This is a genomic window from Roseicyclus sediminis (genome assembly GCF_025515305.1).
Classification (GTDB): Bacteria; Pseudomonadota; Alphaproteobacteria; order Rhodobacterales; family Rhodobacteraceae; genus Roseibacterium; species Roseibacterium sediminis.
The window spans coordinates 1-52234 of record NZ_JAOPHT010000021.1; the positions used below are offsets into that span (position 1 = coordinate 1).

A 52234-nucleotide genomic window follows, 5' to 3' on the forward strand; every position below is an offset into this window, starting at 1 on the left:
GCCCGTGTGCCCGGTCACGCACCGGTGGAAAACCAGCGGGGAACAACCCCGCGGACGGCAGGTCCGACGGTATGGCGCAGACCCATGCCCGAGCAGGACCCTTCCCCTGGCCGGGCGGGGCGCAAGCCTCGCCCGGCACTTACCGGGGACGCTCCCATGCTGAAGCACAAGGGTTTTCCCGGGCGCATGCCGGGAACGGATTTCCAGTTCACCATCCGTCGCGCCAACAAGGACGGTGCCACCCGACTTGTGGCCCGCGAGCGTTTCGCCGACCGCAGGCCCGCCGACCGCCGCGCCGACGCGGCCTTCGTCGAGGCGATCTGGCTGTGTTTCGGGACCGAGCCCTTCGAGCGCGGCAACCTCGACGCCGGCCGTCTGTCCTGGGTTTTCGGCCGCGAGGTCGTGCCGGCCGAGGACCCTTTCGATCCCTCAAGCTACGAGGCGCTGCTGCAGCTCGACGAGGCGCGCGCCCGGGCATCCTTCCCCGAGGCGTTCGACGGCTCGGGCGTCTGGGAGGATCGATCGGCATGATCTTGCCCGGCCTCCCCGTCCTTGCGCGATTTGATGCCCATGACACCGGCGCCGCCATGTCGAGGCTTCCCGGTGCATCCATCCGTGGCATGATTGCGGTGTCGGCCCCAGTCCCCAGCTGTTTTTGGGCCGACAACGACAAGACGTGTTACCCTTCCCCTTTGATGCGGCCGGACGGTTCACCGTTCCGGCCGCTTTTTTTCAGGTCATCGGCGGGAATGGATACCGCTGGACGCCGGGCCACTAGGCGGGGGAATCGTTTCGGTGTAGAACGAACTCCACGAGGCACACCGACAGGAGACTTGTCCCCATGCGCGCACGCATTTTCCTTCCCGCGACCCTTCTCGCAGCCACCCTTGCCGTGGCGGGCTGCACAACCGCCGATCTTGAACGCGCCGGTGCCGGCGCCCTCATCGGTGGCGGTGTCGCGGCCGTCACCGGCGGCAACGTCGCGACCGGCGCCGCCGCAGGTGCCGCTGCAGGCGCGCTCTGCGACGACGCGGGTATCTGCCGCTAAGAGACTGGCCCGGGCCCCGCGACGCGCGGACCGGCCCGACAGCACCATGATCCGGGACCACCGGGGCGACACCGCCCCGGTGGTCCCTTTCGTTTCAAGACCTGCCGACGACGCCGAACGGCGCGCGGCCAAGAGGAAGGGACACCCGTGATGTTCAAGAAGCTCCTGATCGCCAACCGGGGCGAGATCGCCTGCCGCGTGATCAAGACCGCGCGCAAGATGGGCATCGCCACGGTCGCGGTCTATTCTGACGCCGACCGAAACGCGCTCCATGTCAGGATGGCGGACGAGGCGGTGCATATCGGCCCTCCGCCCGCCTCCGAAAGCTATATCGTGATCGACCGGATCATGGACGCGATCCGTGCGACCGGCGCCGAGGCGGTGCACCCGGGATACGGGTTTCTTTCCGAGAACATGAAGTTCGCCGAGGCGCTGGAGAAGGAAGGCGTGGCCTTCGTCGGCCCGCCCGCGACCGCAATCGAGGCGATGGGCGACAAGATCACGTCCAAGAAGATCGCCGCCGAGGCGGGCGTTTCGACCGTGCCGGGCTTCATGGGGCTTATCGCGGATGCCGACGAGGCGGTGAAGATCTCGAACCAGGTCGGCTACCCGGTCATGATCAAGGCCAGCGCTGGCGGCGGCGGCAAGGGCATGCGCATCGCCTGGAACGACACCGAAACGCGCGAGGGCTTCCAGGCTTCGAAGAACGAGGCGAAGTCCTCCTTTGGCGATGACCGCATCTTCATCGAGAAGTTCGTCACGCAACCGCGCCACATCGAGATCCAGGTGCTCGCCGACAAGCATGGCAACTGCGTCTATCTCGGCGAGCGGGAATGCTCGATCCAGCGCCGCAACCAGAAGGTCATCGAGGAGGCGCCCTCGCCCTTCCTCGACGAGGCGACGCGCAAGGCCATGGGGGAGCAGGCCGTCGCGCTGGCGCAGGCCGTGGGCTACACCAGCGCCGGGACAGTGGAATTCATCGTCGACGGGCAGAAGAACTTCTACTTCCTCGAAATGAACACCCGGCTCCAGGTGGAGCACCCGGTGACCGAGCTCATCACCGGCGTCGATCTCGTGGAACAGATGATCCGCGTCGCCGGCGGCGAGCCCCTGTCCTTCGCCCAGAGCGACATCAAGCTGAAGGGATGGGCCCTCGAAAGCCGCCTCTACGCCGAAGATCCCTACCGCAACTTCCTGCCCTCGATCGGCCGTCTCACGCGCTATCGCCCCCCGCAGGAAGTGCAGGCGGGTCCGCTGAACGACACCGGCAAGTGGCAGGGCGAGGCCCCTCACGGGGACACCGCCGTGCGCAACGATACCGGCGTCTACGAGGGCGGCGAGATTTCGATGTATTACGATCCGATGATCGCAAAGCTCTGCACCTGGGGCGCGGACCGGGCCGAGGCGCTAGAGGCGATGCGCGTCGCGCTCGACAGTTTCGAGGTGGAGGGGATCGGCCACAACCTGCCGTTCCTCAGCGCCGTGATGGACCATCCCCGCTTCGTTTCGGGCGAGATCACGACCGCGTTCATCGCCGAGGAATACCCCGATGGCTTCGACGGCGTGCGCCTCGGCGATGCCGAGTTGCGCCGCGTCGCTGCCGCCGCGGCCGCGATGCACCGCGTGGCCGAGATCCGGCGCACCCGCGTCTCGGGGAGGATGGACAACCACGAGCGACGCGTGGGCTCGGACTGGGTGGTAAGCCTGCAGGGCGCCCATTTCCCGGTGACCGTCGCGGCGGATCACGAGGGGTCCACCGTGACCTTCGAGGACGGGCACGCGATGCGGGTCAGCTCGGACTGGACGCCGGGCGACAGTCTCGCGCGGCTTTCCGTCGATGGGGCGGCACTGGTCCTGAAGGTCGGCAAGATCCCCGGAGGCTTCCGCCTCCGCACCCGCGGCGCGGAGTTGAAGGTCCATGTGCGCAGCCCGCGCCAGGCCGAGCTTGCCGCGCTGATGCCCGAAAAGCAGCCGCCCGATACGTCGAAGATGCTGCTCTGCCCGATGCCCGGCCTGATCGTGAAGATCGACGTGGCCGTCGGCGACGAGGTTCAGGAGGGCCAGGCGCTCTGCACGGTCGAGGCGATGAAGATGGAAAACATCCTGCGCGCCGAGCGGAAGGGCATCGTGACGAAGATCAACGCTGGCCCCGGCGACAGCCTCGCCGTGGACGAAGTCATCATGGAGTTCGAATAGGGCCGTGAGACGCGGCGTGGACCATGGACCGGGCGACGGGGCGGGCTATTGCCCGCCAGACCGCAACTCCTCCTGCCGGAAGGAGAAGTTGTCGATGCCCCGGATGATCTCGCGCACATCGCGGGGCGAGGGGCGGCGAAAGCCCACGTTCCCGTCCTTCTGCATCACGACGAGCGCGAAGCCCCGCGGGCGCAGCGCGGTGCGGATGGGCGAACGCGCGGAGGGATCGGTGTCGACGATGATGACCACATCGCGTTCCATGAGTGGCTCGGGCCGATCGGCCAGGAGGAGCATCTGTTCCTGGAAGCGGGGATCGGCGGGCGTGTCGGCGAAGACGATGATGGGCCGGGCGACCCACATGAACTCCTCAAGCGTCAGCTCGCCCGCCTCGCGCGGCTCCATCGGATCGACGGCCTCCGTGGCGGCATCCGTGGCGGCATCGGCGGCGGCGGTCTGCGCCATGGCGATATCGCCCGAACCGCTATCCTGTGCGGACAGGGCGGCAGGAACGAGCACCAGCGCGGCAAGGGCAGAAATCAGGGTTGGTCGCATTCTATCTCCGTTCCCGGAAGATATAGGCAGGCCACCACGGAAAGCGAAGGGCTTCCCGACCCCTGATCGCGGTATCGCGATGCGGGACGGGAGGCGAGGACGGCGCGAGGCTTCGGGCCCGGGCCGCGGCGGCACCAACAAGAGGACGACCCGATGACGGAAACCAGAGACACCTTCGATGCCTGGCGCGCGCGTGCCGCCAAGGAACTGAAGGGCCGCGATCCCGAGAGCCTTGCGTGGGACACGCTCGAGGGAATCCGCGTCAAGCCGCTCTATACTGCCGACGATACCGCGGGTCTGCCCCACATGGGCGGCTTTCCGGGCTTCGAGCCCTTCACCCGCGGTGTGAAGGCCACGATGTATGCCGGCCGGCCCTGGACGATCCGGCAATACGCGGGTTTCTCCACCGCCGAGGAGAGCAACGCCTTCTACCGCAAGGCGCTGGCCGCCGGGCAGCAGGGCGTATCGGTCGCCTTCGATCTCGCCACGCACCGCGGTTACGACAGCGATCATCCCCGCGTCGTGGGTGATGTCGGCAAGGCGGGCGTCGCCATCGACAGCGTCGAGGACATGAAGATCCTCTTCGACGGCATTCCTCTCGACCAGGTGTCGGTGTCGATGACGATGAACGGCGCGGTGATCCCCGTGCTCGCCAACTTCATCGTCGCGGGGGAAGAGCAGGGGCACGACAAATCGGTGCTGTCGGGGACCATCCAGAACGACATCCTCAAGGAGTTCATGGTCCGCAACACCTACATCTATCCGCCGGAACCCTCGATGCGGATCATCTCGGACATCATCGGCTATACCTCCGAGAACATGCCGAAATTCAACTCGATCTCGATCTCCGGCTACCACATGCAGGAGGCGGGCGCGAACCTCGTGCAGGAACTGGCCTACACGATCGCGGACGGGCGGGAATACGTGCGCGCGGCCATCGACGCGGGAATGGATGTGGATAAGTTTGCCGGGCGGCTAAGTTTCTTCTTCGCCATCGGCATGAACTTCTTCATGGAGATCGCCAAGCTGCGGGCCGCCCGCACGCTCTGGCATCGGATCATGACGGAATTCGGCGCGAAGTCGGAACGCTCCAAGATGCTGCGCACCCATTGCCAGACCTCGGGCGTCTCGTTGCAGGAGCAGGACCCCTACAACAACGTCGTGCGCACCGCCTTCGAGGCGATGAGCGCGGTCCTCGGCGGCACGCAGTCCCTGCATACCAACAGCTTCGACGAGGCGATCGCACTTCCGACCGAATTCTCGGCGCGCATCGCGCGGAACACGCAGCTGATCTTGCAGGAAGAGACGGGGGTGACGAAGGTCGTCGATCCGCTGGCGGGCTCCTACTACGTCGAAAGCCTGACGAACGAGCTGATCGAGAAGGCCTGGGCCCTGATCGAGGAGGTCGAGGAGATGGGCGGCATGACAAAGGCCGTCGCCTCGGGCCTGCCCAAGCTCCGGATCGAGGAGTCTGCCGCGCGGCGGCAGGCGATGATCGACAAGGGCGACGAGGTGATCGTCGGGGTCAACAAGTACCGCAAGGACCGCGAGGATCCGATCGACATTCTCGACATCGACAACAACGCGGTGCGCGAGGCGCAGGTGGCGCGGCTGGAGCGGATCAAGGCCACGCGCGACGAGGCCGCCTGCACAGCGGCGCTCGATGAACTGGAACGGCGGGCCCGCGAGGGCGGCAACCTGCTCGACGCGGCGGTCGAGGCCGCACGGGCGCGGGCGAGCGTGGGAGAAATCAGCATGGCGATGGAAAAGGTGTTCGGACGTCACCGCGCCGAGGTGAAGACCCTCGCGGGCGTCTACGGCTCGGCCTACGAGGGCGACGAGGGTTTCGCGGCGATCCAGAAGGACGTGGAGGCCTTCGCCGAGGAGGAGGGCCGCCGCCCGCGCATGCTCGTCGTCAAGATGGGACAGGACGGACACGACCGGGGCGCGAAAGTGATCGCCACGGCCTTCGCCGATATCGGCTTCGACGTCGATGTGGGCCCCCTGTTCCAGACCCCCGAGGAGGCGGCGCAGGACGCCATCGACAACGACGTGCACGTCGTCGGCATCTCGTCCCAGGCGGCGGGCCACAAGACGCTGGCGCCGAAGCTCATCGAGGCGCTCAAGGCGGAGGGCGCGGGAGACATCATCGTGATCTGCGGAGGGGTCATTCCGCACCAGGATTACGAGTTCCTGAAAGAGGCAGGCGTGAAGGCCATCTTCGGGCCCGGCACGCATATCCCCTCGGCCGCCCGGGATATCCTGTCGCTGATCCGGGCCGCCCGCGGCTGAGGACGGCGGGCGGTTCGCGCCCGGATTGCGGCGCGTCGCCGGCGCCTGGCGGGCGCCTCCGGGCTTTGCCCTTGCCCTGAGGCACCCCCTGTCGCATCTATCGGTGCAAAGGAGACGCCATGGCCCTGCCGGTCCGCCAGCAACTCACCTATTGGGGTATCGCCAGCGCTGCCCTCATCGTGGTGCTGTGGTTCCTCGGCCAGGTGATCCTGCCCTTCATCGTCGGCGGCGCCATTGCCTATTTCCTCGATCCGGTGGCCGACCGGCTGGAAAAGTTGGGCCTGTCGAGGATCCTGTCCACGGTCGTGATCTTCGTTTTCGGCACCCTGATCGTGGTGCTGGCGGGCCTCGTGGTGGTCCCGCTTCTGATCCAGCAGGCGACCGATCTGATCGGCGCTGCGCCCACCCTGTTCGAGCAGCTTCGAACCTGGCTGACCGAGCGCTTCCCCCAGGTCATGGACGAGACCTCGCCCCTGCGCAGTTCGCTGGCCTCGATCGGCCAGACGATCGAGGCGCGCGGCGGTGAACTCCTGCAGCGGGTGCTGTCGTCGGCGGCGGGCGTCGTCAACGTGCTCGTTTTCCTCGTAGTCGTGCCCGTGGTGGCCTTCTACCTGCTCATGGACTGGGATCGCATGATCGCCCGCATCGACGAGCTTCTGCCACGCGACCATGCGCCCGTCGTCCGGCGGCTCGCGGGCGAGATCGACCGGACGCTGGCGAGTTTCGTGCGCGGGCAAGGGACGGTCTGCCTGATCCTCGGCACCTTCTACGCGGTCGCGCTGATGATCGTGGGCCTTCAGTTCGGCCTCGTGGTGGGCCTGCTGGCGGGCCTTCTGACCTTCATTCCCTATGTCGGCGCATTGGTCGGCGGCCTCTTGTCGGTGGGCCTCGCGCTGTTCCAGTTCTGGGGTGACTGGTGGCTGATCGTGGCTGTCGCCGCGATCTTCCAGGTGGGGCAGATGGTCGAAGGGAACATCCTGACGCCCAAGCTCGTGGGATCCTCCGTCGGGCTGCATCCTGTCTGGCTTATCTTCGCGCTCTCGGCCTTCGGGACGCTCTTCGGTTTCGTCGGCATGCTGGTCGCCGTGCCGGTGGCAGCGGCCATCGGCGTCCTCGTCCGCTTCGCCATCGAGCAGTACAAGGAAGGCCGTCTGTACCGCGGCCTCGAAGCTGCCCCGCACATCGACGCCGACCCGGACAGCTGATGGCCGAGCAACTCGTCTTCGACCTGCCCGTCCGCCCCGCGATGGGCCGCGGCGATTTCTTCGTCTCTGGCAGCAACGCCGTCGCGCTGGCACAGGTCGAGGGCTGGCGCGACTGGCCCCATGGCAAGCTGGTGCTGACCGGACCCTCGGGGGCGGGCAAGACCCATCTCGCCCATGTCTGGGCCACGCAGACCGGCGCACGCATCATCGCCGCATCCGATATCACCGAGCGCGACGTCGAGCCGCTTGGCCAGTCGGAGGCGCTCGCCATCGAGGATATGGAGGCCGTCGCCGGGGATCGTGCCGCCGAGACGCGGCTTTTTCACATCCACAACGCGCTGACAAACCGCGGCGCGCCGATGCTCTTCACCGCGGGCGCGCCGCCGGCCCGGTGGGGCCTGTGCCTGCCCGACCTCGACAGCCGCATGGGGCAGGCCGGCCTCGCGGCGCTCGATCCGCCCGACGATGCGTTGCTCGCCGCGCTGATCCTCAAGCTCGCCCATGACCGCGCGCTGCCGCTTACGCCGGCGATCCTGTCCCATGTCGCGCCGCGCATCGAGCGCGCCTTCGCCGCCGCGCAGGCCTTTGTCGAGCGACTCGACGCACGCGCGTTGTCGCGTCAGCGACCGCCGCGGCTGATCGACGCCAAGGCTGTCCTTGCCGAGCTGGAGGCTGGCGTGTCACGGTCTCGTCACGACACCTGACTAGGCCATTTTCCCATGAGCTTCGCCGACTTCCTTTCCGCGCCCCTCCCCGAGCCCGTCGACCTGCCCGAGGCGCAGACACGCGGCCCGCGACGCTTCTTCAATCGCGAGATCAGCTGGCTTGCGTTCAACTGGCGCGTGCTGGAGGAGGCGGGCAATCCGCGCGTGCCGCTGCTCGAACGGGTCCGGTTCGTGTCGATTAGCGCGGGCAACCTCGACGAGTTCTACACCGTGCGCGTCGCCGGCCTGCGGGAGCTGGCGCAGGAGGGCAACGCGGTGCCGTCGGACGACGGTCGCACGCCGGTCGAACAGCTCAAGCTCATCAACGCCGATGCCCGCCGCCTGATGCAGCACCAGCAGGCCGCCTGGGTTGCCCTGAAGAAGGAACTGGAGACCGAGGGCATCCACGTCGTCGCGAGAACCGGGCTGAAGGCCGCCGACAGGAAATTCCTCGACGAGGTCTTTCTCGCCCGCGTTTTCCCGGTTCTCTCGCCGCTGGCCATCGATCCGGCTCACCCCTTTCCGTTCATCCCCAACGAGGGCATCGCGCTCGCTCTGCAGATGCGGCGGGAACGTGACGGGCGGGAACTTCAGGCGCTCTTGCCGATCCCGAGCCAGATCGACCGGTTCGTACGCCTTCCCGCTCCCGAGGGGCAGGCGCGGTTCCTTCCGCTCGAGGAGCTTCTGCTGCTGAACGTCGGGGCGCTCTTTCCGGGCTATGCCCTCAGCGGCTCCTGTGCGTTCCGGATCCTGCGCGACAGCGACCTCGAGGTCGAGGAGGAGGCAGAGGATCTCGTGCGCGAGTTCGAGACCGCGCTCAAGCGGCGCCGCCGGGGCGAAGTCGTCCGCCTACAGGTGAGCGCCGGCGCGCCCCAGGACCTGAAGGCCGAGATCGTCGAGCAGCTGCACGTCGCCGAGGACGAGGTCGTGGACGTCAAGGGCATGATCGGCCTCGTCAGCCTCAAGGAACTGGTGATCGACGAACGGCCCGACCTGTTGTGGCGGTCCTTCACGCCACGGGTTCCCGAACGGGTGCAGGACCATGACGGCGACATGTTCGCCGCGATCCGGCAGAAGGACATGCTGCTCCATCACCCCTACGAAACCTTCGACATGGTGATCCGGTTCCTCGCGCAGGCGGCCCGCGACCCCAATGTCGTGGCGATCAAGCAGACGCTCTACCGAACGTCGAACGAAAGCCCGATCGTCGAGGCGCTGTGCGAGGCAGCGGAGAACGGCAAGTCCGTGACAGCGCTGGTGGAGCTCAAGGCCCGCTTCGACGAGGCCGCGAACATCCGCCAGTCGCGCAAGCTGGAACGCGCCGGCGCGCATGTGATCTACGGCTTCATCACCTACAAGACACACGCCAAGATCTCGATCGTGGTCCGCCGTGAGGGCGACCGGCTGGTGACCTATACCCACTTCGGGACGGGCAACTACCATCCGATCACGGCGCGCATCTACACCGATCTCAGCCTCTTCACCTGCGACGACGCGCTGGGGCGGGATGCCACGAAGGTCTTCAACTACGTGGGCGGCTATGCCGAGCCCGAGGGGCTTCAGAACCTCCGCATCTCGCCGCTGAACCTGAAATCGACGATCATCGAGAACCTCGCGGCCGAGGCCGAACATGCCCGCGCCGGTCGACCCGCCATGGTCTGGGCCAAGATGAACAGCCTGATCGAACCCGACGTGATCGACGCGCTCTACGAAGCCAGCCGGGCCGGTGTGCGCATCGACTTGGTGATCCGGGGCATCTGCGGTCTGAGGCCCGGCATCCGGGGGCTTTCCGAGAACATCCGCGTGAAATCTATCGTCGGCCGGTTCCTCGAACATTCCCGCATCGTCTGTTTCGGCAACGGCCACGGACTGCCGCACAAGAAGGCGCGGGTCTACATCAGCTCGGCCGACTGGATGGGCCGCAACCTCAACCGGCGTGTCGAGACCCTCGTCGAATGCACGAATCCCACCGTGAAGGCGCAGATCGTGAGCCAGATCATGGCCGCGAACCTCGCCGACGTCGCGCAGAGCTGGGTGTTGCAGCCCGACGGCTCGTTCCGGCGGGCGGAACTCGGCGGCATCGACAATCCGTTCTCCTGCCACCGCTTCTTCATGGAAAACCCCTCTCTGTCGGGGCGGGGCTCGGCCGGGGCCAAGGATGTGCCGGAACTGACCCACGGGCAGGACTGATCGGGACCAGATGAGGAATTGACGGAACCGAAAACCCCGTGCCATCACTTTGGCGATGACGCGGCAGGCCTTGGCTGAGATCGGACCCGAGATGGACGACCTGCATCCCGAATGGGGCCCTTTCGGCGTTCCGCTCTTCGATGCGCCCGAGGCGCAGGCCCTCAGCCGTGTGGGCGTGATCGATATCGGATCGAACTCCGTGCGGATGGTCGTGTTCGACGGCGCGGCGCGCAGCCCGGCCTACTACTTCAACGAGAAGATCCTCTGCGGCCTCGGCGCCGGTTTTTCCGAGACGGGGCGCCTGAACCCCGAGGGCCGGGTGCGCGCGCTCAAGGCGCTGCGGCGCTTCGCGGTGCTGGCCGTCGGCATGGGGGTGTCGCCGCTTCTGACCGTGGCCACGGCGGCGGTGCGTGATGCCGAGGACGGTGCCGCCTTCCGAGACGAGGTGAGGACGAAGACCGGCCTCGACATCCAGATCGTCGATGGCGACGAGGAGGCGCGTCTCTCGGCGCAGGGCGTGCTGCTGGGCTGGCCGGGGGCGGAGGGGCTTGTCTGCGACATCGGCGGCTCCTCGATGGAACTGGCCGAACTGCGCGGCGGCGGCCGCGTCGGGCTGCGCCAAACCTCCGACCTCGGGCCGCTGAAGCTCATGGGGATCGAGGGCGGCAAGAAGGCGGTGCGCGCGCATATCAAGGCGCGCGTGGCCGACCTGGCCGATGCGTTCCCGGACCGACCCGAGCGGCTGTTCCTCGTCGGCGGATCGTGGCGTGCGATCGCCCGAATCGACATGGAGCGGCGCGGATATCCGCTGAAGGTGCTGCACGAATACAGGATGACGCCGAAGGCGATCCTGGAAACGATCAAGCTGATCGAGAAGAGCGAAATCAACGAGTTGCGTGCCAGCACCGGCACCAGCGCCGAGCGAATGCGCCTTGTGCCGCTTGCTGCCGAGGTGCTGAAGGTCCTCGTGCGCAAGCTGCATCCCAAGGAGGTCGCCGTGTCCTCCTACGGCATCCGCGAGGGGCTGCTCTACGAACAGATGTCGGAGGCGCTGCGGCACCGCGACCCGCTGATCGAGGCCGCCCGCCATGCCGAGGCCTCTTCCGCCCGCATGCCCGGCTTCGGCCGCGCGCTCTATCGTTTCGTCGAGCCGCTCTTTCCGCGTGCGAAGCTGGACAAGAAGCGGCTGATCCGCGCGGCGTGCCTGCTTCACGACGTGAGTTGGCGGGCGCATCCCGACTACCGCGCCGAGGTCTGTTTCGACAACGCGACGCGCGCGAACCTCGGCGGTCTGACCCACGCCGAGCGTGTCTATCTCGGCCTGGCGCTGCTGCACCGCTACAAGTCGAACCGCGCAGGGACGAATTTCGATACCGACCTGCTGCAACTTCTGCCCGAGGCCCAGGTGGCCGAGGCCGAGATCCTCGGTCGCGCGATGCGCTTCGGCGCGATGTTCACCGTCGAGAAGCCGACCGACCATGGCGCGCTCACCTGGCGGTCGAAGCGCAAGGAACTGTTGCTGACGCTCAAGACCGACGAAGGCCGCGCGCTGTTCGGCGAGGTGACGGAGGCGCGGTTCAACGCGCTGGCCGCGGCCATGAAGGCGACGCCGATCGTCGTTGGCGGACCGCAGGCCAAGTAGGGAAACCCCGACCCGTCCGCCAGCCGGGAATCGGGTTAGATGAGACGATCATTAACGAGGGTGGCGAAATGTCTTCGCGCGATAAGATGTCCATAGTGGCGATCCTGCTGAGCATGGCGGTGGCGGTCCTGGTCGGCTTTTCCTCCGCGGCCTCTTCGGGTGTGTTCCAGACACCGGCCGGCGGCTGGGGCGTGGACCGGCCCGCGCCGTCACCGGCTCCGGGGCCGGGCCCGCGCGGCGGGCTGTCCGGCCCCGCGTCGGGCGGCTGACGCGGCATTTCAGGCGCCGCCTTGTGAGGCGATATCCTTTGGCGTATGCGTCCCGGAACGTGATTTGCCAGAGGGAACACGCCCCATGCGCCTCAGCCGCTATTTCCTGCCGGTTCTCAAGGAGACCCCCGCCGAGGCGCAGATCGTCAGCCATCGCCTGATGCTGCGCGCCGGCATGATCAAGCAGGCGTCGGCGGGCATCTACTCGTGGCTGCCGCTGGGCTTCAAGGTCCTGCGCCGTGTCGAGCAGATCGTCCACGAAGAGCAGATCCGCGCGGGCCACCTGCCGATGCTGATGCCCACGATCCAGTCGGCCGACCTGTGGCGCGAGAGCGGGCGCTACGATGCCTATGGCGCCGAGATGCTGCGGATCACCGACCGCCACGAGCGCGACATGCTGTTCACGCCCACGGCGGAAGAACTGATCACCGACATCTTCCGCGCCCATGTCACGAGCTACCGCGACCTGCCACTGACGATGTACCAGATCCAGTGGAAGTTCCGCGACGAGATCCGCCCAAGGTTTGGCGTCATGCGTGGCCGCGAGTTCCTGATGAAGGACGGCTACAACTTCGACCTGACGAAAGAGGACGCGCTCCACGCCTACAACCGGCACCTCGTGAGCTATCTTCGCACGTATGAGCGCATGGGCCTTCAGGCGATCCCGATGCGCGCGGATTCGGGCCCGATCGGCGGCGACGACACGCACGAATTCCTCGTCCTCGCCGAGACGGGCGAGTCGGAGGTCTTCTACGACAGCGAGATCACCGACCTGCGCTTTGGTGACCGCGAGATCGATTACGACGATCACGCGCAGTGCCGTGCGGTTCTGGACGAATTCACGTCGCGCTATGCCCGCACCGACGAAACCCACGACCCCGCGATCTTCGAGCAGATCCCGGAGGAGCGTCGCCGCGTCGCGCGCGGCATCGAGGTGGGGCAGATCTTCTACTTCGGCACCAAGTATTCCGAGCCGATGGGCGCGGTCGTCACCGATGGCGAGGGCAACCGGGTTCCGGTCCACATGGGGTCGCACGGGATCGGCGTCTCGCGCCTGGTCGGTGCGATCATCGAGGCCTGCCACGACGAGAACGGGATCGTCTGGCCGGAAGGTGTCACGCCCTTCCACGCCGGCATCGTGAACCTCAAGCAGGGCGATGTCTCGTGCGACGCGGCCTGCGAAGGGCTCTACAAGGCGCTGACGGCTGCGGGGCTGGAGCCTCTTTACGACGACCGCGAAGAACGCGCCGGTGCCAAGTTCGCCACGATGGACCTGATCGGTCTGCCCTGGCGGATCACTGTCGGGCCGCGCGGCCTCGGCAACGGGGTCGTCGAGCTCACGTCGCGCAAGACCGGCGAGAGCGAGGAGATGAGCCCCGAGGCCGCCGTCGACAGGATCGTCGCGATCTACTCCGGGGCCGCCTGAGCGGCGCCTACTTCGCCACCTGCGGCGGTGCCGTGGGCGGCACGCCCGTCTGCCCGGAGGCCAGCGCCCGCATCTCCGCCATGATGTAGTCGGCATACATCGCCACGTTCTGGTCGTACTGCTCCCGCGGCTGGGAGTTCGTGTGGCTTTCGATGCCGATGATCCGGTAGCGGCCCTCCCCCTCGATGAAGAGCGGAGAGCCGCTGTCCCCTTGCAGCGTGTCGCACTGGTGAACGAGCGTGCTGTCCGGGCCGATCTCCACGAAGGGGCAGCCGATGTGACCGGTCATCACCCCCTGCTGGTCATAGCTGTAGCCCGCCTGCAGGATCTCGGGGCCGTTACCAGAACGGTAGGCGGCGATCTCCTCCGGGCTGAGGCCGGTGACGTCCATCCAACCCACCCGTTCTCCGATCGGGTCGGCGAGGTAGACGAAGGCGAAATCCATGCCCTCCTGCTCCCCGGCGAGCCAGCCGCCGGGCACGTGGTAGCCGATGGTCGCCGACCGCGCGACGGACTCGCCGCGGTTGTAGCCCGCGAGGAATTCGACCGGCGGGCTTTCGATCACCCCCTCGTTGGCGATGCAATGGGCGGCGGTCAGCACGGTCGCGGGCCCGATGAGGACCCCGGTGCAGTTCGTGTCGGAGAGATCGAGAAAGCCGATCATGGTCCAGGGCGCCTGCGTCGTATCGACCACGATCCGGTCATCCTCGCCGAAGAAGGCGCGCGCGAAAGTGCCCGCGAAGGGCGCGATCTCGGTCACGGCCAGCATGGCGGGCGGGTATTCGCCCTGCGTCGACGAGTAGGTCCCGACCCAAATGTCGTACTGGCCTTCCATCGCGTCGTCGAAGGTGAGCGCGGGGTTCAGCCCTGAGGTGTCGTCGTTGCAGTGCCATTCCCCGTCGGGTGTGTTCACCAGAAGCACGGTGTCGGCCCGCGCCTCGACATAAAACGACAGCGGTGCCTCGGAGCCCGCCTGGTAGAATATCCGGAAATCGGGCGCGTCGGCGAAGTAGCCCGAACAACGGTTGCCGGTGGCCTGGTCGGTGTACTCGCCCCTGATGTTCCCGCCCGCAAGCAGGCTCACCCAGTTGGGATCGGGCAGGAAGCCCGAGGCGACCGTGAAGACGCCGAAGGTGGGCGGCAGGGTGTAGTCCTGCGCCTGGGTCGTGGCGGGAAGAGCGAGGCTCAGCGCGAGCGCTGTGGCGAGGGGGCGGAACATGGGCGCACGGATCCTTGGTCGGGGCACGGATGGACCAAGGTTAGGCGATGGCAGGGCCCTGCGAAAAGGGGGATAAACCTCCGCTTCTCCCCGGTAGGTCGTCAGCGCCTGCAGTGCCGTGCGGGAAAACCCGGCCGCGTGGCGCGGCCAGCCGCCGGCCCGCTAGACCTGCAGCGACCGCACCCCCAGTTCGCCTTCCCGCGCGGCGCGCATCGCCTGGGCGGCCGCGTGGCTGGCGGCGAGCGTCGTGAAATAGGGGATCTTGTCGGCCAGCGTCACCGCGCGCATGGAACGGGAATCCTCCACCGCCTGCGCGCCTTCGGTCGTGTTCAGCACCAGTTGCACGCCGCCATCCTTTATGATGTCGACCACGGTCCGGCCGCCCTCGTAGGCCTTGTTCACGACGTCGGACGCGATGCCGTGCTCGGCGAGGTAGGAAGCCGTGCCCCGCGTCGCCAGAAGCGTCAGGCCGAGGTCGGTCAGCATGCGCGCCGTCTCCAGCAGGATCGGTCCCTTGTCGGCATCCTTGATCGAGATGAAGACGGTGCCCGCGTCGGGCAAAACCGTCCCTGCGCCGAGCTGTGCCTTGAGGAAGGCGCGCGGGAAGGTCCGGTCCCAGCCCATGACCTCGCCGGTCGAGCGCATCTCGGGACCGAGAAGCGTATCCACGCCGGGGAAACGGGCGAAGGGCATCACCGCCTCCTTCACCGAGAACCATGGCGTGCGGAAATCCGCAAGGCTCATCGGGTCGCCGGGCACGATGGGGGTGTCGTCGTCGACCGGCACATGCGGCTCGGCCAGCGGGAAATCGGCGAGCTTCTCGCCCGCCATCAGCCTGGCGGCGATCGAGGCGATGGCGCTGTCCGTCGCCTTGGCGACGAACGGCACGGTGCGCGAGGCGCGGGGGTTCACCTCGATGAGGTAGATATCCTCGCCCTTCACGGCGAACTGCACGTTCATCAGCCCCACCACATGGAGCGCGCGGGCGAGTGCCTCGGTCTGGGCGATGATCTGGTCCTGCACCTCCTTGGACAGGGTGTGCGGCGGCAGGGAGCAAGCGCTGTCGCCGGAGTGCACGCCGGCTTCCTCGATATGCTGCATGATTCCAGCCACATGCACGGCCACGCCATCGCAGAGCGCGTCGACGTCGACCTCGGTCGCGCCGTCGAGATAGCTGTCGAGAAGCACGGGGCTGTCGCCCGACACCACCACCGCGTCACGGATGTAGCGGTCGAGATGAGCCGTGTCGCGCACGATCTCCATGGCCCGGCCGCCAAGCACGTAGGACGGACGGATCACCAGCGGATAACCGAGTTTCTCGGCGGCGGCCTTGGCCTGCGCGTCGGTCGTCGCGATGGCGTTCTCCGGCTGTTTCAGGCCCAGCCGGTGGACCAGCTGCTGGAACCGCTCCCGGTCCTCGGCGAGGTCGATGGCGTCGGGCGTCGTGCCGAGAATGGGGATGCCGGCGTCATGCAGCGCGTTGGCGAGCTTGAGCGGCGTCTGCCCGCCGAACTGCACGATGACGCCGTGAAGCGTGCCCTTGTCCTGCTCGACGCGCAGGATTTCCATGACATGTTCGAAGGTCAGCGGCTCGAAATAGAGGCGGTCGGAGGTGTCGTAGTCGGTCGAGACGGTCTCGGGGTTGCAGTTGACCATGATGGTCTCATAGCCCGCATCGCTCAGCGCGAAGCAGGCGTGGCAGCAGCAGTAGTCGAACTCGATCCCCTGGCCGATCCGGTTCGGGCCGCCGCCGAGGATGACCACCTTCTTCGCCGCGCTGGGCCGCGCCTCGCATTCGGGCTCGCCCATCGTGGGGTGTTCGTAGGTCGAATACATGTAGGGCGTCTGCGCCTCGAACTCGGCGGCGCAGGTGTCGATCCGCTTGAACTGCGCCGTCACGCCGAGGTTCAGGCGGGCGCGGCGGATGTTGCTTTCCTCCCGCCCGGTGAGGGTGGCAAGGCGCGCGTCGGTGAAGCCCATCATCTTCAGCCGCCGCAGACCCTCTTCCGTCATCGGCAGGCCGTCGCGGCGGACCTGCGCCTCTGTCTCGACGATTTCGCGGATGCGGGCGATGAACCAGGGGTCGAACTTCGTCGCCGCGCCGATCTCGTCGTCCGACAGCCCGTGGCGCATCGCCTGCGCCACGATCCGCAACCGGTCGGGCGTCTGCCGGCTCAGGGCCTTCACGACCGCGGCCTTGTCCGGCGCGCCGGGGATCTCGATCTCGTCGAAACCGCTCAGACCGGTCTCGAGAGAGGCCAGCGCCTTCTGCACGCTCTCGTGGAAGCTGCGGCCGATGGCCATGGCCTCGCCCACCGACTTCATGGCCGTCGTGAGGGTCGGTTCCGCGCCCGGGAACTTTTCAAAAGCGAACCTCGGGATCTTCGTGACCACGTAATCGATGGTGGGTTCGAAGGATGCGGGTGTCACTTTCGTGATATCGTTATCCAATTCATCCAGAGTGTAACCCACAGCCAGCTTGGCCGCGATCTTGGCGATCGGAAAGCCGGTGGCCTTGGACGCCAGCGCCGAGGAGCGGCTGACGCGGGGGTTCATCTCGATGACCACCATACGCCCGTCCGCCGGGTTCACCGCCCACTGGACGTTGGAGCCGCCGGTCTCCACGCCGATCTCGCGCAGGACGGCGATGCTGCCGTTGCGCATGATCTGGTATTCCTTGTCGGTCAGCGTCAGCGCGGGCGCGACCGTGATCGAGTCGCCCGTGTGCACGCCCATCGGGTCCACGTTCTCGATCGAGCAGACGATGATGGCGTTGTCGGCGCGGTCGCGCACGACTTCCATCTCGTATTCCTTCCAGCCCAGCAGGCTCTCGTCGACGAGGATCTGTGCGACGGGTGAGGCCTCCATGCCGGTGCGGCAGTAGTGCTCGTATTCCTCGCGGTTGTAGGCCACGCCACCGCCGGTGCCGCCGAGCGTGAAGGCGGGGCGGATGATGGCGGGAAGGCCGACATATTCGATTGCGTCGATGGCGGTCTGCAGGCCTGCCTTGATGTCGTACTTGCCGTCCGGCTTCTTCGGCGCGCTGACGATGGTGGCGCGCGGGTTCTCCAGCCCGATCCGGTCCATCGCCTCGCGGAACAGCTTGCGATCCTCGGCCATTTCGATGGCTTCGCGCTTGGCGCCGATCATCTCGACGCCGAACTTGGCCAGAACGCCCATCTCCTCGAGCGCGAGCGACGTGTTCAGGCCGGTCTGCCCGCCCATCGTCGGCAAGAGCGCGTCGGGACGCTCCTTCTCGATGATCTTGGCGACGACCTCGGGCGTGATCGGCTCGATATAGGTCGCGTCGGCGAGGCCCGGGTCCGTCATGATCGTGGCGGGGTTCGAGTTGACGAGGATGACGCGGTAGCCTTCCTCGCGCAGCGCCTTGCAGGCCTGGGCGCCGGAATAGTCGAACTCGCAGGCCTGGCCGATGACGATAGGCCCCGCTCCGATGATCATGATCGAGCGGATGTCGGTTCTTTTCGGCATCGGTTCCCCCGGGGCTTTCGGCGCGTGCGTTTCGCGCGCCACGGGCGCGCAAATTGGCGGTGTTATAGACAGGCGGCACCGGGGCGCAAGGGAGGAACGCCGCCGCGACACTGCATGGCTTGCCAGCGTGGGCGGCCACGCCTACGCGTTGGACTGCAGATTGGCATCATCCGGAGGGCGCGCCATGCACTGGCTGCTTCTGATCCTCGCCATCGTGGCCGAGGTGATCGGCACGACGGCCCTCAAGGCCTCGGCGGGGTTCACCCGCCCCGGCGCGGTCGTCGTCGTGGTTTTCGCCTATGGCACCGCCTTCTACCTCCTGGCGCGGGTGCTGCTTGTCCTCCCCCTCGGCGTGACCTACGCGATCTGGTCCGGCCTCGGCGTGGCTGCCGTCACCGTCATCGGCCTCGTGGTCTACGGCCAGAAGCTCGATACCGCCGCCTGGGTCGGCATCGGCCTGATCGTGGCCGGGGTCATGGTGCTGAACCTCCTGTCGGACACGACCGCCGCCTGAGGCACCGACCTTCCTGCGAAGGTCCGTGCCCGAGGCGTCGGGTGGATCACTCCGCCGCCGAAAGCCGCGCCGCGTCGTGACGCGGATAAAGGTAGTCGCGCGTCAGCGGAACCGCCTCCTGCGCCCGGGCAAGCTGCACCTGGAAGACGCACTGGCGGTTGTGGCGGAAGGTCATCTCGCTGGCCTTCAGATAATAGCGCCACATGCGGCAGAACCGCTCGTCATAGAGCGCGCGCGCCTTGTCCTCGTTCGCCACGAAGCGGTCGTGCCAGTGCTTCAGCGTCTCGGCATAGTGAAGCCGCCAGACCTCAAGGTCCGTGGGATAGAGACCTGCGGCCTCGACCGCCGTCGCCATTTCCGACAGCGCGGGCACGTAGCCCCCGGGGAAGATGTACTTCGTGATCCAGGGGCTCGTGGCGCCCGGTGGCGCGGCCCGCCCGATCGTGTGGATCAACGCGACGCCGCCCTCGTTCAGACGCTCCCGAACGGTGTCGAAGTATTCCCGGTAATGCGGCACGCCCACGTGCTCGAACATGCCGATCGACACGATCCGGTCGAAGGTGCCCTTGACCGCGCGGTAGTCCTTCAGCTCGAAGCGGACGCGGTCCGACAGGCCAGCCGCCTCGGCGCGCGCGGTGGCGACCTTGTGCTGCTCCTCGCTCAGCGTGACGCCCAGGACCTTCACGCCGTAGTCGCGCGCCAGCGTCAGGGCCATGCCGCCCCAGCCGCAGCCGATCTCGAACACCTCCATCCCCGGCTCCAGCAGGAGCTTGGCGGCGATGTGATGCTTCTTGGCCGCCTGTGCCTCTTCCAATGTCATCGACGGATTGGCGAAATAGGCGCAGGAATACTGCCGGTCGGCGTCGAGGAAGAGATCGTAGAGCGCGCCGGACAGGTCGTAGTGATGCGCCACGTTCTGCCGCGCGCGGAAGGCGGGATTGTTCTGGTCGATCTTGCGGCGGGCATAGCGGAGCGTCTGCGTGAGGCGCCGCCACCAGACCCCGCCATTGGCCGCCGCGTTTCGCGTGGCAAGCGCCAGCAGCCCGCCGAGGTCGTCGCCATCGATGGCCAGGCCGCCGTCCATGTAGCCTTCACCAAGCGCCATCTCGGTGTTGAGGACCAGTCGCCGCGGAAGCCCGGGATCGCCGATCCTCAGCGTCACGGGCTCGGCTTCCGCCTCGCCATAGCGCAGTACCTCGCCGTTGGGGAATTGGACCTGCAGCGCGCCGACAGCGATGAAATCGCGCAGCATTCGGTCAAGCATCCGGTCCCACATCGCGCACACCCCCGCGTTATCGGTCCATCTTTGACTGCGACAATTTTGCGCGAATTCGTGGGGGTTTTTCAAGGGTCGCGTTGGCGTTCTTTGACATGTGTCAATTCAGGTTTACACAAACTGTGATCCGCTGAGTTGACAAAACTCAGGGAGTCGGGCCATGCGCATCTGTCTTATTCACCCCAATTACCACTCCGGGGGCGCCGAGATCGCAGGGAACTGGCCGCCTGCCTGGGTGGCCTATCTCGCGGGTTCGCTGAAGGCGGCGGGCTTCGACGACATCCACTTCATCGACGCGATGACCCATGACCTGACGCCCGGCCAGCTTCGCGTGAAACTGGCCGAGTTGCAGCCCGATGTTGTGGGAACGACCGCCATCACCCCCTCCATCTATGTAGCCGAAGAAACGCTCGCGCTCGCCAAGGAGGTGCTTCCCGACGCCGTCACGATCCTCGGCGGGATCCACGCCACCTTCATGTACCGGCAGGTCCTGTCCGAGGCGAAGGACATCGACGTCATCGTCCGGGGCGAGGGCGAGGAGATCATCGTCGAGCTGATGCGCGCCATCGCGGACGGCGCGTTGGCGGAACGCCGCCGAGAGATCAAGGGCCTCGCCTTCATGGACGGCGATGAGATCGTGGCGACGCCCGCCGCGGCCACCGTGAAGGACATCGATGGAATCACCCCCGACTGGTCGCTGCTCGAATGGTCGAAATACATCTACGTGCCGCTCGGCGTGCGCGTGGCGATCCCGAACATGGCGCGCGGCTGTCCCTTCACCTGCTCCTTCTGCTCGCAGTGGAAGTTCTGGCGCGACTACCGCGTGCGTGACCCGATCAAGGTCGTCGACGAGATCGAGAACCTCGTGAACGAGCATGACGTCGGCTTCTTCATCCTCGCCGACGAGGAACCCACCATCAACCGCCGCAAGTTCATCCAGTTCTGCGAGGAGCTGATCGCCCGCGACCTGCCTCGCCGCGTCCAATGGGGCATCAACACCCGCGTCACCGACATCATGCGCGACAAGGAGCTTCTGCCGCTCTACCGCCGCGCCGGCCTCGTCCACGTCTCGCTGGGCACGGAGGCCGCGGCGCAGATGAAGCTCGACCAGTTCAACAAGGAAACCAAGGTCGCCGACAACAAGGAGGCGATCCGCCTCCTGCGCGAGGCCGACATCTTCGTGGAGGCGCAGTTCATCGTGGGTCTCGACAACGAGACGCCCGAGACGCTGGAGGAAACCTTCCAGATGGCCTGGGACTGGCAGCCCGACCTCGCCAACTGGGCGATGTACACGCCCTGGCCCTTCACGCCGCTCTTCCAGGAGCTGAAGGACCAGGTCGAGATCTTCGACTTCTCGAAGTACAACTTCGTCACCCCGATCATGAAGCCCGCCGCGATGGACCGCGCGACGCTTCTGGACCGGGTGATGCACAACTACCGGCGGTTCTACTCGCGCAAGGCGCTGTTCTACTATCCGTGGCGCGGCACCGGCTACCGGCGGAAATACCTGCTCGGCTGTCTCAAGGCCTTCGCCAAGGCGGGCTTCCAGCGGTCCTTCTACGACCTCGGCAAGCACAACTACTGGGGCCCGCAGTCGAAGGACAAGGTCGTCTTCAACTTCGACCGGACCCGCACCATCGCCAAGGCCCAGATGGACGACTGGCAGTCCACCCAGGACCTCGCCGCGCAGAAACGCGCGCGCAAGGTCTCGCGGGACACGTCGTTCAAGATGCCCAACGGCGCTGCGGTCGGTCCGAGCGCAAGCAGCGAAGCGGCAGCGCAAGACGTGAAAGCCTGCGGCGGCGGCACCCAACAGATGGTGGAGCCCGCGGAGTAAGGCCCATGGCCGAGAGCACGGCCCGGATCGGCCCCAACGCGATCCTGCAACTCGTTCCGGTCCTGCGCGACGCCGCGGGACCGGACATGACCTCGCATCTCCTCGCCATGGCCGGCGTCTTCGAGCTGCCCGACCCGGCGGCCGGAATGATCGACGAGGCGCCCGCCGCCCGCCTTCACCAGGCCATGCGTGCGGAACTGCCCGACGTGGCGCCGATGCTTGCCCGCGAGGCGGGGTGGCGAACCGGCGACTACATCCTCGCCAACCGCATCCCGAGGAAGGCGCAAGCCCTTCTGCGCCTTATGCCGGCAAGGCTCTCCGCGCCGATCCTCGCGCGCGCCGTCGAAAAGCACGCCTGGACCTTCTGCGGCTCGGGCGCGTTTCGCCTCGCCTCGACCTGGCCCGTCGCTTTCGAGATCGCGGACAACCCGGTGGTCCGCGGCGAACACTCGGAAACCCCGCTCTGCCACTGGCACGCGGCCGTCTTCGAGCGGCTCTTCTCCGCGCTCTGCGGCCGGAACTGGCGTTGCCGGGAAACGCATTGCTGCGCCCAGGGCGCATACTCCTGCCGCTTCGAGATGTACCGCGACGCGGGCTGACGGCACGCCCGCCCGGGTGCCGCGAAGCCCTTTTCCCTTCATCCTGGAAGAAAAACTCCCGCCGGAGGCCCGTGGCGGACCGGGCTCGATGCCCGGTTCGCCGCGGTCTGGCGCGTCAGGGCAGGTAGCGGTCGGGGTCCACGGCCTCGAAACCGCGGCGCACCTCGAAATGCAGGAAGGACGGATCGCCGTCGCCGACCTCCGCCACTGTCTGTCCGCGGCTGACGCTCTCGCCGCGCTCCACGCGGATGTTGCGGATGTTGGCATAGACCGTCAGGAGGCCGTCCGAATGCCGGATCACCAGGATCGGCACGCGGTCGGTGTCCTGGGTGATCGCCGCCACCTCGCCGTCACCGGCCGCGCGCACCGCTGTCCCGGCGGCCGCCGAGATGTCGATCCCCTCGTTCGCCGAGGAATAGGCGCGCAGGATCGGCCCCTCCACCGGGCGGATGAAGCGGGCCGAGGTGTCGGGCGCCGGCGCGGCGGGGGCAGGTGCGGGGGCGGGCGTCGGTGCGGCCGGTCCCCCGCCGGTGGCCGGCGGAAGCGGCGCGGTCTCGATCGCATCGGGCAGGGGTTGCGCGGCCGAAGGCGGGGCGGGCGCGATCCCGGCGCCGGGCCGTGCCGCCACTTCCTGGCGCCCGTTCTCGTCGAGGACGATCGGGATCATCAGGTACTGGTTCTCGCGCACCGCGAGGTCGGGGCCGAGCCCGTTCCACTCGGCGAGCGAACGAACCGAGACCCCGTAGAGCCGTGCGATCGAATAGGCTGTCTCGCCGCGGCCGACACGGTGGCGCACCGGTTCGATGCCGGGCTGGACCTGCGGGCCGGTGGTCGGTGTCCCGGCCTCGGCCTCGTCGATCGCGCCGCGTGCGATGGAGGCGATGTCGGTGCCCGTGCCGCCGGCGGGGCTGACGCGGCGTGGCAGGGCGAGAACCTCGCCCTCACGAAGGAGATCGCCGGCACTCCGTCCATTGAAGCTCGCCAGTTCCTGGGGTGTCAGGCCGATCCGCCCCGCCACATCGGAAACCGTGTCGCCGCGCCGGGCGACCACCACCTGGTAGCTTTCGTAGCTGATCAGCCCGTTCGCGTCGGGTTCGGGCCGCGGCGCGGTTTCGGTGCGGGCCCCGGAAATCGAGTTGCCGCGGAAGTCGAGGTCCGGGAAGGTCCCGACGCACCCCGAAAGAAGGGCCACCGACAGGCCTATGACGGTCAGATGCAAGCGGCGGGGCATGGCGCGTGTCCTGTCTGGTCCGGTCCGTGGGTGATCCGGTCTTGTTGTTCTGCCCTCGGGGTGCCCGCCTGCGCCGCACCCGGCGCCGGGGCGGCCCCCAAGCCTCGTCTGTCCTGTTTATACCGCAGCGGCGCCGGCTTTCCAGCCCCGCAACCGGCTTCACTCCTCGGCCACGCCCTCGATGAGCGGTACGAAGCGCACCGGCAGGATCTCGTCGTAGTCGTAGCCGTCCTGCGTCCGGGTCACGCGGATGAGGCTCTGGACCGCGTCGGACTGGCCCACGGGCACGACCATGGTGCCGCCCACCTTGAGTTGCCGCAGCAGCGGCCCGGGCGGGTCCTCGGCCGCCGCCGTCACGAGGATGCGGTCGAACGGCCCCTGCTCGGGCAGGCCGAAGCTTCCGTCGCCCGTCAGGACCGTGATGTTCGACAGGCCCAGCCGCGTGAACAGGACCTCGGCCGCGCGCGTCAGGCCGCGGTGCCGGTCTATCGTGTAGACGCGCCGCGCCAGAAGACTGAGAACCGCCGCCTGGTAGCCCGAGCCGGTGCCGATCTCGAGCACGGTGTCGCGCGGCTGAACGTCGAGCGCCTGCGTCATCAGCCCGACCACGGAGGGCTGGCTGATCGTCTGCCCGCAGGATATCGGCAGCGGCATGTCCTCGTAGGCCCGGTCGGCGAAATGTCCGCGGACGAACGCGCCGCGGTCGATCCGTTCCATGGCCGAGAGCACGCGCGGATCCGTCACGCCCTTCTGGCGCAGGTGGAACAGGAACTGCATCTTGCGCGTCGCGTCGTCCATCATTCGATCGCGGCCCTCAAACCCTCGATCGCCTCGTGCGCGGTCAGGTCGGCGCGCAGGGGCGTCACCGAGATATAGCCGTCGAGATTGGCATGGGCATCCGTTCCGGGCTCGGTCGGGATGTTCTGCGGCCCGCCCTTGATCCAGAGGAAACGTCGCCCGTTGGGGGCGACATGCGGTTCCATCGAGAACCCGGTGCCGCGCCGGAAGCCTTGGGCGGTGGCGCGCGTGCCGCGCACCTGCTCGGCGGCGACGGGGGGGAAGTTCACGTTGTAGAAGACGCGGTAATCCGCGCGGTCCCATGTGCCCTGCTGCCAGAGCCGCTTGACCAGAGACGCGCCATGGACGGCGGCGGCGTCGAAGGCGTTTTCGAGATCGATGTTTCCGGGGCCGAAATACTGGCTGAGCGCGATGGCGGGCAGGCCGTTCAGCGCGGCCTCCATCGCACCGCCGATGGTCCCGGAATAGAGCACGTTCTCCGCGGCGTTGTTGCCCCGGTTCACGCCCGACAGGACAAGGTCGGGCGGATTGTCCGTCATCACGTCGAACAGCGCGGCCATCACGCAATCCGCGGGACTGCCTTCGGCGGCGAAGCGCCGGGGCCCGAGTTCGGCGATCATCGTGGGGTGGACGTAGGAGATGCAGTGCCCGACGCCCGACTGCTCGAAGGCGGGCGCCACGGTCCAGACCTCGCCCCCGGGGCCGGCGACCTCCTCGGCGATGGCCCGGAGGATTTCGAGCCCCGGCGCGTTGATCCCGTCGTCATTGGTGATGAGAATCCGCATCGATCGCCCCCGTCGCCCCGGCCGCCTGACCCGGCCGCCTGTCCTTGTTCCGCGTGTAGCTTCTGCTCCCTTCGGCGGCAAGGCGGGCGGGTGGCTTCGGTGCCGGTGCGTTGCCGATCGGCAGGCTCAGCTCGCGGGGCGCAGGACCTTGAGCGCAAGCCAGACCATGCCGAGAACCCCGCCGAGCGCCACGCCCGCGAAGGCGGGCGCGGACAGGGCGTTGGCGGCGACGATGCCCGACAGCGCCCAGGCCACCGCCAGCGGATAGGTCGGGACGCGCAGCCGCTGGGTCGCCGTGACCGCGATCAGGAGCGCGAGCAAGAGGCAGGCCCAGCCCGAGACCTGCACGCTTGCGATGCCGTAGCCTGCCACCACCGTCGCCAGCGCCACGCAACTCGCCGCGGTGAGCCATCCGGCATAGAGCCCCAGCGGAAGGGCGAGCCAGGCGCGGTCCTTGGCGGGCGCGGCCGCAAGCGCAAGCAGCGCGCCGCCCAGCATCACCCAGATCAGGAACGTCGCCATTGCCGGCGCCGTCAGCGCGATGCCGATCCACGACGCCCCGATGGCCACGCTGACGAACAGGGGCCAGCGGACCGCGTCCCAGCCGGCGTCCGTGTCGCGCTTGAACAGCCCGAAGCCCGCCGAAGCGAGAAGCCAGAGATAGATCACCCCCCAGATCGCGAAGGCCCAGCCGGCAGGCTGGATCGGCGGATCGTCCACCGGCACGGGCATCTGAGACGGGTCGAACCCGGTGAAGGGCTGCGTCAGGAACGGCGTCACGACGAAGGCTATGCTGGCCACGAGGACGAGCACCGCCTTCAGCTTCGCGGTGTCCTTCGGGTCGTCGGGCCGTTCAAGTGTCGGGTCTTCAGGCAAGTGTTCCCTCCGGGGTGATGCGGCTCGCCCCTCTCATGTAGGGATGGAGTGCCTGCGGCAGAACCACCGACCCGTCCGCCTCTTGTCCGTTCTCGAGGACCGCGATCAGGCAGCGCCCCACGGCGAGGCCCGAGCCGTTCAGCGTGTGCACGAACTCGGGCTTGCCGCCGCCCTCTGGCCGGAAGCGCGCGTTCATCCGCCGCGCCTGGAAATCGCCGCAGGTCGAGACCGAGGAGATCTCGCGGTAGGTGTTCTGTCCCGGTAGCCACGCCTCGATATCGTAGGTCCGCCGCGCGCCGAAGCCCATGTCGCCTGTGCACAGGACCACGGTGCGGTAGGGGATGCCGAGCCGCTCGAGGATGCCCTCGGCGCAGCGCAGCATGCGCTTCTGCTCGTCGTCGGACTGATCGGGATGGGTGATCGATACCATCTCGACCTTCTCGAACTGGTGCTGGCGCAGCATGCCGGCCGTGTCGCGGCCCGCCGACCCGGCCTCGGAGCGGAAGCAGAGCGAATGGGCGGTATACCGGAACGGAAGTGCGGCCTCCTCGACGATCTCACCCGCCACGATGTTGGTAAGCGAGACCTCGGAGGTCGGGATCAGCCACCAGCCATTCGTGGTGGCATAGCTGTCCTCGCCGAATTTCGGCAATTGCCCGGTGCCGTACATCGTCTCGTCGCGGACGAGGACGGGACCGTTCACCTCGGTCAGGCCGTTCTCCTCGGTGTGGACGTCGAGCATGAACTGCGCGAGCGCCCGGTGAAGCCGCGCGACCGCCCCCTGCATCAGCACGAAGCGCGAACCAGAAAGCTTCGCGGCGGTCTCGAAATCCATGCCGGGGGCGATGCCGGTGATCTCGAAATGCTCCTTGGGCGCGAAGTCGAAGGCGCGCGGGCTGCCCCAACGGTGAAGCTCCACGTTGTCGGCCTCGTCGGCGCCGTCCGGCACGTCGTCGTAGGGCAGGTTCGGGATGCCGGCGAGCAGGTCGCGCAGGGCCGCGTCCTTCTCCTTCGCCTCGTCCTCGAGCCGCGCGATCTCGTCCTTGCGCTCGGACACCAGCGCGCGCAGGCGTTCGAACTCCGCGTCGTCGCCACGGGCCTTTGCCGCGCCGACCTCCTTCGAGGCCGCGTTCCGTTCGGCGAGCGCTGCCTCCGACCACGAGATGCAGGCGCGGCGCGCCTCGTCGAGGGCGAGGATCGCGGGCGATTGGGCCGAAAGCCCACGGCGGGCAAGGGCGGCGTCGAAGGCCTCCGGGGCCTCGCGGATGGCGCGGATATCGTGCATCTTCCGGGTCTTCTCGCTTATGGAACGGTCGCGGGGCGCTTATGGCGAAGTTTGCCCGCCGGCGGAAGGGGGCGCATCCAGCGCGAAGGGGCCGGCGAAGTCGGGCCAGGGAACAACGTCGGCGATCATCGCGCGCAGGGGCGTTCCGAAGGCGGCGCCGGGTCCCGTCGGGCCACCCAGGACGGCGCCAACCGTTATCCCTTCCACCCGCCACTCCCCGGGGCGTCCGGACAGCACGGGGGACCCCGACAGGCCCGAGACCACGCGGCAGTCGCTTCCCAGAAGGCCGGGCGCAAGTTCCGCGAGCTCGCAGAACGGGTGGCCGTGCAACCGTTCCTCCGTGGGGTTGGGATAGCCGTAGATCGCGACCGTTTCGGGGTCGGACCCCTCCTCGGCAAGCGGGATGGGCGCGACGATGTCGTTGGGCACGGCCATCGCGAGCCGCAGAAGCGCGATGTCGCCAGGGGCGTTCGCGGGTGTCAGCGGCCCGTCCGAATTCCTCGCGTGGAACGCGACCGCGCGGACCGTCACGGCAAATAGCGGCGGTGCGCTGTCGGGCCGGAAGGTCAGCCGCATGGCCCGTGGTCCGGCCACCTCGCCGCGCGCGCAATGCCCCGCGGTCAGGGCGAGGTCCGGGGCGATCAGCACCGCGGTGCAGCCGCCCCTCACCTGGTGGGCCGCGCGCAGCCGCCCGATCGCCGCAAGGCTGGCCTCGGCCGAGCGCGGCGCAAGGCCGGGCGGGTCCGCCGGCCCGGCCGACACCGGTCCCACGGAGGCGAGCAGGGCGAGAAGGCAGAGGACCGCGCGCGTCATGACGCCGATCCTAGTGCGCCGCCGCGAGACGGTCGAGCCTTGCCGCGTGGCCAGATCGCCTGTGTCGCGCGGTCTTCATGTCGCGCCCGTTTCCGGGTTTCGGGGCCTTTGCAAGGTTGCGCTCGGCCCCGGATGCGCCCATGTGCCCGGCTGAGGTCTGCGCCTTGCCTTCCCCAGACCCCGGAATTACGGTGCCGCGACTTTTGGGACCGGGGTTCACCCGGGGACGGCCCCGACAACCAGAAGACCGCCCACAGCAGGGCCGACCCTGCCGAGACACAGAGGACACCGATGGAAGCCTTCGCCCAGTTCGTACCGCTGATCCTGATCTTCGCGATCATGTATTTCCTGCTCATCCGTCCGCAGCAGAAGAAGGTGAAGGAACACCAGGCCATGGTTGCCGCGCTGCGCCGGGGCGACGAGATCGTCACGCAGGGCGGCCTCATCGGGAAGATCACCAAGGTCAAGGACGATGCCGAGGTCGAAGTCGAGCTTTCGCAGGGCGTGAAGGTCCGCGTCGTGCGCCCGACCATCGCACAGGTCCGCTCCAAGACCGAGCCTGCCGACGACTGAGCGCGGGGGCGCCCCGCGCCCCGCCGTTCGCCGCCGACGAAGAAACGCAGACCGAAGGTCCCGCGCGCATGCTGCAAATCCCGCTCTGGAACCGGATCCTCATCATCCTGGTCCTTCTGGCCGGCATCTCCTTTGCGATGCCGAACATGTTTTACGAGCAGGTCGAGCGGCACAACGATGCCGCCGCCGAGATCGAGGCGACCGGCGTCACCAGCGACGCGGCCGCCGAGGCGCTGGCGGGGTGGCCGGAGTTCCTTCCGTCCACGCTGGTGAACCTCGGTCTCGACCTCCGGGGCGGTGCACACCTCCTGGCCGAGGTGCAGGTGGCCGATGTCTACGAGGCGCGGATGGACGCGCTCTGGCCCGAGGTGCGGGACGCGCTGCGCGACCTGCGTGACACGGTCGGCACCATCCGCCGTTCCGACGCCCCCCCGGGTGAGTTGAACATCCGCGTGAGCCAGCCCGAGGGCCTGCCCGAGGCCGTGGCCGCCGTCCGCGCCCTGGCCGAGCCGGTCGTCAGCCTCACCGGGGTAGGGGCCTCCACGCTCGACGTTAGCGCGCAGGGCGACACGCTGATCGTGAGGCTGAGCGAGGCCGAGCGTCAGGCCACCGACGACCGCACCATGCAGCAATCGGTCGAGATCGTGCGCCGCCGCGTCGACGAGGCCGGAACGCGCGAGCCCACGATCCAGCGTCAGGGCGCGGACCGCATCCTGATCCAGGTTCCGGGCATCGGCAGCGCGCAGGAACTGAAAGACCTGATCGGCACCACCGCGCGGCTGACCTTCCACCCCGTCGTGGGGCGCGCCGGCAGTGCCGATGAGCGGCCCGAGGCCCGCCAGATCATCCTGCCCTCCGTCGACGAGGACGGCGTTTTCTATATTCTCGAGCAGACCCCGGTCGTCACCGGCGACGACCTCGTGGACAGTCAGCCGAGCTTCGACCAGCAAAGCGGCCAACCGGTCGTCACCTTCCGCTTCAACCCGCATGGCGCACGGCTCTTCGGCGAATACACGGCCGCCAACGTGGGGGCTCCCTTCGCCATCGTGCTGGACAACGAAGTGATCTCGGCGCCCACCATCCGCCAGGCGATCACCGGCGGCTCGGGCCAGATCTCGGGCAACTTCACGGTCGAAAGCTCGACCGAACTGGCCGTCCTGCTGCGCGCCGGCGCGCTTCCGGCCGAGATGACATTCCTCGAGGAACGCACCATCGGGCCGGAACTCGGCGCCGACAGCATCGCGGCCGGCCGCATCGCCGCGGTCGTGGCCTTCGTGGCGGTCCTCGCCTTCATGATCCTGAGCTACGGCCTTTTCGGCGTGTTCGCGTCGGTCGCGCTGATCCTGAACGTGGGCCTGATCTTCGGCGTCCTCAGCCTGATCGGGGCGACGCTCACGCTGCCCGGCATCGCGGGGATCGTCCTGACCATCGGCATGGCGGTGGACGCCAACGTCCTTGTCTTCGAACGGATCCGCGAGGAGATGAAGAACGCCAAGGGTCCGGCACGGGCGATCGAGCTCGGCTACGAGCGCGCGCTGTCGGCGATCATCGACGCCAACCTGACGACCTTCATCATCGCGGTGATCCTTTTCGCGCTGGGCTCGGGCCCTGTGCGCGGCTTCTCGGTGACGCTGGGGATCGGCATCCTCACGTCGGTCTTCACCGCGATCTATGTCACCCGCCTGTTCATCGTGACCTGGTTCGACCGGGCGCGCCCGAAGAAGATCGAGGTCTGAAATGCGCCTGAAGCTGGTTCCCGACGAGACCAACATCGACTTCTTCAAGTACGCGCGCCTGACCTTCGGCGCGTCGATCGTGGCAATGGTCCTCTCGCTCGGCGTCTGGATGGCGATGGGTCTGAACTTCGGCATCGACTTCCTCGGCGGCACCACGATCCGCACGGAGGCGTCCGAGCCCGTGGATGTGGGCGCCTACCGTGACGCGCTCTCTGTGCTGAACCTCGGCGACATATCCATCACCGAGGTCTTCGATCCCACGTTCGACGACGATCAGCACGTGGCGATGATCCGCATCCAGGCCCAGGAAGGGCAGGAAAGCGTGACGCCCGAGACGATCAACGCCGTGCAGGAGGCGCTGCGCACCGTCTATCCGGCGATGACCTTCCCGAGCGTGGAGTCGGTCGGCCCCAAGGTCTCGGGCGAACTGATCATCACGGCGCTGATCGCGGTCGGGGCCTCGCTCGCGGCGATCCTGATCTACATCTGGCTGCGCTTCGAATGGCAGTTCTCCATCGGTGCCGTGGTCGCGCTGGTCCATGACGTGATCCTGACCATCGGCATCTTCAGCCTGCTGCAGATCCGCTTCGACCTCGCCACCATCGCTGCGCTTCTGACGATCATCGGCTACTCGATCAACGACACCGTCGTGATCTTCGACCGGTTGCGCGAGAACCTCATCAAGTACAAGCAGCGGCCGCTTCGTGACGTGATGAACCTTTCGGTGAACGAGACCCTGAGCCGGACGATCATGACCTCGGGCACGACGCTCATCGCGCTCCTGGCCCTCCTGATCCTTGGCGGGGACGTGATTCGCGGGTTCGTGTTCGCGATCTTCTGGGGCGTGATCGTGGGTACCTATTCCTCGGTCTACGTCGCCAAGAACGTCGTCCTGATGATCGGGGTCAAGCGCGATTGGTCCAAGCCCTCCTCGGGCGGGGGAACGCAATTCGCCAACATCGACGCATGATCGCCGCGTCGCGCGGGGCAGGGCGTGCCTGAGGCCCTGGTCGCGGTCCTCGCCGATCCCGCGCTTCCCTTCGTCGCCTTCGTGTCGCTGGTCGCGGGGCTGGTCTACGGCTTCGCGGGCTTCGGTTCGGCCCTGATCTTCATGCCGCTTGCGACGCTGTTCCTGCCCCCGGCAGTGGCCATCGCCGCCTTCTCCCTGTCCGCGCTCGCCTCCTTCGTCACGGTCGTGCCGGGCGCCTGGAGGGTCGCGGACAAGCGGACCGTCGCGCTGATGATCGCCGCCTGCGTCCTCTTCACGCCGCTCGGGGTTCTGGCGCTGCGCCTCGCGCCCGAAGAGGCGATCCGCACCACCATCGCGGCTCTGACGCTCCTGACGCTCGGCGCGCTGATCGGGGGCTGGCGCGTTCCGGTCGGCGCGGGCACGAAGTCCAGGCTCGGGATCGGCGCGCTGTCGGGGATCGCGGGCGGCGCCACGGGCCTGAACGGTCCGCCCGTCATCCTGTTCAACCTCGGGACGGAGGGGCAGCCGGTGGCCGTCACCCGCGGCAACCTCGCGGTGTTTCTCACGCTCAGCTCCCTGACCTTCCTGCCGCAGCTCTGGCTGCAGGGCCTGTTGCCGCCGCGCGCGGTGTGGCTGGGCGCGATCCTCTTGATCCCCTACGCCGCCGGCACCTGGGCGGGAACGCGGCTCTTCCGGCCCGAAAGGGCTGTGTTCTACCGCCGCTTCGCCTATGCTCTGATCGGCGCGGCGGGGCTGGCCGCCCTGCCGTTCTGCCGCTGAAACGGGAGAGACGCATGCGCATCACGGAAGTGGATTTCGGCACCGGCACTCCGATCGACGGCTATGGCACCGGTTTCTTCCGCGTCGGCGGCAAGGTGGTGAACGGTGGCGCGCTGATCCTGCCGGGCTCGGTCGCGGCATGGGACGGCTACGATGCCACAGCCCCGATCCTCGCGGCGGCGGACGCCATCGACATCCTCATCCTCGGGACCGGCGGCGAGATCGCGCATCCGCCGCAGGCCTTCCGCAAGGCGCTGGAAGCGGCCGGGATCGGGGTGGAGCCGATGGCGAGCCCTGCCGCATGCCGGACCTACAACGTGCTCCTGTCCGAGGGGCGGCGCGTCGGTGCAGCCGTTCTTCCGCTGGGCTGAGCCCTGCTAGTCCGCGAGATCGCCGAGGATCATCACGCGCAGCTCGCGTTCCAGCTTGCGCCGCATCGCGTCCTCGAAGTCCGAATGGTTGCGCGCGTATTCGACGAAGGCGCCAGGGCCGCGGATCACCTCGGACAGGAAGTATTCCTCGATCCCGCGCGACGCGCCGCCGATGGCGAGGCCATTCACCGTCACCCCCTCGAAGGGGAAGTGCCGATAGGCGGCAGCCGGCGGAAACCCGTCGTTGTTCTGCCCGTCGCCCGAGATGTCCACGGTTCGGAACAGGCAGGGCGGCGCCGTCTCCAGATGCGTCGCCGCGAAGCCGAGCGCGTAGCCGATGGCGGTGGGGAAATCCTCGTGGCTGCGCGTGGAGCGCAGGACGCGCTCCGCGATCCCCACGAGGTCCGCCTCGCCCTCGATCAGGGTCCAGTCCACCAGAAGGTCCTGCTGGAACCGCCCCGACCATTCGTAGATCGACAGGGCCACGGGCCCCGTCCCCGACAGCGCCGCCTCCACCACCGATGGGTGGATCAGCGCCGCGGCCAGCCCGTCGAGTTGCAGCTGGTATTCCTCCGCGTCGACCGAGGCCGAAACGTCGAGCCCGAGCAGGAGCGCGAGGCGGCACTCCGCCTGCGCCGCCGCCGGGGCGGCCAGCGCGAGGCCCAACGACAGGAGGAGCGCGGGCGTCCTCACCAGTGGCCCGTGTTGCCCATCGAGGCCCAGGGCTCGGCCGGGGCCAGTGCCTCGCCCGCCTGCAGCAACTCGACCGAGACGTTGTCGGGCGAGCGCACGAAGGCCATGCGCCCGTCGCGCGGCGGCCGGTTGATCGTCACGCCGTGGTCCATCAGGTGCTGGCAGGTCTCGTAGATGTTGTCGACGGCATAGGCGAGGTGGCCGAAATGCCGGCTGTCGGAGGGCAGCCCCTCGTCCCCGTCCCAGTTGTACGTCAGCTCGACCGGGCACTCCTCCTGTCCCGGAGGCGCCATGAACACCAGCGTGAAGCGGCCCTGCTCGTTCTCGTAGCGGCGCGTCTCGTGCAGGCCCAGCAGCTCGTAGAAGGCCATCGAGGCCGCCAGGTCCTTCACCCGGACCATCGTGTGCAGGTATCGAATGCCCATGTCGCTCTCCCCTTGGCGTTCCGTTCGGGGCGCAGGTTAGCGCGAAGCGTGCGCCGGAACAGCCCGGGCGAGCGGTAAATTTCCCGTGGTCCGGCCGGAACCGGCGCATTGCAGGAAAAACCCCCTTTATCTTGCGGTCATGCCGCCCGCTGGGGCAAAATCTGGGACGTGCCGCGCGCGAATCCCACGACAGAAAGGCCGCCCCATGCCCCTCACTCCAGACCAGCTTGCCGAGATCGAGGCTGCCCGCGCCGAGCCGCAGCCGACGCTGCGTGCCGTCAGCCCCGGCATGGAAGCCCATCTTTACAAGGCCGTGCCGGTCCTCGATCACGGTTTCGTCCGGGTCATCGACTACATGGGCGACGACGCCGCCATCGTGCAGGCCGCCCGCGTCTCCTACGGGGCGGGCACGAAGAAGGCGCGCGACGATTCGGGCCTGATCCGCTACCTCATGCGGCACTGGCACTCGACGCCCTTCGAGATGTGCGAAGTGAAGCTGCACGTGAAGCTGCCGGTCTTCGTCGCGCGCCAGTGGATCCGCCACCGCACCGCCAACGTGAACGAGTATTCCGCCCGCTACTCGATCCTCGACCGGGAGTTCTACATCCCCGAGCCCGAGGCGCTGGCCGCGCAGTCCACGGTCAACAACCAGGGGCGCGGCGCGGTGCTGGAAGGGGCGGAGGCCGCGCGCGTGCTGGAGATGCTGAAGGCCGACGCGGGGCGGGCCTACGACCATTACGAGGCGATGCTGAGCCAGGACGGCCAGCAGGGCCTCGCGCGGGAACTGGCGCGCATGAACCTGCCCGCCAACATCTACACGCAGTGGTACTGGAAGACGGACCTGCACAACCTCTTCCACTTCCTGCGCCTCCGCGCCGACGCCCACGCGCAATACGAGATCCGCGTCTACGCCGAGGCCATCGCGGCGATGGTGAAGGACTGGGTCCCGGCGGCCTACGGCGCGTTCGAGGATTACCGGATGGGCGGGGTGACGCTCAGCGCGAAGGGGGTCGAGGTGCTGCGGCGGAGGCTGGCGGGGGAGGCCGTGACGCAGGAGACGTCGGGGATGAGCAAGGGCGAGTGGCGGGAGTTCGAAGAGGTGTTTGGGTGATGGCTGTTGGCGCAGACGATTTCAGGAAAATTGAAAACAAGCTCGAACGTTGCAAAAAGTATCTGGATGAACTTCGCGACTCCCAAGATGTAGAATACGCTGCACTATTGTGGGAGAACATTCTCACCGCCTGGTGCCAATCAAAAAAATTATTCGGTAAGTTTTGTGGCTTGGTCGGACTGGTTGGTATACAGGAACAGATTAAAGCAGATCTGAGCGGATCACGCGCGTCGGCGCACTATTTCCTCCACGCTCGAAATGCCGAAGAACACAGTTTTGCCGCCGTCATGAGCCAAGTCCCGCAGAGCAAGGCTGTCCATGTACCTGGCGTGTTTGGCGGAACTTTCGTAGAAGGGGAACACGTATTTAGTCACGACAATTACGTTGTCGTTGGTGATCTTGTCATCCGGCAACCTGACTATCTGATTAACTCGCGTTCCTACGAAGATGGCACTGATTTGCCGCCCGGAGCTTCGACGCACATACTAAAGAGCTATATTGTGCCTTCCACTGTAATGGATCGGGGGGTTGAGTATTCCCCGCCTAGCCTTCCTGTGGCCGATGAAGAGTGGGCCTTAGCTCTCGCTCTAGATGCAGTCGAATGGCTGGACGATCTGATTTCCTTAGCGGTGGATGAATTGGGTTGGGTGAGATGAAGCTGGGCTTTAGATGATCTGCAACGATCCATTTCATTCCGTCAAACGATAATTCTCTACCCGCCCCTCACTCCCCCACCGCCGCCAACGCCTCCGCCCGCAACTCGGCCACGATCTCCGCATTCTCCTCCTCCCACGCGCTGAAGGCGCGGTAGGTGGCGATGCGCTCGGCCCCGTATTCCGCCGTCCCCACGGGCGCGGGGTCGAGGGGGGCGAACCAGGCCTTTACCTCTTCGTAGGTCTCCACGCAGGCGAGGCGGTCGCCGCCCAGCGGCTCCTGCGTCTGCGCGGCGGCGTCGCAGGTGTAGTAGGCGAGCAGAAGGGCGAGGAATTGCTCCAAGGGGGCCGTCTCCTTTCCGCGAAAGAGGGGACCTTGGCGGCCGCGCGTCTGTCAAGGCGGGCGCGGGGGCGGCCCGATCACGTCTTCGCAAGGGGCGGGGGAGGCGGGCGCGGTGCGGCCCGCCCTTGCAACCTGCGCAGGACCGCTAGGTTGTGACGGGCCCCAGAAGGAACCCTCCATGTCCTATGTCGTCCTCTTCCTCGCCACCTCGATCATCTTCCTCGTGGCCGACGCGATCATGCTCCGCTCCGTGCTGCAGCCGGTCTTCGCCCGGCACCTCGGCGACGGCCTCTACGAGGGGGGCTTCCGCCTGCTGCCAGCGGTTCTGTTCTACTTCGTCTACATGTTCGGCGTGCTGTGGTTCGCGGGCCTGCCGGCGCTGAAGGCGGGGACGCCGCACACGGCGCTCCTGAACGGCGCGGTCCTGGGCCTCGTGGCCTACGGCACCTACGAGCTGACGTCCTGGGCGGTGATGCGCGACTGGCATCCGCAGATGGTCGTCATGGACATCGCGTGGGGCACCGTCCTGACCGGCGCCGCGGCCTGGGGCGGGGTGCTGGCGGCGCGGGCCGTGGCGGGCTGAGCGCGGGGTCGGGGGCGGGGTAGGGGTTTCCCGACTGGCGCGGTGCCGCCTTTACTGTGCTGATCGCCTGGTCCCATGGGGGGACGCCGTATCAGGAGACCTTGCCATGACCCGCCTCGCAGCCCTCGCCGCCGCATTCCTTCTCGCCCTTCCGGCCCCTCTTCTCGCCGCCGGAACGCCCGAGGAGCCCGCCTTCACCATCGAGGTGCGCAACGTCCAGTACGTCGCCCCGGTCAGCCCGCAGGAGGGCGGCCAGTTCATCGCCTCCGACGCGGACATGCCCGAGGGCCTCGCCGAGGGGGACATCGTGATGATCGTCGACAACACCGACGCTTCGATCACGCGGATCGCGGAATATGCCGGCCTGAACGGCATCGGTCAGCACAACTTCCGCGTCTTCGACGTCGAGGAATGATCCTCAGGCCACCTGGGCCGCCTGGTTGGTGAGCTCGGCGATGCGCGCGGGGGTCAGCCACTCCCGCCGCATCCGTGCCAGCCAGGCATGCGCCTCGGCCTCGAGCGCCGCGATCTCGGGGTCGGCGCGCCGCCAATGGGCCATCAACGCCTTGACCTCCGGCAGGTGGCGCAGGATCGAGCGCTCCTCGACATCGTTCACGTTCGCCGCCCGGTGCCAGCGCGACTGCAGCATGTAGCGCTTGTTGTAGACCGAGCGCATCCCGTCCCCGCGGTGGTTCTTCAGGAGGAACAGGTCGGGCGAGCGGATGGCGTAGTGGTTCACCACGGCCCCCTCCCAGCGGAGGTGCCGCGTGCGGTTCGTCCGACCGTCGGCGGCGTCACGGTGGTCGGAGACCTCGGTGTCCGCCATGGCACCGGGATGGAGCGGGCGTCCATAGGCGGTGCAGAGGCTGACCTCGCGCCGGGGATCCTTGGGCATGTGGTCGATCCCGCCCGTGAAGGCGCCGGGGTCGAACATCGTCTTCTGCATCGCGGTGAAGGGGCGCGTCCGGCTTGCGGCGCGCGTCAGCTCCTCCATCTGCAATCCGCCCTCGGTCCATTCGGTCAGCCCGCCGTCCCCGAAAAGCCGCCAGGTGACCGCGACCGCGTCGAAGCCCTCGACCACCGGGAGCCAGTCGGCGAGGCGTCCGTCGCCCTCCAGCACGTTCAGGAACTCGTCGGCATCGATGTGCAGAAGCCAGCGCGACGCCTGCGCATGGGGGTCCTGCAGCACCCGCGCGACGCCCGCGGGCTGGGGCGGAAGCTCGCCGCGCAGGTCGTTGCGGATGTGGTGCACCGCCCCGAGCGCGGCCAGCCGGTCCATCAGGATGTCGGTGCCGTCACTGCAATCGTTGGTGCAGACGAAGACGTGGTCGAACCCGATGACCCGGTGATAGGCCACCCATTCGAGCGCGAACATGCACTCGTCGCGCATGCACGCCATGATGGAGGTTTGCACTGCTCTGCCCCGGTTTTTTTTCGGTACTTGCCGGGCAGATCGTAGACGGTTTGCGGGGAATGGGAATCGTCGCCGTGAACGCGCGCGCGGGATGTTGCCGGGGCGCCGCAGGAGGCGTGCCGCACCCCGGTTCCGGCGCGTGCGTGCCGGGTCGGTCACGGCGCCGATGGCCATGACCGCCGCGGCCGGATTTCTGTGAGGGTCGCGTCGTCCGGGGGGCGCCCGGATACCCTCGGGCTCTCGTGTCAGAGCTTCTGCAGCTCCACGGCCGAGGCCCGACCGTCTCGTCCCTCGCGCAACTCGTAGCTGAGCTTGGTGTTGTCGGCGAGCCCGGTCATTCCGGCCTTCTCGACGGCGGAGATGTGCACGAACACGTCCTTGCCGCCATCATCGGGGGCGATGAAACCATAACCCTTGGTCGTATTGAACCACTTCACGGTGCCTGTCGGCATCGGTCTTCCCTCTCAAGTCACAATGCGCGCCCGCGACGTGCGGCGCGTTGGTGCAGCAGGGTCCACGTGACCAATGTGCTGCCTTCTTGAGAGGGCGGTTCACAGGGAAACCAGGCGTCACGCCGACAAAATTGGTGCAATCCCGAATTGAGACAAGATCGAATCTATGGAGGCGCCGCGCGATGGCGCTAATTTGCGCATAAGGCGAAAAGAGGAGGCGCGGCGATGACGCTTTACGGGCTGAAGGCCTGCGATACCTGCCGCAAGGCGCTTAAGGCCCTGCGCGAGGCGGGCCACGAGGCAGAGTTGGTGGATGTCCGCGAGACGCCGGTCGGGGATGCGGTTCTGGACAGGTTTCTCGGCGCGTTCGGCGAGGCTCTGGTCAACACGCGCTCCACGACCTGGCGCGGCCTGTCCGAAGACGAGAGGGGCCTGCCGGCCCGGACGCTTCTGGCCGCACATCCCGCGTTGATGAAGCGCCCGGTGATCGAGGCCGACGGGACGCTCTACCTCGGCTGGGACGCGGGCGTGAGGTCGGCGCTCCTCTGACGCGAGAGCAGGGCGTCGAGCGAGAGCGGCCCGGCCCCGCGCAGCACCAGGACGACCAGCAGGAAGATCCAGAAGGCGCGCTGATCGGCGATGTCCGAGCCCGCGCTGTTGTCGAACCAGGCGCCGAGCACGTCGCCCGAGACCCCGTGCCCGACAATGTCGACCCAGGTCTGCACGGCGACGAACCCGATCATGCCGATCGCCGCGAGGCGGGTGAACAGCCCCAGGACGATCAGCGCGGGCAGGATGAACTCGGTCCAGGTGCCGAGGATCACGATGGGTGTCGCCAGCGGCCCGAGCGCCGAGGGGTTGAAGCCCACCGCCTCGAAGGCGCGCGGCAGGATCTGGATATAGGCGCCGAGGTCCGGGCTGAACGGTCCCGAGCCCCATTTCGTCAGGCCCGAGTTCCAGTAGTAGACCAGGAGCGTTCCGGCAAAGACGATGCGGGCGAGCGTCGGGATCAGCCAGGGCGCGGTGGCCTCGAGGGTGCCGAAGATGCGGTCGTGCAGGGCGATGAGGGGGCGCATGGTTCAGGCTCCTTCGGGGGTGTGGCTGGCGTCGAGGGTCAGGGCGCCGGAGGACAGGAAAAGGGTCAGGATCGCGGGCATGTCCGCCTCGGGATCGATCGCCTGCGTCGCAGTGACGGCCTCGGCCAGCGTCAGGCGGCCCTTGAGGTGCCGTGCGAAGGTGTGGCCGCCCCGGGGCAGAGCGTGCGGAACCGGATCGTAGCCCGGGCGCGTGATGAGGACCGTTTCGGGCCGCCTTGGAGGGACCAGGTGCGGCTCGGTGGTGTTGCGCAGCCAGATCGACAGAACCGGAAAGCGCGAGGCGAGGATCAGCGTCGCGGGTGCAAGGCGGGGGCGCAGCTCCAGCACGTCGGCTGGCGCGCGGCCCTCAAGCGGAAGCGGCGCCACGTCGGCGGCGTGGTACGACTGGCGGAGGCCCAGTTCGAGCCGGGCGATGTCGGGGAGGTATGGCAGCTGCGCCACGGGCTCGAACCCTGCAAGAAAGCCCGGAAACCGGCCGCCCCAGAGTTGCAGGCGCGGATCTTCGGGCGGATGGGCGCGCAGGAAGACCCCGGCCATGGCGCGGAAGAAGTCGCGTCCCACGAGTTTCTCGATCACCGGAAAACCGGTGGCGAGCGCGTCCGAGAGGCTGGCCGACACGTTGTTGCGGTAGACGTCGAAACGGCGGCCGGCCGGGCGGCCCTCCGGGTCGGTCAGGCCGGGCGGCGGCGAGGTCTGGGGGTCGAGAAGTGCTGCGGCGAATGCGGTCTGTCCGGTCATGGCTCAGGCCTCCACCGGCGACAGGAGTTCGGCAGCGCGCGCGGCTTCCGCACGCAGCGTCGGCCAGTCCGGGACGTCGGTGTCCCATTCGATCAGAGTGGGCCGCGGACCGCCCCGGGCGATGGTGTGGGCATAGAGCGTCCAGACCGGGTCAACCACCTCGCGGCCGTGGCTGTCGATCAGGAGAGGCGCGCCATGCTCGTCCTCGTCCTCGTCATGGCCGCCGAGATGGATCTCGCCTACCGCCTCCAGCGGGAAGGCGTCGATATAGGTGCGCGGGTTCCAGTTCTGGTTGGTGGCCGAGACGAAGACGTTGTTCACGTCGAGCAGCAGGCCGCAGCCGGTGCGCCGGGCGATCTCGGACAGGAAAGTGACCTCGTCCATATCGCTCTCGGCGAAGGCGAGGTAGGTCGAGGGGTTCTCGAGCAGCATGCGCCGCCCGAGCCTGTCCTGAACCTCGCCGATGTGGTCGGAGACGCGCGCCAGCGTGGCGGCGGTATAGGGCAGGGGCAGGAGGTCGTTGAGGAACCCCGTGTCGTGGGTCGACCATGCGAGATGTTCGGAGAAACTCGCCGGGTTCAGCCAGTCGAGAAGGTGGCGCAGGCGAGAAAGGTGGTCACGGTCGAGCGGGCGCTCGCCGCCGATGGACAGGCCCACGCCGTGCACCGAAACCGGCATGCGTTCGGCGATGGCCCTGAGTTGCGCCAGCGGGCGGCCACCGGCGCCCATGTAGTTCTCGGCGTGGATCTCGACCCAGCGGACAGGGCCGGGATCCTCCATGAGGCCGCTGAAATGCCGGGCCTTGTATCCGACACCGGCGGCGGCGGGCAGGCGGTATGGGGGGGCGAGGTCGAGCATGGCGGCCTGTGTCGGAAGAAGGATGTGAGGGGAGGGGCCCCGGCCAGGTCATCCGGCCGGGGCACACGATCTTACATGTCGACGGACATGTAGTTCGATGCGTCCGTGCCTTCGGGCAGGTCGCGGTTGATGCCATCGTAGCCGCCGGCCATCAGTTCGGCTTCGCTCACGCCCATGCGGCCGTCGGGCAGTGCGATGTCGCCGCAGGTGCCGGCGGGAACGAGCGTCCAGGCGTTGCCCTGGTAGTCGACCGTGGACGAGCCGGCGCAGGTCGTGCCGGGGCCGGCCGCGCAGTCGTTTTCGCCGGCGAGGCTGACGCCATAGCACTTCTCGTTGTCCTGCGCCTGGGCATCGGTGACGCCGTGGGCGGTGACTGCTGCGGCGACGGCGCCGAGAAGGGCGAGCGATTTGGTTGTGGTGGTCATCGGCTTGGTAACTCCCTAGTGGATTGAATGCGGGGGCGGCGCGGGATGCGCCGCTGACCAGAGCCTGTCCGAATTGGCCGGTCACGGGCCAATCACAGGGCTGTTGCCCACGTGTCCGTGACGCGCCGTCAGCGGGTCGTGAGCCGTGCCGCCCTGGTGGTTGTATTGAAAATCAACGGCTTGACCCCCAAACGGTGCCGTCCCGGGGATCGGATTGAAATGCCGCGCTCGCGCGCCGCGCGGGGAAAATGCGAAAATGTTTCACCCCAAGGTGGAAAAGGCCGGGGTCTTGGGATGCGTGGCGCGAGCATCTATGTCAGGCCTGACGCGGAACGTGATGGCTGATCGGAGGAACGGAAGATGCGCAATGCCGCACTGGTGCTGGGGCTGATCGGCGGGCTCTGGGCGATGATCGTGGGCTTCTTCGTCTACGGCTACATCGAGTTCGTCGACTGGTTCGGCGAGGTGCCCGACCTTGCGCGGCAGGTCGAGGACCCGGCGATGTTCCGCACGGTTTCGATCCTTTCGCCGCTTCTGGCCATCGCCGGAGCCGCGATGGCGCGCGCGCGCGCCCTTTGGGGCGGCATCCTCATGTTGATCGCGGCGGGCGGCATCTACCATGCCTTCGGCTTCGGGGTATTCACGATGTTCCCGATCGCCTTTTGCGGACTCGCCGGCGTCCTCGCCATCGCGGCCGGACGACCCGACGAAGAGAAGGCCCATTTCTGAACCGGATCGGCGGACCCTGGGCCTTTGTCGTCAAGCGGTTTTCCCCGTTCGTTCGTGGCAAATCGCAGAAAACTGAAAAAATTTCTTCCGATACTGTTGACCTGCGGAAGTTGACACTCATCCTGTCAATCGTAGCGGCGGGGACATCCGGGCGAAAAGGCGTGCCGACCGGTTTGCCGTGGCTCAAGCGGCGACCGGAAGGGACAGCATGTCAGGTGCGGACGACGACGCTTCGGGGGGAAGCTCAGGCGGCGATAGACGCGCGCGCGCCATTCATTCCCTTGCGCGGATTGCGCTGTCGCGCATGGCTGGCCGGGAGGCGCCGGCCGATCTCTCCCCCGCTTTTCTGGAAAGCTTCTGCCGTCTGCTGATGGCAGGCGAATACCGTGCGGCCGAGCGTATCCTGCGCACCATGACGGAAAGCCGTGCCCGCCACTCCCGCATGGCCGACGGGATTCTGGCCGCCGCCGCGCGGCATCTCGGCGCCAAGTGGGAGAACGACGAGGCCTCTTTCGGCGAAGTCTCGATCGGTGTGGCGCAGATCTTCCGGCTGAACCAGGCCTTCGGGCAGCGGAACCTGCCTTGGGTGCGGAATACCGACCAGCGGCTCGCGGTCTTCGCCACGCTTCCCGGACAGGGGCATAATCTGGGTCTCGTGCTGGCCGCCGAAGCATTCCGGCAGGAGAACTGGCAGGTGGATCTCCTGCTCGATACGCCCGGCCACGATGTTGTCGAACGCGTGCGCCGCATGCGGCCCGAGGCCGTCGGCCTCAGCATCAGCACCTTCGACCGCAAGCATCAGATGGCGCACCTCGTCGGGGAGCTGCGCGCGCTGCCGATCTGGTTCCGGATCATGCTCGGCGGCACGGCGGCGGCCGAGCTGGCCGAGACGCTCCCCAAGGGCTGGCGGGTCGAGGTCGTCCAGGGCATCGATACCGCGCTGCGCGAGGACTGAACCTTTCAGTCCGCGTCCTGCACGATACGGATGCAGATGTTGCCGAAGACCGATTGCCCCTCGAGCGCGCGGAACGCATCGGCCGCCTCGTCGAAGCCGAAGACGGCGCCGACCACCGGGTGCAGGCGATGCTGATCGAGGGCGCGATTCATCGCCACGAAGGCCTCCTTCGAGCCGACCGTCACGGACCGGAGCGTGAGTTGCCGCGTCAGGACGGCGGGAAGGAAAACCTCCGCCTTGTTGCCGGTGACATTGCCGATCAGGATGATCTGGCCGCCCGTGCGCACCGACCGGATCGCGTCGCCCAGCGTCCTGGCGCCGCCGAGTTCCAGCACCCGGTCGACACCGGCGCCCCCGGTCAGCGCGCGGACCTCCGACGCCCAGTCGGGCGTGGCCGCGCGATCGATGACCTCGTCAGCTCCTAGCGCCCGCAGCCTCTCCGCCCGCTCCGCCGAAGAGGTCGTGACGATCGTCCGCGCCCCGGCCGCCCGCGCAAGCAGGACCGCCATGAGCGCGACGCCGCCCGACCCGAGGATGAGCACGGTTTCTCCGGGTCGCACCGGCACGTTGCCGGACAAGGCGCTCCAGGCGGTGACGCCCGCGCAGGGAAGCGTCGCGGCCTCCGTATCCGACAGGTGCGCGGGAACCCGGACGACGCCGCCGGACGGCAGCACCCGATGCGAGCAGAGGACCCCGTCGAGCGGCCCGCCAAGGCGCGCGGCCTCCAGATCGGACGGCGGGCCGCCGCCCTCCCAGTTCTGGAAGAAGCAGGGCGCGACACGGTCGCCCGGGGCCAGGTCGCGGACCTCGCTGCCGGTCTCGACGACGATACCCACCCCGTCCGACAACGGGATCAGCGGCGGCTGCACCGCGCGCCCGTGCTGGCCGTTCAGGACCACGAGATCGCGGAAGTTGAGCGCGGCGGCCCGCATTTCGATCAGGACATCGCGCGGGCCGGGGCGCGGCGTCTCCGCCTCGTGCAACGCGAGGTTTTCGTAGCCGAAGCCGCCGGTGAAGGCCCAGTAACGCATGACGTCTTCTCCCTCCGAAGACGAGCCTTGCAGATCGGCGCGCGGATGCAAGACCGCGTGCTGTGCCCGGTCCCGGACCTCAGCGCAGGTCGGGTGGCACCGCTTCGGCGGCAAGCTCGGACACGATTTCGGACAGGGGGACGATGCGGGTTTCCTTCTCGCCCAGCCGCCGCACCGTCACCGTGCCGTCCTCGACCTCCTTACGGCCGACGGCGAGGATCACCGGCACCTTGCCCACCGAATGCTCGCGGACCTTGTAGTTGATCTTCTCGTTGCGGATATCGGCCTCGGCGCGGAGTCCTGCCTGCGTCAGCTTCGCCACGGCCTCGGTCACGAAATCATCCGCTTCGGAGACGATCGAGGCCACCACGACCTGCCGGGGTGCCAGCCAGAACGGCAGTTTGCCCGCGTAGTTCTCGATCATGATCCCGATGAACCGCTCGAAGGAGCCCAGGATCGCGCGGTGCAGCATGACCGGGCGGTGCTTTTCCCCGTCGGGGCCGATGTAGGTGGCATCGAGCCGCTCGGGCAGGTTGAAGTCCGCCTGGAACGTGCCGCACTGCCATTCCCGTCCGATGGCGTCGGTGAGCTTGAAGTCGAGCTTCGGCCCATAGAAGGCGCCTTCGCCCGGGTCGATCTCGTAGTCGTTGCGCACGCTCAGGATCGCCTTTTCGAGCGCGGCCTCGGCCTTGTCCCAGATCTCGTCCGAACCCACGCGCACGTCGGGCCGGGTCGACAGCTTGATGTCGAAGCTGGCGAAACCCGCATCCGCGTATATCCCCGACAGAAGCTCGATGAAGGCCGCGCATTCGGCCTCGATCTGGTCCTCGGTGCAGAAGATATGCGCGTCGTCCTGCGTGAAGCCGCGCACCCGCATCAGCCCGTGGAGCGCGCCATGCGCCTCGTAGCGGTGGCAGGAGCCGAATTCGGCCAGCCGGAGCGGCAGGTCGCGGTAGGACTTCAGCCCGTGATTGTAGACCTGCACGTGGCAGGGGCAGTTCATGGGCTTGAGCGCGTTGACCCGCTTCTCGTTGGCATGTTCCTCGTCGATCTCGGTGATGAACATGTTCTCGCGGTACTTGTCCCAGTGCCCCGAGGCTTCCCACAGCTTGCGGTCCACGACCTGCGGCGTCTTGATCTCGCGGTAGCCGGCTTTCGTCAGCTTCCGGCGCATGTAGTCTTCCAGCTCGCGGTAGATCGTCCAGCCGTTGGGGTGCCAGAAGACCATGCCCGGCGCTTCCTCCTGGAAATGGAACAATTCCATCTCGCGGCCAAGGCGGCGGTGGTCGCGCTTCTCGGCCTCTTCGAGGAAGGTCAGGTAGGCCTTGAGGTCATCGCGGTTGCGGAAGCCGACGCCGTAGATCCGCTGAAGCATCGGGCGGTTCGAATCCCCGCGCCAGTAGGCGCCCGCGACGCTCATCAGCTTGAAGGCATCGGCGGGCAGCTGGCCGGTGTGCTGCAGGTGCGGGCCGCGGCAGAGGTCCTGCCAGTGGCCGTGCCAGTACATGCGGATCGGCTGACCCTCGGGGATCATCCCGACGAGCTCGACCTTGTAGGGCTCGTTGTTGGCCTCGTAGTATTTCACGGCGCGCTCGCGGTCCCAGATCTCGGTCGTGACGGGGTCGCGGCGGTTGATGATCTCGCGCATCTTCGCCTCGATCAGCCCGAGGTCTTCGGGCGTGAACGGCTCTTTCCGGTCGAAGTCGTAGTACCAGCCGTTCTCGATCACCGGGCCGATCGTGACGCGCACGTCGGGCCAGATCTCCTGCACGGCGCGGGCCATGACATGGGCGAGGTCGTGGCGGATCAGCTCCAGCGCCTGTGCCTCGTCCTTCATCGTGTGGATGGCGATCTCGGCGTCGGCCTCGATGGGCCAGGCGAGGTCCCAGTGGCGGCCGTCCACGGTCGCGCTGATCGCCTTCTTGGCGAGCGAGGGGGAGATGTCGGCGGCGACCTGCGCGGCGGTCACGCCCGCGTCGTAGGATCGGCTCGCGCCATCGGGAAGGGTCAGGGAAATCTGGGCCATCGGCCACGTCTCCTCGTCGGTTTGGCGCCCACGGAACGCCCGGTTGCGGGTATGTGTCGTGGCGTTTTCTGACGGCGACCGCGACGGAAGTCAACGCGCCGCGACACCTTCCACGGGCCGATTCCCGCCCGCGAAAGCCCCCGCTTGGGTTCCGGGGATTGCCCCCAAGGGCGCCTTGCCGCAGTTTGCCCGTCAGCACGGGGAGACGTCCATGCCGGAACCGCAGTATCTCGACACGCCTCAGGGGCGCAGGCTTGCCTATCATCGCTTTTCGGGGCGGGAGCCGGGCGTGGTCTTTCTCGGTGGCCTGCGCTCGGACATGACGGGGACCAAGGCCGTTCACATCGAGGAGTGGGCGCGGCGAACGGGCCGAGCCTTCCTTCGGTTCGACTATTCCGGCCACGGGTCAAGTTCCGGAACCTTCACCGAGGGTTGCATCGGCGACTGGGCCGAGGATGCGGAGGCCGCGATCACGGGCCTCACGGAGGGCCCCGTGATCCTTGTCGGATCCTCGATGGGGGGCTGGATCTCGTTTCTGATGACCCGGCGCATTCCCGGCAAGATCGCGGGCGTCGTCACCATCGCGGCCGCTCCCGACTTCACCGAGGACGGAATGTGGGCCGAATGGTCGGAGGACCAGCGCAAGGCCTGCATGGAGGAGGGGCAGGTCGCGCTGCCATCGGAGTACGGCGAGGACATGATCGTGACGCGCCGGATGATCGAGGACGGGCGCGAGCATCTCGTCTTGCGTACGCCGCTGTCGCCGGGCGTGCCGGTGCGGATGTTTCAAGGCACGGCGGATGCCGATGTGCCGGTCCCGGTCGCGATGCGACTGCTCGACCATCTCGATGGCGACGACATCCGGCTGGAGCTGGTGAAAGGCGCGGATCACCGCTTTTCCGAGCCGGAGTGCCTCGATACGATCACGCGCGCGCTGGAGGAGGTGCTGACGCTTGCGTAGGTTTGGACGCTTCGCCGGCCGTCTGGTCGCGGCATGCCTGGCCGCGGCAGCGGCCATCTGGCTCTTTGGCCCGCGCGAGTCCGCGGCCCGCGGTGCAGGTGCGACCGAGGCGCTTGTCGCCGACCCGGCGATCCTCGCATCCCGCGAAGCCGCGCTTGCCGACATCGTGCCCGGTGCCGAGGCGCGCGTGATCTGGGCGGGCGCGCCGGGCGAGGTCACGCGGTGGTCGGTCCTCTATCTCCATGGCTTTTCCGCCAGTTCCGAGGAGATCCGTCCGGTCCCCGACCTCGTGGCCGAAGCCCTGGGCGCGAACCTGGTCTTCAACCGGATGCCGGGCCACGGGCGCACGGCCGAGGCGATGGGCGAGGCGACCGCGTCGCAATGGATCGACGATACCGACCTGATGCTGGACATCGCCCGTGCCGTGGGCGACCGGGTTCTTGTCATCTCGACCTCCACAGGCGGAACCCTTGCCGCCTATGCCGCGACCGAGCCGGACATGGCGGCGGACGTGGCGGGGATCGTCTTCGTCTCGCCGAACTTCGCGCTGGCCAATGCCGCGGGCGCGATCCTGCAATGGCCGCTGGCGCAGGTCTGGGCCCGCCTGATCCTGGGTGAGGAACGTGCGTTCGAGCCCCGCAACGAGGCGCAGGCGCGCTACTGGACCGAGCGCTATCCGACCCGCGCGCTGGTGACCATGGGCGCGCTGCAGCGCGAGACGGCGGCGCGGGATTTCGGTGCCGCGACGACGCCCGCGCTCTTCGTGTTCTCGGATGCCGACCAGGTGGTGTCGGCTGCGGCCACCCGTGACGTGGCGGCCCGCTGGGGCGGCCCGGTCAGGCTCGAGCCCCAGACGCTGCCCGAGGAAGGGGTCGACGCGTCGGCCCATGTCATCGCCGGCGATATCGTCAGCCCAGCCATGACGGCGCCTGTGGCCGAACTCATCCTCGACTGGGCGGGCCTCCTGCAGGATTGAAGTCCACGTCCCGCGAGGGGCGTAACCTCTCCCCTGGCCGAACGGATTTCCCGAGGAAACGCAGGGCGAGGCCCCCTTCCGCCGCCATGTCCGGCGGGCCGACCGGAGGGTTCGGCCCAGGGCGCGGTGTCCTGCCTCCGATCCCGCCATTTCCGGGCGCTCCCGAGGCAGCGGCCAGAATTCCCTTGCCGAAACCGGTTTCGGAGCGAACCATCGGATTCGGGGAGTGAGAAGACATGGCCGATCAGACATCCGAGTGCTCGGGGCCGACCCGGGTCACGATCAAGGACCTGGCTGCGGAACTGGGTCTTGCGAAAGGCACCGTCAGCCGCGCGCTGAATGGCTATCCCGACATCGCCGAAGGCACGCGGCTGCGCGTGTCGCGCGCCGCCGAGCGGATGGGCTACCGGCCGCTTGCCCAGGCGCAGGCGATCCGGACGGGCCGCGCGCGGTCGCTCGGTCTGGTCCTGAACGCGGGCCGCTCCGACGCGCACAAGCCGTTTCTGACCGATTTCCTCGACGGCATCAGCCGCGGCGCCTCCGAGGAAAGCTGGACGCTGACCGTCGCCACCGCCGAGGACGAGGCCGACGAGGTCGCCACAATGGCGCGCCTCATCGACGAGCGGAAGGTCGACGGTTTCATCCTGCCGCGCACGAAGATGCGCGATGCCCGGATCGAGCTCTGCCGGGCGCAGTCGGTGCCCTTCATCCTCTATGGCCGGACGGGCGACACCACGGGATGCGCCTGGTTCGACATCTCGGGCGAAGACGCGATGCATGACGCGGTCCTCAGGCTCGCGGGGTTCGGCCATCGCCGCATCGGCTGGCTTGGCGGCATGCCCGACTACACCTATACCCACCTGCGCCGCGACGGGTTCCTTGCCGGCATGGCGGCGGCGGGCCTGGTGCCCGATCCCTCGCTCATGGCGGACGGGGTCTTCACCGTCGAGGACGGGGCCGTTGCGGGCCTGCGCCTGCTCGACCATCCCGAGCCGCCTACCGCCGTGGTCTGCGCGCTCGACGTCGCCGCCTTGGGGCTTTACCGCGCGGCGGCGCGGGCGGGGCGAGCCGTGGGCCGCGACCTCGCCGTGATCTCCTATGACGGCAGCCCCGAGGCGGCGACGGCCGATCCGCCTCTGACAAGCTATGCCGTGGACACCCGCGCCGCGGGCCGCGCGCTCGCCTCGATGCTGATCGCCCGCATCCGCGGCACCCAACCCGAAGACCTGCGCCAGGTGGTGCCCGCGCGGTTGATCCCGCGCGCATCGGACCGGCTCAGCACCCCCATTCCGGACGCGCCGCGGGAGGCGGCGGTTCCGGTTTCCACGAGACTTGCCTGACAGAAAACCAACGGGAGGATAGGCATGACGACGATCAGAACACCGGGGCGCGTGGCCCTGATGGCGGCGGCTTCGGTCCTGGCGCTGAGCACGGCGGCGAGCGCGCAGGAGACGATCCGCTTCTGGACCACCGAGGAGCAGCCCGAACGGCTGGAGCGGCAGGAGGCCATGGCCGCCGACTTCACCGCCGAGACCGGCATCTCGGTCGAGGTGATCCCGGTCACCGAAAGCGACCTAGGCACGCGGGCCACGGCGGCCTTCGCCGCGGGCGACCTGCCGGACGTGATCTACCACACGCTGCAATACGCGCTGCCGTGGTACGACGCCGGCATCCTTGACGCGGAAGCCGCCAGCGAAGTGGTCGAAAGCCTCGGCACCGACACCTTCGCCCCCGGTGCGCTGGCGATGGCGGCCGTCGATGAGGGCTGGGCGAGCGTTCCCGTGGACGGCTGGACGCAGATGATCGTCTACCGCGCCGATCTCTTCGAGGAGAACGGGCTGGAGCCGCCGAACAGTTACGCCAACGTGCTGGCCGCGATCGAGGCGCTGCACAACCCGCCCGAGATGTTCGGCTTCGTCGCCGCGACCAAGGTGGACGAGAACTTCATGTCTCAGGTGCTGGAGCATGTCTTCCTCGCCAATGGCGTCTCGCCGGTGGGCCCGGACGGGTTCCAGCCGCTGGAGATGGGGCCGACCGTCGAGGTGCTTGAATTCTACAAGGCCATCGTGGACGCGAGCCCCGAGGGAGAGCTGTTCTGGCAGCAAAGCCGCGAGCTCTACTTCGCGGGGCGGGCCGCCATGATCATCTGGTCGCCCTTCATCCTCGACGAGCTTGCCGGTCTGCGGGACAGCGCGCCGCCGACAATCAACGAGGACCCCACGTCGCGCGACCTCGCCGAGCGTACCGGCATCGTGACCAACTTCGCCGGTCCCTCGAACCCCGACGGCGCGGCCTGGGCCGACATCCGCTATTTCGGGATCACGGCTGACGCCGATACCGAGGCCGCGCAGGCCTTCGTGGAATACTCCATGTCGGACGGCTACACCGCGACGCTGGCCATCGCGCCCGAGGGCAAGTTCCCGGTCCGCCGGGGTGACGGCGAGAACCCCTCGGCCTTCACCGAGGCCTGGGCGCAGCTCGATGTCGGCGTCGACCGGCGGGCACCCATGGGCGACCTCTACGCCGCCGAGATGATCGACGAGATCGTCGGCGGACTCGACGTGGCGCAGCGCTGGGGCGTGGCCGAAGGGCAGCTCGCACTGGCCTCGAACATGATCAACAGCCAGGTCATCAACCGGTTGGTGCGCGAGTACATGGACGGCGTGCGCAGCGCCGAGGAAACCGTGGACCTCATGAACGAGGAACTGGCCGCGATCGAGTGATCGTGTCCGGTCCGGGGCGGCGGAAATCCGCCCCGGACCTCTCGCCCGGAGCCCGCGCATGACCGCCGCCACCCCACCCAAGGGACAGGGCCCGCTTGCCCGCCGCGAGGCGCGGCTGGCCTGGGGCCTGATGCTGCCCACGCTTCTGAGCGTCATGCTGGTCGTGGTTCTGCCGCTGCTGGCGATCTTCTGGATTTCCGCCAAGCCCGTCGAACTGGCCGACCTTCGCCCGCCCGCGCCGGTGGTGCGCGAGGACCTGCGCGACGCCGACGAGGCTGTGGCGACGCTGCGTTACCGGGTGCGCAATTCGAGCCAGGGGGAGCCGATCCGGGATGTTCGGCTGACCGACACGATCCCGGCCGGCGTGGTGGTCGAGAGCCTGCCCGAGGGCTGTATCCTCGACGGCACGGCGCTCGCCTGCGCGCTGGGCGACCTCGAGGGCGGCGGGCGGATCACCCTGGAGATCCCCGTGACGCTTGGGGGCGACGCCGCAGCGCTGGAGGACGCGATCGAGGACGGCACCGTGCCGTCGATCACCGGGGAGGCGGAGAACATCCTGACGAACCTCGAGTTCACCTTCGAGAACTTCCGGGCCGTGTTCGATGCGCGCGAGTTCTGGACGGTGATCTTCGCCACCGTCTTCTACACGGTCGTGGGCACCTGCGGCGCACTGATCGTCGGGCTTTTCGCGGCGCTTCTCCTCAACAAGTCGTTTCGGGGGCAGGGCATCCTGCGCGGCCTCTACCTCTTTCCCTACGTGGCGCCGGTGATCGCGGTGGCGTTCTCCTGGGTGATCCTGTTCGATCCCTTCTCGGGGTCGGTCAACGCGCTCCTGATCCAGATGGGCGTGACGGAGAGCTCGATCAATTTCTTCGGGGAGCGGCCGCTCGCCCTCGTCATGGTGACGGTCTTCGAGATCTGGCGTTATTTCCCGCTGTCTTTCCTGTTCATCCTCGCGCGGATGCAGTCGATCGACCACGACATGTACGAGGCGGCGGACGTCGACGGGGCCTCGCCCTTCCAGAAGTTCCGCTATCTCAGCCTGCCGATGCTGATGGGGATCCTGTCGGTCCTGTTCCTGCTGCGCTTCATCTGGACGTTCAACAAGTTCGACGACATCTTCCTCCTGACGGGCGGCAATGCGGGCACCCGCACGCTCACGGTGAATGTCTACGAGCAGGCATTCGCCCTGTCGAACATCGGTGCCGGCGCGGCCGTGGCCGTTGTGATCCTGCTGTGCCTGCTGATCTTCTCCTGGGCCTTCTTCCGCTTCATCTCGCGGGAGGAGGGGCTGTGAGGGGATGGCGCAGGAATGGTGTCGGCGCCTGCGGCGCCGGTTGGATTGGTCTTGCTGTCGGCGCC

51 protein-coding genes are annotated in these 52234 nt (G+C 67.7%); 30 read left to right on the plus strand and 21 right to left on the minus strand.

Annotated elements, in window-relative coordinates; genetic code table 11:
* Positions 1-156 precede the first annotated feature (156 nt).
* From N8I71_RS18560 to N8I71_RS18570, 3 genes are all read left to right on the plus strand, one after another.
* Positions 157-531 (plus strand): hypothetical protein, encoded by a 375-nt coding sequence (locus N8I71_RS18560; RefSeq protein ID WP_262879522.1) that lies wholly within the window; start codon positions 157-159, stop codon positions 529-531.
* Positions 532-841: 310 nt separating this feature from the next.
* Positions 842-1048, plus strand: coding sequence for a hypothetical protein (locus N8I71_RS18565; RefSeq protein WP_262879523.1), 207 nt, complete (start codon positions 842-844; stop codon positions 1046-1048).
* 150 nt (positions 1049-1198) lie between these two features.
* Positions 1199-3244: an acetyl-CoA carboxylase biotin carboxylase subunit gene (locus tag N8I71_RS18570; RefSeq protein ID WP_262879524.1), complete on the plus strand. Its 2046-nt coding sequence runs from the start codon at positions 1199-1201 to the stop codon at positions 3242-3244.
* A gap of 45 nt (positions 3245-3289) precedes the next feature.
* Here N8I71_RS18570 and N8I71_RS18575 read toward each other — a convergent pair whose 3' ends face one another.
* On the minus strand, positions 3290-3796 hold the full coding sequence (locus N8I71_RS18575) for a DUF4174 domain-containing protein (RefSeq protein WP_262879525.1): 507 nt from the start codon (positions 3794-3796) through the stop codon (positions 3290-3292).
* Positions 3797-3949: 153 nt separating this feature from the next.
* On the opposite strand from N8I71_RS18575, the gene scpA reads away from it, so the two are divergent.
* The 7 genes from scpA (at position 3950) to proS (ending at position 13524) form a co-directional block, all read left to right on the plus strand.
* Positions 3950-6088 carry a methylmalonyl-CoA mutase gene (gene scpA / locus N8I71_RS18580; protein ID WP_262879526.1) on the plus strand — a complete coding sequence of 713 codons (2139 nt, stop codon included), beginning with the start codon at positions 3950-3952 and terminating at the stop codon, positions 6086-6088.
* 119 nt (positions 6089-6207) lie between these two features.
* Positions 6208-7293, plus strand: coding sequence for an AI-2E family transporter (locus N8I71_RS18585; protein ID WP_262879527.1), 1086 nt, complete (start codon positions 6208-6210; stop codon positions 7291-7293).
* Positions 7293-7997 (plus strand): P-loop NTPase family protein, encoded by a 705-nt coding sequence (locus N8I71_RS18590; RefSeq protein WP_262879528.1) that lies wholly within the window; start codon positions 7293-7295, stop codon positions 7995-7997. Before N8I71_RS18585 ends, N8I71_RS18590 begins: the two co-directional genes overlap by 1 nt.
* A 15-nt stretch (positions 7998-8012) precedes the next feature.
* The gene (locus tag N8I71_RS18595) at positions 8013-10187 is read left to right on the plus strand and encodes an RNA degradosome polyphosphate kinase (RefSeq protein WP_262879529.1); all 2175 of its coding nucleotides are present in this window, start codon (positions 8013-8015) and stop codon (positions 10185-10187) included.
* 55 nt (positions 10188-10242) lie between these two features.
* Complete coding sequence (locus tag N8I71_RS18600) at positions 10243-11829, plus strand: Ppx/GppA family phosphatase (RefSeq protein WP_406676294.1); 1587 nt, start codon at positions 10243-10245, stop codon at positions 11827-11829.
* An 86-nt stretch (positions 11830-11915) separates the two neighbouring features.
* Entirely contained in the window at positions 11916-12098 is a 183-nt protein-coding gene (locus N8I71_RS18605; RefSeq protein WP_262879530.1) for a hypothetical protein, read from the plus strand.
* Positions 12099-12183: 85 nt separating this feature from the next.
* A complete protein-coding gene (proS, locus tag N8I71_RS18610) occupies positions 12184-13524 on the plus strand; it encodes a proline--tRNA ligase (RefSeq protein WP_262879531.1) in 1341 nt (446 codons plus the stop codon).
* 7 nt (positions 13525-13531) lie between these two features.
* Here proS and N8I71_RS18615 read toward each other — a convergent pair whose 3' ends face one another.
* A complete protein-coding gene (locus tag N8I71_RS18615) occupies positions 13532-14743 on the minus strand; it encodes a trypsin-like serine peptidase (RefSeq protein WP_262879532.1) in 1212 nt (403 codons plus the stop codon).
* A gap of 162 nt (positions 14744-14905) precedes the next feature.
* Complete coding sequence (gene carB / locus N8I71_RS18620) at positions 14906-18235, minus strand: carbamoyl-phosphate synthase large subunit (protein WP_262879533.1); 3330 nt, start codon at positions 18233-18235, stop codon at positions 14906-14908.
* Positions 18236-18419: 184 nt separating this feature from the next.
* Here carB and N8I71_RS18625 point away from each other — a divergent pair, with 184 nt between their 5' ends.
* Positions 18420-18749: a DMT family transporter gene (locus N8I71_RS18625; protein WP_262879534.1), complete on the plus strand. Its 330-nt coding sequence runs from the start codon at positions 18420-18422 to the stop codon at positions 18747-18749.
* Positions 18750-18795: 46 nt separating this feature from the next.
* Here N8I71_RS18625 and N8I71_RS18630 read toward each other — a convergent pair whose 3' ends face one another.
* Entirely contained in the window at positions 18796-20025 is a 1230-nt protein-coding gene (locus tag N8I71_RS18630; RefSeq protein ID WP_316249267.1) for a cyclopropane-fatty-acyl-phospholipid synthase family protein, read from the minus strand.
* 160 nt (positions 20026-20185) lie between these two features.
* Here N8I71_RS18630 and bchE point away from each other — a divergent pair, with 160 nt between their 5' ends.
* Together bchE and bchJ are read left to right on the plus strand one after the other, a co-directional pair.
* Positions 20186-21862, plus strand: a complete 1677-nt coding sequence (bchE, locus tag N8I71_RS18635) for a magnesium-protoporphyrin IX monomethyl ester anaerobic oxidative cyclase (protein ID WP_262879536.1) — start codon at positions 20186-20188, stop codon at positions 21860-21862.
* A gap of 5 nt (positions 21863-21867) precedes the next feature.
* Positions 21868-22461 (plus strand): bacteriochlorophyll 4-vinyl reductase, encoded by a 594-nt coding sequence (gene bchJ, locus N8I71_RS18640; protein WP_262879537.1) that lies wholly within the window; start codon positions 21868-21870, stop codon positions 22459-22461.
* Positions 22462-22576: 115 nt separating this feature from the next.
* On the opposite strand, the gene N8I71_RS18645 is transcribed toward bchJ, so the two are convergent.
* The 6 genes from N8I71_RS18645 to N8I71_RS18670 all read right to left on the minus strand — a co-directional run bounded on the left by N8I71_RS18645 (position 22577) and on the right by N8I71_RS18670 (position 28249).
* Complete coding sequence (locus N8I71_RS18645; protein ID WP_262879538.1) at positions 22577-23692, minus strand: peptidoglycan DD-metalloendopeptidase family protein; 1116 nt, start codon at positions 23690-23692, stop codon at positions 22577-22579.
* 159 nt (positions 23693-23851) lie between these two features.
* The gene (locus N8I71_RS18650) at positions 23852-24493 is read right to left on the minus strand and encodes a protein-L-isoaspartate(D-aspartate) O-methyltransferase (protein ID WP_262879539.1); all 642 of its coding nucleotides are present in this window, start codon (positions 24491-24493) and stop codon (positions 23852-23854) included.
* Positions 24490-25275: a 5'/3'-nucleotidase SurE gene (gene surE, locus N8I71_RS18655; RefSeq protein ID WP_262879540.1), complete on the minus strand. Its 786-nt coding sequence runs from the start codon at positions 25273-25275 to the stop codon at positions 24490-24492. The genes N8I71_RS18650 and surE overlap by 4 nt, the downstream gene beginning before the upstream one ends.
* 126 nt (positions 25276-25401) lie before the next feature.
* A complete protein-coding gene (locus tag N8I71_RS18660) occupies positions 25402-26151 on the minus strand; it encodes a hypothetical protein (protein ID WP_262879541.1) in 750 nt (249 codons plus the stop codon).
* Positions 26144-27436, minus strand: a complete 1293-nt coding sequence (gene serS, locus N8I71_RS18665; RefSeq protein ID WP_262879542.1) for a serine--tRNA ligase — start codon at positions 27434-27436, stop codon at positions 26144-26146. The genes N8I71_RS18660 and serS overlap by 8 nt, the downstream gene beginning before the upstream one ends.
* Before the next feature lie 39 nt (positions 27437-27475).
* Positions 27476-28249 carry a trypsin-like serine peptidase gene (locus N8I71_RS18670; protein WP_262879543.1) on the minus strand — a complete coding sequence of 258 codons (774 nt, stop codon included), beginning with the start codon at positions 28247-28249 and terminating at the stop codon, positions 27476-27478.
* A gap of 291 nt (positions 28250-28540) precedes the next feature.
* Here N8I71_RS18670 and yajC point away from each other — a divergent pair, with 291 nt between their 5' ends.
* The 5 genes from yajC (at position 28541) to N8I71_RS18695 (ending at position 32679) form a co-directional block, all read left to right on the plus strand.
* A complete protein-coding gene (gene yajC / locus N8I71_RS18675; protein ID WP_262879544.1) occupies positions 28541-28822 on the plus strand; it encodes a preprotein translocase subunit YajC in 282 nt (93 codons plus the stop codon).
* 68 nt (positions 28823-28890) lie between these two features.
* Positions 28891-30558 carry a protein translocase subunit SecD gene (gene secD / locus N8I71_RS18680; RefSeq protein WP_262879545.1) on the plus strand — a complete coding sequence of 556 codons (1668 nt, stop codon included), beginning with the start codon at positions 28891-28893 and terminating at the stop codon, positions 30556-30558.
* Between the two features lies 1 nt (position 30559).
* Positions 30560-31528, plus strand: coding sequence for a protein translocase subunit SecF (gene secF, locus N8I71_RS18685; protein ID WP_262879546.1), 969 nt, complete (start codon positions 30560-30562; stop codon positions 31526-31528).
* Positions 31529-31552: 24 nt separating this feature from the next.
* Positions 31553-32308 carry a sulfite exporter TauE/SafE family protein gene (locus N8I71_RS18690; RefSeq protein WP_262879547.1) on the plus strand — a complete coding sequence of 252 codons (756 nt, stop codon included), beginning with the start codon at positions 31553-31555 and terminating at the stop codon, positions 32306-32308.
* A gap of 14 nt (positions 32309-32322) precedes the next feature.
* Positions 32323-32679 (plus strand): Mth938-like domain-containing protein, encoded by a 357-nt coding sequence (locus N8I71_RS18695; protein WP_262879548.1) that lies wholly within the window; start codon positions 32323-32325, stop codon positions 32677-32679.
* 6 nt (positions 32680-32685) lie between these two features.
* On the opposite strand, the gene N8I71_RS18700 is transcribed toward N8I71_RS18695, so the two are convergent.
* Both N8I71_RS18700 and N8I71_RS18705 read right to left on the minus strand, forming a co-directional pair.
* Positions 32686-33372, minus strand: coding sequence for a DUF1194 domain-containing protein (locus tag N8I71_RS18700; protein ID WP_262879549.1), 687 nt, complete (start codon positions 33370-33372; stop codon positions 32686-32688).
* Positions 33369-33797: a VOC family protein gene (locus N8I71_RS18705; protein ID WP_262879550.1), complete on the minus strand. Its 429-nt coding sequence runs from the start codon at positions 33795-33797 to the stop codon at positions 33369-33371. Before N8I71_RS18705 ends, N8I71_RS18700 begins: the two co-directional genes overlap by 4 nt.
* A gap of 205 nt (positions 33798-34002) precedes the next feature.
* Here N8I71_RS18705 and thyX point away from each other — a divergent pair, with 205 nt between their 5' ends.
* Together thyX and N8I71_RS18715 are read left to right on the plus strand one after the other, a co-directional pair.
* Complete coding sequence (gene thyX, locus N8I71_RS18710) at positions 34003-34908, plus strand: FAD-dependent thymidylate synthase (RefSeq protein WP_262879551.1); 906 nt, start codon at positions 34003-34005, stop codon at positions 34906-34908.
* Positions 34908-35564, plus strand: a complete 657-nt coding sequence (locus N8I71_RS18715) for a hypothetical protein (RefSeq protein ID WP_262879552.1) — start codon at positions 34908-34910, stop codon at positions 35562-35564. Before thyX ends, N8I71_RS18715 begins: the two co-directional genes overlap by 1 nt.
* A 67-nt stretch (positions 35565-35631) precedes the next feature.
* Here the strand turns inward: N8I71_RS18715 and N8I71_RS18720 are convergent, their stop codons facing one another.
* Positions 35632-35904 carry a hypothetical protein gene (locus N8I71_RS18720; protein WP_262879553.1) on the minus strand — a complete coding sequence of 91 codons (273 nt, stop codon included), beginning with the start codon at positions 35902-35904 and terminating at the stop codon, positions 35632-35634.
* 178 nt (positions 35905-36082) lie between these two features.
* Here N8I71_RS18720 and N8I71_RS18725 point away from each other — a divergent pair, with 178 nt between their 5' ends.
* Both N8I71_RS18725 and N8I71_RS18730 read left to right on the plus strand, forming a co-directional pair.
* Positions 36083-36487 carry a DUF2177 family protein gene (locus N8I71_RS18725; protein WP_262879554.1) on the plus strand — a complete coding sequence of 135 codons (405 nt, stop codon included), beginning with the start codon at positions 36083-36085 and terminating at the stop codon, positions 36485-36487.
* Positions 36488-36593: 106 nt separating this feature from the next.
* Positions 36594-36902, plus strand: coding sequence for a hypothetical protein (locus N8I71_RS18730; RefSeq protein ID WP_262879555.1), 309 nt, complete (start codon positions 36594-36596; stop codon positions 36900-36902).
* 3 nt (positions 36903-36905) lie between these two features.
* Here the strand turns inward: N8I71_RS18730 and N8I71_RS18735 are convergent, their stop codons facing one another.
* Entirely contained in the window at positions 36906-37877 is a 972-nt protein-coding gene (locus N8I71_RS18735; RefSeq protein ID WP_262879556.1) for a glycosyltransferase family 2 protein, read from the minus strand.
* A 269-nt stretch (positions 37878-38146) separates the two neighbouring features.
* Positions 38147-38353: a cold-shock protein gene (locus N8I71_RS18740; RefSeq protein WP_262879557.1), complete on the minus strand. Its 207-nt coding sequence runs from the start codon at positions 38351-38353 to the stop codon at positions 38147-38149.
* Between the two features lie 225 nt (positions 38354-38578).
* Here N8I71_RS18740 and N8I71_RS18745 point away from each other — a divergent pair, with 225 nt between their 5' ends.
* On the plus strand, positions 38579-38902 hold the full coding sequence (locus N8I71_RS18745) for an arsenate reductase family protein (RefSeq protein WP_262879558.1): 324 nt from the start codon (positions 38579-38581) through the stop codon (positions 38900-38902).
* Here N8I71_RS18745 and N8I71_RS18750 read toward each other — a convergent pair.
* The 4 genes from N8I71_RS18750 to N8I71_RS18765 form a co-directional block, all read right to left on the minus strand.
* Positions 38860-39429 carry a DoxX family protein gene (locus N8I71_RS18750; RefSeq protein WP_262879559.1) on the minus strand — a complete coding sequence of 190 codons (570 nt, stop codon included), beginning with the start codon at positions 39427-39429 and terminating at the stop codon, positions 38860-38862. The genes N8I71_RS18745 and N8I71_RS18750 overlap by 43 nt on opposite strands.
* A gap of 3 nt (positions 39430-39432) precedes the next feature.
* On the minus strand, positions 39433-40188 hold the full coding sequence (locus N8I71_RS18755; protein ID WP_262879560.1) for an HvfC/BufC N-terminal domain-containing protein: 756 nt from the start codon (positions 40186-40188) through the stop codon (positions 39433-39435).
* A gap of 3 nt (positions 40189-40191) precedes the next feature.
* Entirely contained in the window at positions 40192-41046 is an 855-nt protein-coding gene (bufB, locus tag N8I71_RS18760) for an MNIO family bufferin maturase (protein ID WP_262879561.1), read from the minus strand.
* A 71-nt stretch (positions 41047-41117) separates the two neighbouring features.
* Positions 41118-41471, minus strand: coding sequence for a BufA1 family periplasmic bufferin-type metallophore (locus tag N8I71_RS18765; protein ID WP_262879562.1), 354 nt, complete (start codon positions 41469-41471; stop codon positions 41118-41120).
* Between the two features lie 360 nt (positions 41472-41831).
* On the opposite strand from N8I71_RS18765, the gene N8I71_RS18770 reads away from it, so the two are divergent.
* Positions 41832-42200: a hypothetical protein gene (locus N8I71_RS18770; RefSeq protein ID WP_262879563.1), complete on the plus strand. Its 369-nt coding sequence runs from the start codon at positions 41832-41834 to the stop codon at positions 42198-42200.
* Between the two features lie 304 nt (positions 42201-42504).
* A complete protein-coding gene (locus tag N8I71_RS18775; RefSeq protein ID WP_262879564.1) occupies positions 42505-43155 on the plus strand; it encodes a cobalamin B12-binding domain-containing protein in 651 nt (216 codons plus the stop codon).
* Between the two features lie 5 nt (positions 43156-43160).
* On the opposite strand, the gene N8I71_RS18780 is transcribed toward N8I71_RS18775, so the two are convergent.
* Entirely contained in the window at positions 43161-44186 is a 1026-nt protein-coding gene (locus N8I71_RS18780; RefSeq protein WP_262879565.1) for a zinc-dependent alcohol dehydrogenase family protein, read from the minus strand.
* 79 nt (positions 44187-44265) lie between these two features.
* Positions 44266-46212, minus strand: a complete 1947-nt coding sequence (gene thrS, locus N8I71_RS18785; RefSeq protein ID WP_262879566.1) for a threonine--tRNA ligase — start codon at positions 46210-46212, stop codon at positions 44266-44268.
* Between the two features lie 211 nt (positions 46213-46423).
* On the opposite strand from thrS, the gene N8I71_RS18790 reads away from it, so the two are divergent.
* The 5 genes from N8I71_RS18790 (at position 46424) to N8I71_RS18810 (ending at position 52169) form a co-directional block, all read left to right on the plus strand.
* On the plus strand, positions 46424-47173 hold the full coding sequence (locus N8I71_RS18790) for an alpha/beta hydrolase (protein ID WP_262879567.1): 750 nt from the start codon (positions 46424-46426) through the stop codon (positions 47171-47173).
* Complete coding sequence (locus N8I71_RS18795; RefSeq protein ID WP_262879568.1) at positions 47166-48149, plus strand: alpha/beta hydrolase; 984 nt, start codon at positions 47166-47168, stop codon at positions 48147-48149. Before N8I71_RS18790 ends, N8I71_RS18795 begins: the two co-directional genes overlap by 8 nt.
* A 236-nt stretch (positions 48150-48385) precedes the next feature.
* The gene (locus N8I71_RS18800; protein ID WP_262879569.1) at positions 48386-49489 is read left to right on the plus strand and encodes a LacI family DNA-binding transcriptional regulator; all 1104 of its coding nucleotides are present in this window, start codon (positions 48386-48388) and stop codon (positions 49487-49489) included.
* Positions 49490-49513: 24 nt separating this feature from the next.
* Positions 49514-50872, plus strand: a complete 1359-nt coding sequence (locus N8I71_RS18805; protein ID WP_262879570.1) for an ABC transporter substrate-binding protein — start codon at positions 49514-49516, stop codon at positions 50870-50872.
* Positions 50873-50930: 58 nt separating this feature from the next.
* The gene (locus N8I71_RS18810) at positions 50931-52169 is read left to right on the plus strand and encodes a carbohydrate ABC transporter permease (RefSeq protein WP_262879571.1); all 1239 of its coding nucleotides are present in this window, start codon (positions 50931-50933) and stop codon (positions 52167-52169) included.
* The last annotated feature ends 65 nt before the right edge of the window (positions 52170-52234 follow it).

Coding starts and splice junctions, on each gene's coding strand:
- N8I71_RS18670 (WP_262879543.1), bottom strand. CDS start 28,249: ATGACGCGCGCGGTCCTCTGCCTTCTCGCCCTGCTCGCCTCCGTGGGA.
- N8I71_RS18775 (WP_262879564.1), top strand. CDS start 42,505: ATGGCTGGCCGGGAGGCGCCGGCCGATCTCTCCCCCGCTTTTCTGGAA.
- N8I71_RS18625 (WP_262879534.1), top strand. CDS start 18,420: ATGCACTGGCTGCTTCTGATCCTCGCCATCGTGGCCGAGGTGATCGGC.
- N8I71_RS18590 (WP_262879528.1), top strand. CDS start 7,293: ATGGCCGAGCAACTCGTCTTCGACCTGCCCGTCCGCCCCGCGATGGGC.
- N8I71_RS18715 (WP_262879552.1), top strand. CDS start 34,908: ATGGCTGTTGGCGCAGACGATTTCAGGAAAATTGAAAACAAGCTCGAA.
- N8I71_RS18730 (WP_262879555.1), top strand. CDS start 36,594: ATGACCCGCCTCGCAGCCCTCGCCGCCGCATTCCTTCTCGCCCTTCCG.
- N8I71_RS18695 (WP_262879548.1), top strand. CDS start 32,323: ATGCGCATCACGGAAGTGGATTTCGGCACCGGCACTCCGATCGACGGC.
- N8I71_RS18765 (WP_262879562.1), bottom strand. CDS start 41,471: ATGACCACCACAACCAAATCGCTCGCCCTTCTCGGCGCCGTCGCCGCA.
- N8I71_RS18705 (WP_262879550.1), bottom strand. CDS start 33,797: ATGGGCATTCGATACCTGCACACGATGGTCCGGGTGAAGGACCTGGCG.
- bchJ (WP_262879537.1), top strand. CDS start 21,868: ATGGCCGAGAGCACGGCCCGGATCGGCCCCAACGCGATCCTGCAACTC.
- scpA (WP_262879526.1), top strand. CDS start 3,950: ATGACGGAAACCAGAGACACCTTCGATGCCTGGCGCGCGCGTGCCGCC.
- N8I71_RS18750 (WP_262879559.1), bottom strand. CDS start 39,429: ATGCGCCCCCTCATCGCCCTGCACGACCGCATCTTCGGCACCCTCGAG.
- N8I71_RS18605 (WP_262879530.1), top strand. CDS start 11,916: ATGTCCATAGTGGCGATCCTGCTGAGCATGGCGGTGGCGGTCCTGGTC.
- N8I71_RS18600 (WP_406676294.1), top strand. CDS start 10,243: ATGACGCGGCAGGCCTTGGCTGAGATCGGACCCGAGATGGACGACCTG.
- N8I71_RS18740 (WP_262879557.1), bottom strand. CDS start 38,353: ATGCCGACAGGCACCGTGAAGTGGTTCAATACGACCAAGGGTTATGGT.
- N8I71_RS18630 (WP_316249267.1), bottom strand. CDS start 20,025: ATGTGGGACCGGATGCTTGACCGAATGCTGCGCGATTTCATCGCTGTC.
- secF (WP_262879546.1), top strand. CDS start 30,560: ATGCGCCTGAAGCTGGTTCCCGACGAGACCAACATCGACTTCTTCAAG.
- N8I71_RS18565 (WP_262879523.1), top strand. CDS start 842: ATGCGCGCACGCATTTTCCTTCCCGCGACCCTTCTCGCAGCCACCCTT.
- carB (WP_262879533.1), bottom strand. CDS start 18,235: ATGCCGAAAAGAACCGACATCCGCTCGATCATGATCATCGGAGCGGGG.
- N8I71_RS18770 (WP_262879563.1), top strand. CDS start 41,832: ATGCGCAATGCCGCACTGGTGCTGGGGCTGATCGGCGGGCTCTGGGCG.
- N8I71_RS18595 (WP_262879529.1), top strand. CDS start 8,013: ATGAGCTTCGCCGACTTCCTTTCCGCGCCCCTCCCCGAGCCCGTCGAC.
- N8I71_RS18585 (WP_262879527.1), top strand. CDS start 6,208: ATGGCCCTGCCGGTCCGCCAGCAACTCACCTATTGGGGTATCGCCAGC.
- secD (WP_262879545.1), top strand. CDS start 28,891: ATGCTGCAAATCCCGCTCTGGAACCGGATCCTCATCATCCTGGTCCTT.
- bchE (WP_262879536.1), top strand. CDS start 20,186: ATGCGCATCTGTCTTATTCACCCCAATTACCACTCCGGGGGCGCCGAG.
- N8I71_RS18650 (WP_262879539.1), bottom strand. CDS start 24,493: ATGATGGACGACGCGACGCGCAAGATGCAGTTCCTGTTCCACCTGCGC.
- N8I71_RS18755 (WP_262879560.1), bottom strand. CDS start 40,188: ATGACCGGACAGACCGCATTCGCCGCAGCACTTCTCGACCCCCAGACC.
- proS (WP_262879531.1), top strand. CDS start 12,184: ATGCGCCTCAGCCGCTATTTCCTGCCGGTTCTCAAGGAGACCCCCGCC.
- N8I71_RS18790 (WP_262879567.1), top strand. CDS start 46,424: ATGCCGGAACCGCAGTATCTCGACACGCCTCAGGGGCGCAGGCTTGCC.
- N8I71_RS18745 (WP_262879558.1), top strand. CDS start 38,579: ATGACGCTTTACGGGCTGAAGGCCTGCGATACCTGCCGCAAGGCGCTT.
- N8I71_RS18810 (WP_262879571.1), top strand. CDS start 50,931: ATGACCGCCGCCACCCCACCCAAGGGACAGGGCCCGCTTGCCCGCCGC.
- yajC (WP_262879544.1), top strand. CDS start 28,541: ATGGAAGCCTTCGCCCAGTTCGTACCGCTGATCCTGATCTTCGCGATC.
- N8I71_RS18735 (WP_262879556.1), bottom strand. CDS start 37,877: ATGCGCGACGAGTGCATGTTCGCGCTCGAATGGGTGGCCTATCACCGG.
- N8I71_RS18725 (WP_262879554.1), top strand. CDS start 36,083: ATGTCCTATGTCGTCCTCTTCCTCGCCACCTCGATCATCTTCCTCGTG.
- N8I71_RS18805 (WP_262879570.1), top strand. CDS start 49,514: ATGACGACGATCAGAACACCGGGGCGCGTGGCCCTGATGGCGGCGGCT.
- thyX (WP_262879551.1), top strand. CDS start 34,003: ATGCCCCTCACTCCAGACCAGCTTGCCGAGATCGAGGCTGCCCGCGCC.
- N8I71_RS18615 (WP_262879532.1), bottom strand. CDS start 14,743: ATGTTCCGCCCCCTCGCCACAGCGCTCGCGCTGAGCCTCGCTCTTCCC.
- surE (WP_262879540.1), bottom strand. CDS start 25,275: ATGCGGATTCTCATCACCAATGACGACGGGATCAACGCGCCGGGGCTC.
- N8I71_RS18800 (WP_262879569.1), top strand. CDS start 48,386: ATGGCCGATCAGACATCCGAGTGCTCGGGGCCGACCCGGGTCACGATC.
- thrS (WP_262879566.1), bottom strand. CDS start 46,212: ATGGCCCAGATTTCCCTGACCCTTCCCGATGGCGCGAGCCGATCCTAC.
- bufB (WP_262879561.1), bottom strand. CDS start 41,046: ATGCTCGACCTCGCCCCCCCATACCGCCTGCCCGCCGCCGCCGGTGTC.
- N8I71_RS18780 (WP_262879565.1), bottom strand. CDS start 44,186: ATGCGTTACTGGGCCTTCACCGGCGGCTTCGGCTACGAAAACCTCGCG.
- N8I71_RS18560 (WP_262879522.1), top strand. CDS start 157: ATGCTGAAGCACAAGGGTTTTCCCGGGCGCATGCCGGGAACGGATTTC.
- N8I71_RS18570 (WP_262879524.1), top strand. CDS start 1,199: ATGTTCAAGAAGCTCCTGATCGCCAACCGGGGCGAGATCGCCTGCCGC.
- serS (WP_262879542.1), bottom strand. CDS start 27,436: ATGCACGATATCCGCGCCATCCGCGAGGCCCCGGAGGCCTTCGACGCC.
- N8I71_RS18645 (WP_262879538.1), bottom strand. CDS start 23,692: ATGCCCCGCCGCTTGCATCTGACCGTCATAGGCCTGTCGGTGGCCCTT.
- N8I71_RS18575 (WP_262879525.1), bottom strand. CDS start 3,796: ATGCGACCAACCCTGATTTCTGCCCTTGCCGCGCTGGTGCTCGTTCCT.